Raw genomic sequence first — 54,620 nt, 5'->3', positions numbered from 1 at the left:
CTCCAGGCACCCGGCCAGGTCGTTGCCGAGTTTCTCCAGCACCTGCTCATAACCCTGAGCCGTCGCCGGTGTATAGCCACCCAACGCATCCAGCTCGGCCAGTTTCACCGGCAAACCGGCCACCAGCGTTTCCGCCAAACGCGGGCGCAACGGCGGTTCGCTGAATACACACGTCTTGCCCACTTCCTGCAAGCGCTTGCGCATCGCCGCGACGTGCTGGGCCCCTGGCTGCACCTCGGCGGCCACGGCGAATACCCCGGCGTGGTTCAACCCATAAGCGTCTTCAAAGTAGTCGAAGGCTTCGTGGAAAACGAAGTACGGCTTGCCTTCAACGCCGGCCAGGCGCTTCTTCAAACGCTGATCCAGCGCATCCAGGCGTTCATCGAAAGCCTTGGCATTGCGCTGATAGCGCTCGGCGTTGGCCGGGTCGGCGGCGGTCAGGTCGGCAGCCATCCTGTCGGCAATCACCCGTGCGTTGACCGGTGACAGCCACAGGTGCGCATCCAGCGAGCCGGGGCGATGGTCGTGATCATGTTCGTCGGCCTCGTCGGCCTCTTCGGCGTGAGAGTGGTTGTCCTCGCCGAAATGACGCAGTTTGAGCCCTGGCAGATCCTGCACGGCGATGCTCGGCAGGGTGCGGCCGCTGAGCACGCGCGGCAGGAAGCCCTCCATGTCCGGACCGATCCAGTAAAGCAGATCGACTGACTGCACTTTCCGTACGTCGGATGGGCGCAGCGCGTAATTATGCGGCGAGGCACCTGGCGGCAGCAGCACCTCGGGAATCGCCACGCCGTCCTGCACGGCAGCGGCAATCAACTGCAACGGCTTGATGCTGGTGAGGACTTTGACCTCGGCCTGAGCCGAGCCGATCAGCAGAAAACTGGTAACAAAAGCTACAAAAACAGAAAAAAGTCGGGACACGATGACCACTCAAGGAGGCGAGAACGGGTAACATAATAACGTCTCTATCAAATCTCGTCGCCGCCCATGCCTATTACACCGATCGCCAGCCGTCCCCACGACCACTCACATTGCGTACACAGCGCTTTGTCCGAGGCCGATGCCTTGTGCGCCCAGAAAGGCTTGCGCCTGACCGCGTTGCGCCGCCGGGTGCTGGAATTGGTGTGGCAGAGTCACAAGCCGCTGGGCGCCTATGACATTCTTGCCGTACTCAGCGAGCAGGATGGCCGCCGCGCCGCGCCGCCAACCGTGTACCGCGCGCTGGACTTCCTGCTGGAAAATGGCCTGGTCCACCGCATCTCGTCGCTGAACGCCTTTGTTGGCTGTGTCCACCCGGAACACGCGCATCAGGGTCAGTTCCTGATCTGCCGCGAGTGCCATGCGGCCATTGAGCTTGAGCAAAAAGTGATCAGCGACGCGATCATCAATAGCGCCAAAGAGGTCGGGTTCATTGTCGAGGCACAGACCGTCGAAGTCGTCGGCCTGTGCTCCGGGTGCCAGGGGGCTTGATGAGCAACGCGTTGATTCGTCTGGACCAGGTCGCCGTCACGTTTGCCGGACAGACCGTGCTGGACAACATCGAGCTGAGCGTCGAGCCGGGGCAGATCGTCACCCTGATCGGCCCCAACGGCGCCGGCAAAACCACCCTGGTGCGCGCTGTACTCGGGCTGTTGAAACCGGACAGCGGCAGCGTCTGGCGCAAGCCGAAGCTGCGCGTCGGCTACATGCCGCAAAAGCTGCATGTCGATCCGACCTTGCCGCTCTCGGTCCTGCGTTTCCTGCGTCTGGTGCCGGGCGTTGACCGTACGCGTGCATTGGCCGCGCTGAAGGAAGTCGGCGCCGAACACGTTATCGACAGTCCGGTGCAGAGTGTGTCCGGCGGCGAAATGCAGCGCGTGCTGCTGGCCCGGGCGCTGCTGCGCGAGCCGGAACTGCTGGTGCTCGACGAGCCGGTGCAGGGCGTTGATGTCGCCGGCCAGGCCGAACTGTACAGCTTGATCACCCGTCTGCGCGATCGCCACGGTTGCGGCGTGCTGATGGTCTCGCACGATTTGCATCTGGTGATGAGCACCACCGATCAGGTGGTCTGCCTCAATCGCCATGTCTGCTGCTCCGGGCACCCCGAGCAAGTCAGCGGCGACCCTGCGTTTGTCGAGTTGTTCGGCAAGAACGCGCCGAGCCTGGCGATCTATCACCACCATCACGACCACGCCCATGACCTGCACGGTTCGGTGGTCAAAGGCCCGGTTGCCGGGCAGCCTCACGTTCATGGAGACCACTGCAAGCATGGCTGATTTTCTGTTGTACGCCCTGCTTGCAGGTCTGGCGCTGGCAATGGTGGCCGGGCCGTTGGGTTCGTTTGTGGTCTGGCGGCGCATGGCCTACTTCGGCGACACCTTGTCCCATGCCGCATTGCTTGGCGTGGCGCTGGGCTTCTTGCTCGATGTCAGTCCCACCGTCGCGGTGACGGTCGGTTGCCTGCTGCTGGCGGTGCTATTGGTGACCCTGCAACAACGCCAGCCACTGGCCTCCGACACGCTGTTGGGAATTCTTGCGCCGAGCACGCTCTCTCTTGGCCTGGTGGTACTAAGCTTCATGCATGAAGTGCGGATCGACCTGATGGCCTATCTGTTCGGCGACCTGCTGGCGATCAGTCCGACCGATCTCATGTGGATTCTCGGCGGCACGGCGGCAGTGCTGGTGTTGCTGGTGACCCTGTGGCGGCCGCTGCTGGCGGTCACCGTGCACGAAGAACTGGCCAGGGTCGAAGGCCTGCCGGTGGCGGCTTTGCGCCTGGCGCTGATGCTGTTGATTGCGGTGGTGATCGCGGTGGCGATGAAGATCGTCGGTGTGTTGCTGATCACCTCGCTGCTGATCATCCCGGCCGCTGCGGCACAGCGTCACGCCCGCTCCCCGGAGCAGATGGCGCTGGGCGCCAGCCTGCTGGGCATGCTCGCGGTGTGTAGCGGGCTGGCATTGTCGTGGTTCAAGGACACCCCGGCCGGACCGTCAATCGTTGTGACAGCGGCCGCATTGTTTCTGCTGAGTTTTGTTCTGCCCCGTCGAGGGGTGTAGACTTGCTCGCTTTTTGCGCAATTAGAGAGTCGCAGGAATGAAGCCGTTCGCCTCCCGTTATCTGCTCCTTGTCGCATTTTCAGTGCTGCTGGGCGCCTGCCAAAGCACGCCACCGGTGGCTGAAGTCCCCGATGCGCGAGCTACGGCCATCGCACAGCTGGAGCAAAGCCTGGCCAGCAGCGAACTGGCCACCGCCGAAGACCAGTTGGCCGCGTTGCAGGCCGCATCCCCCAACGACCAGTCCCTGGAGCAATACCAGCGACAACTGGCCGAGGCGTATTTGCGTCGCAGCCAGATCGTCCTGCAAAAAGGCGATGTCAACGCTGCCGCGACCGCGTTGAGCCGTGCCCGTGCCTTGATGCCCACGGCTCCGGCACTGACCGGCGGCGTCAACGGCGCCATCACCGAGGCGCGCAAAGCCGAGCTGGAGAAGGCCGAAGCTGCCTTGCTGGCGGCCGAAGCCAAGCCAAAAGCCAAGGTGATCGATCCGACCGCCGAAAGCACTACGGTGGCCTTGAACATCGGTGATATTCACAAGCTTCAGCGCCAACTCGATGCGATCGCCGCCGACGTGGTGAACTACGAGTGCGCTGTCAGCATCCAGGCACCGCGCACGGCGGATTATCCGTGGTTGGCAACGTTGCTGAGCAAGCGCGTGAAAAAGCTTGATCCGGATTTTGATCTGCAGATCGAGAAGCAGATTTTGCGCACAGTGCCGGCGCAGATGGTTCTGAGTCCGCGTAAACCCTGAAAAAAGCATCGCGAGCAGGCTCACTCCTACAGGGGGTCTCAGGGTGCACAGGGGTTGTGTGTCAAACCGAGATCCATTGTAGGAGTGAGCCTACTCGCGATAGCGTCCTTCCTGTCAGCCGAAAATCAAGCCGGAATCGCTTTGGCCTTCGGCTCCCGCGCCCACACCCGATGCTCGCCAATCGCGGCAAAGAACGGCTTGGTCAGCGCACCCACATCCTTGCCCTGCAGCAACCCCACATCCGCGTCCAGCTTCAGCAAGTCCTGCAGTTGCTTGGCCTCACCGTGCAGCGCAATTGCTTTCAGGTGCTTGTAAGCCTCGAGCAAATAATGCAACGCCACACCGTCGCCGCTTAAAGCGGTGACCGACGCCGCGCCCCCCGGCACGAACACCGCGTCAAACGCGATTGAGGGCATGCCTTCCATCGATGCATCCACCGCCAACGCCTTGCCGTCTGCGGTTTTCACCGGCGCCGAGGTCGGGCCGAGCAGTTTCGCGTGGGCGCCTTCGGCTTCCAGCGCTTTCTTCATTGCATCGATGGCCGCACCGTCCACACCATTGGCCGCGAGGATCGCCACTTTACGCGTCTTGATATTGCCGGGCAGCAGGTTGGCCTGACTCAATGCCGGGGAGCGATCCAGCGAAGTCTTGCGCACCTCGACCGTGCCTTTGACCGGCGCCGGCAAACCGAGGTTTTGCGCAACACGCCTGGCCAGGGTCAGGTCGATGTTGGCGAGGATTTCGTTCACTTCGCGCGCGCGGATAAATTCACGCTCGACCTTGCCCAGCTCGAAGCTGTAAGCGGCAATGATGTGTTCTTTCTCATGCTCGCTCATGCTGTTGAAAAACAGCCGGGCCTGGGAGAAGTGATCGCTGAACGACTCGCTGCGCTGGCGGATCTTTGCCGCGTCGATGCGCTCCGGGTAGCTCTCGAAGCCACCGTCCTGGGCAGCCGGCGGGGTTTCTTTCGGCCAGCCGCCGTCAATCGAGTTGGGTTCATAAGAGGCGCGGCCCTTGTCGATCGTCGTGCGATGTTGCGCGTCGCGCTGGCCGTTATGGAACGGCGCCACCGGACGGTTGATCGGCAACTCATGAAAATTCGGCCCGCCGAGTCGGCTGATTTGCGTATCGGTGTAGGAAAACAGCCGGCCTTGTAGCAACGGGTCATTGGAGAAGTCGATGCCGGGCACGATGTGGCCCGGGCAGAAAGCGACCTGCTCGACTTCGGCAAAAAAATTGTCCGGGTTGCGGTTGAGGGTCATTTTGCCCAGTGGCGTGATCGGTACGATTTCTTCGGGAATGATCTTGGTCGGGTCGAGGATGTCGAAATCGAAGTCGTGTTCGTTTTCCTCTTCAACGATCTGCACGCCCAATTCCCACTCCGGGTAGTCGCCCATCTCGATCGCTTCCCACAGGTCGCGACGGTGGTAATCGGTGTCTTTACCGGCGAGCTTTTGCGCTTCGTCCCATACCAGCGAGCAAGTACCCGCCGTCGGGCGCCAGTGGAATTTGACGAAGCGCGATTTGCCCTCGGCGTTGATCAGGCGGAAGGTGTGGACGCCGAAACCCTGCATGCTGCGCAGGCTTTTCGGGATGGCCCGGTCGGACATCGCCCAGATCACCATGTGCGCCGATTCCGGCACCAGCGAGACGAAATCCCAGAAGGTGTCGTGAGCCGAGCCGCCGGTCGGGATTTCGTTGTGCGGCTCGGGCTTCACCGCGTGCACGAAGTCAGGAAACTTGATCGCGTCCTGAATGAAGAACACCGGCATGTTGTTGCCGACCAGGTCGAAGTTGCCCTCGTCGGTGAAGAATTTCACCGCAAAACCGCGTACGTCACGCACGGTATCGCCGGAACCGCGTGGCCCCTGCACCGTGGAAAAACGCACGAAGACCGGGGTTTTCTTGCCCGGGTCCTGTAGGAAGCCCGCCTTGGTCAGTGCTGCATGGTTCTCGTAGCTCTGAAAGAAGCCGTGCGCGCCAGTGCCGCGCGCATGGACGATGCGCTCTGGAATCCGCTCATGGTCAAAGTGCGTGATTTTCTCGCGCATGATGAAGTCTTCGAGCAGCGATGGCCCGCGCGGACCGGCCTTGAGGGTGTTCTGGTTGTCCGCGATCTTCACGCCCTGATTGGTACGCAGCGCCTGGCCGGTAGCGTCGGAGCGGAATTTTTCCAGGCTGTCGAGTTTGGCGTTGGTGTTGGCGCGATCCGGGGTATCGGTCCCGGCCATCTCGCTTTTATCAGGTGCAGGCTTTTTGATGCTCATCAGACGTAAACTCCTCGTTTGGCCCCGGATGCCTTCCGCAGACCCTTGAGTGATTCCCGGGCACGGCACCCAGGGTTTCAAGTCGCTTACTTAGTGACTGATGAGCGTTTCAGCCGTTCCGTTTATATGACCTTTGATCGCGTTATTGCCAAATCGAAGGTTAATTGCGAAATAAATGCTAAGAACCTCTATACGGACAGGCTAAAATGCGCGCCCGGCTAACCGCTGATCCTTTTCTAACGCGCCCCACAAGGTTCGCTACGTGATCGAGTTTCAAAACGTCCACAAGACTTACCGCGTCGCCGGTAAGGATATTCCCGCGCTGCACCCGACCAGTCTCTCTATCGAGAACGGGCAGGTGTTCGGCCTGATCGGCCATTCCGGTGCAGGCAAAAGTACCCTGCTGCGTCTGATCAATCGCCTGGAAAACGCCAGCGGCGGCAAGATCATCGTCGACGGCGAAGAAGTCACCGCGCTGGACGCCAACGGCTTGCGCCGTTTCCGCCAGCAGGTCGGGATGATCTTCCAGCACTTCAACCTGCTCGCCTCCAAGACCGTCGCCGACAATGTGGCGTTGCCGCTGATCCTGGCCGGTGAGCTGTCGAGCACTGAAATCTTTCAGCGCGTCGACGAGTTGCTGGCGCGGGTCGGTCTGTCTGACCACGCGAAGAAGTACCCGGCGCAATTGTCCGGGGGCCAGAAGCAGCGCGTCGGCATCGCCCGCGCCCTGGCGACCAAGCCGAAGATTCTGCTGTGCGACGAAGCCACCAGCGCCCTCGACCCGCAGACCACCGCGTCGGTCCTGCAATTGCTGGCCGAGATTAACCGTGAGCTGAAACTGACCATCGTCCTGATCACCCACGAGATGGACGTGATCCGCCGCGTCTGCGATCAGGTGGCGGTGATGGATGCCGGCGTGATCGTCGAGCAGGGTCCGGTGGCCGATGTGTTCCTGCATCCGCAACACCCGACCACCAAACGTTTCGTCCAGGAAAGCGAGCAGATCGACGAAGACGAGCAACGCGACGATTTCGCTCATGTGCCCGGGCGCATCGTGCGCCTGACCTTCCAGGGCGAAGCGACCTACGCACCGTTGCTCGGCACTGTCGCCCGGGAAACCGGCGTCGACTACAGCATCCTCGCCGGTCGCATCGACCGCATCAAAGACATTCCGTACGGGCAATTGACCCTCGCCGTCACCGGTGGCGACATGGAAGCGGCGTTCGCCCGCTTCACCGCCGCTGACGTTCACATGGAGGTCCTGCGTTAATGGAAATGTTCGACGCTGCAATCAAGCATTACGACGACGCAGTCGCGGCGATCAAACTGTTCTTCCAGAACATCGACTGGCTCGAAATCGGCCTGGCCACCAACGACACGATGCTGATGCTCGGCGGTTCGCTGCTGTTCACCGTGTTGCTCGGCCTGCCGCTGGGTGTGCTGCTGTTCCTTTGCAGCCCGCGTCAGTTGCTGGAAAACCGTGTCCTCTACGCGTTCATGTCGCTGGCGGTGAACATTCTGCGTTCGCTGCCGTTCATTATTCTGCTGATCGTGATGATTCCGTTCACCGTGCTGATCACCGGTACGTCGCTGGGCGTGGCCGGTGCGATTCCGCCGCTGGTAGTGGGGGCGACCCCGTTCTTCGCGCGGCTGGTGGAAACCGCGTTGCGTGAAGTCGATCGCGGCATCATCGAAGCGACCCAGTCGATGGGCGCGACCACGCGGCAGATCATCATGAACGCCTTGCTGCCGGAAGCACGCCCGGGCATTTTCGCAGCGATTACGGTGACGGCGATTACACTGGTGTCCTACACGGCGATGGCCGGTGTGGTGGGTGCCGGTGGTCTGGGTGACCTGGCGATCCGTTTCGGTTACCAGCGTTTCCAGACCGACGTGATGATTGTCACCGTGGTGCTACTGTTGGTTCTGGTGCAGGTGCTGCAAATGGTTGGCGACCGACTGGTCGTGCATTTCTCGCGCAAATAACGGTTTGTTGTCATCAAGAGGCACCGGCCTTCGCTGGCGGGCGCCATCAAAAGGAGTTAGCTGAATGAAAAAACTGATTGCTGCTTTCGCTGCCGTTGCTGCGTTTTCGGCCCATGCCGAAACCCTGACCGTTGCCGCCACCCCGGTGCCGCACGCGGAAATCCTCGAATTCGTCAAGCCAGCCCTGGCCAAGGAAGGCGTGGATCTGAAGGTCAAGGTCTTCACCGATTACATTCAGCCGAACGTACAGGTCGCCGAAAAGCGCCTGGACGCCAACTTCTTCCAGCACCAGCCGTACCTGGATGAATTCAACAAGGCCAAGGGCACCAGCCTCGTCGCTGTGACCGGCGTGCATCTGGAGCCGCTGGGCGCCTACTCGAGCAAGGTCAAGAAAATCGAAGAGCTGCCAAGCGGCGCCAACGTGGTCATTCCCAACGATGCCACCAACGGCGGCCGTGCGCTGTTGCTGCTGGCCAAGGCTGGCGTGATCACCCTGAAGGACCCGACCAACATTCTGTCGACCATCAAAGACATCGCGACCAACCCGAAAGATTTGAAATTCCGGGAGCTGGAAGCCGCGACCATCCCGCGCGTGCTGACCCAGGTCGATCTGGCGCTGATCAACACCAACTACGCGCTGGAAGCCAAGCTCGATCCGTCCAAGGATGCGCTGGTGATCGAAGGCAACGACTCGCCTTACGTCAACATCCTGGTGTCCCGCGCGGACAACAAGGACAGCGAGGCAATGAAGAAGCTGGCGGCGGCGCTGCACACGCCGGAAGTGAAAAAATTCATTACCGAGAAGTACAAAGGCGCGGTATTGCCGGCGTTCTGATTCCGGTTGCGGCTACAAAAAAGGGGACGCCCTGAGAGCGTCCCCTTTTTTATGCCTGAAACACAGACCCTGTGGGAGCGGGCTTGCTCGCGAATGCAGTGCGTCAGATAAAGACAGGTTGACTGACCCACCGCATTCGCGAGCAAGCCCGCTCCCACATTAGGTCTGTGCAAGTTTCAAGGTCGGCTATTTGCGCTCAAGCATCGCCGGCAACTGCGCAACCAGCTTGGCATTGTTCAACGGCGCCCGGATAAACCCGCGCTGCGTGCCGTCCGGGCCGATCACCGCCAGATTGCCGCTGTGATCCACCGTGTAATTCGGCTTGCTGGTATCGGCCGGAATAAACGGGATGCTCACCGCATTGGCGACTTTTTGCAGTTCTTCAATCGAGGCCGGCGTCAGGCCGATGAACTGCGGATCAAAATAGCCCAGGTACTGCTTCAACTGCTTTGGCGTATCGCGGTTCGGGTCCACGCTGACCAGCACGACCTGTAATTTGTCCACCGCGTCCTTGGGCAGCTCACTCTTGATCTGGCGCAGTTGCGCGAGAGTGGTCGGGCAGATGTCCGGGCAGAAGGTGTAGCCGAAGAACAACAGACTCCATTTGCCTTTCAGCTCATCGATGGCCACCGGTTTGCCGTCCTGATCGGTCATCGTCACGTCCGGCAGGTTGCGGCTTTGCGGCAGCAGGATGATTCCGGCGTCGATCAGCGCGGTGGGGTCGCCCTGGCCTTTGCCGCTCAGCACTTTGTTGACGGTCAGGCCCAGGATCAGCGCGATCACGGCCACGAGGATGAAGACGGTTTTCTGGGTTCGGGTCATAGGTTCAACAGTAAGTAGTGGTCTACGAGCAGGGCGATGAACAACAGGAACAAGTAATAAATAGAGTACTTGAAGGTGTTGATCGCCGCGTGCGGCCGAGTGCCACGGTACAGCACCACGGCCCATTGCAGAAACCTTGCGCCCAGGGCGAGCGCGCAGATCAGATACAGCACGCCGCTCATGTGAATCACGTAGGGCAACATGCTCACCGCCAGCAGCGCGAAGGTGTACAGCAGAATGTGCACTTTGGTGTAGTGCTCGCCGTGGGTGACCGGCAGCATCGGAATGTCGGCCTTGGCGTATTCCTCCTTGCGATGAATCGCCAGCGCCCAGAAGTGCGGCGGGGTCCAGGCGAAGATGATCAGCACCAGCAGCAGCGGTTCGGCGCTGACGTGCCCAGTGGCGGCGGTCCAGCCGAGCAGCGGCGGGGCGGCGCCGGCGAGGCCGCCGATGACAATGTTCTGCGGTGTCGCGCGTTTGAGGAAACCGGTGTAAACCACCGCGTAACCCAGCAGCGAGGCGAGGGTCAGCCACGCGGTCAGCGGATTGGTGAACGTCAGCAGCAACGCCTGACCGAGCAGCGCCAGCACCAGGGCGAAAGTCAGCGCCGCCGCCGGCGACACCCGGCCCTCGGCCAACGGTCGCTTGTGGGTGCGCGCCATCACCGCGTCAATGCGCCGGTCCACTACGTGATTCACCGCCGCCGCACCGCCGGCACACAACGCGATTCCCAGATTGCCAAACACCAGCACTGTCCAGGGCACTCCGGCGCGGGTCGCGAGGAACATGCCAACCAGCGAGGTGATCAGCATCAGCACCACGACTTTGGGCTTGGTCAGTTCCAGATAATCGCGCCACAGCGCTTGCGCGGGACGTTCGCCGATCAGACTCGCCATGGCGTTTCTCCTTTTAATGCAATGGGCGCGACGGCAGGTTTATTCGGGCTGAAGCGCCAGCGCGCCAGCGTCGGTTGCGCCACCTGGAGCAGACGGGTGCGCGCGTGATAGTTGACCAGCACCAGCGTCAGTAACAACGCCGCGCCGCCGGCGTTATGGGCGACGGCCACCGGCAGCGGCAGATGAAACAACACGTTGCTGATTCCGAGGGTGATCTGCGCGGCGAGGGCGACCAGCACCAGAGCGGCCAGACGGGTCATGCCGACGACTTTCAACTGCCAGGCCAGACCGAGCAGCACCAACGTCACCAGCAACGCGCCGATCCGGTGGGTCAGATGAATCGCGGTGCGCGCATCGCTGTCGAGTTGTCCGCCGAGGTAATTCGGGCCGATGTGCTGAGTCAGGTGAAAGCCGTTGGCGAAGTCTGCCGGCGGCAGCCATTGCCCGTGACAGGTTGGAAAATCGATGCAGGCCACCGCTGCGTAGTTGGAACTGACCCAGCCACCCAGCGCAATCTGGCCGATCACCAATAACAGCCCCGCGGTCGCCCAATACTGCAAGCGCTTGGGCACGCTCAGTGCCGGCAGCACGCCGGACAACCTCAGCGTCAGCAGGAACAGCAGACTCAACGTGGCGAAACCGCCGAGCAAATGCCCGGTAACCACTTGCGGCCAGAGCTTGAGCGTCACCGTCCACATGCCGAACATCGCCTGGGCGATGACCACCGCCAGCACAAACAGCGGCAGCTTCACCGGTTGCCCGGGGTGGCGACGGTTGACCCAAGCGCGCCCGGCCAGCACCGAAATCAACAAGCCAAGGCTGCCGGCGAAGTAGCGGTGGATCATCTCGTTCCAGCCCTTGTGCGCTTCTACCGGCGCGTCGGGAAAATGCAGTTCGGCATGGGCCAGTTGCGCCTCGCTGTCCGGCACGCTGATAAAGCCGTAGCAGCCCGGCCAGTCCGGGCAGCCGAGGCCGGCGTGGGTCAGGCGCGTGTAGGCGCCGAGCAGCACCACAATCAGCGCCAGCAGGGTGGCAAACAGCGCGAGGCGAAATCCAGGTTTGGCCATGACGATGCCCTTATCCGATGTTCGACAGTTTCAGCAGGTGACGCAGGTCGTTGAGCAGATCCTTGCCTTTCACATTCGGCTCGTAGCGCAGTACGAGATTGCCGTGCGGGTCGACGATCCACAGCTGCGGCACCGCCTTGTCGCCGGTGGTCCTGGCGAACACGCCGGCATCCAGTGGATAACGCTGCAACTGGGGGTATTCGCGGTCGAGTCTGGCGGCGTAGTCGGCGCTCAGCGGTTGTGCGGCGGCCAGAGCGTGGCTGGCGCGTCCGGCTTCGCGGCCCAGGCTGATCTGGATCTGCCGCGCCAGATACACCAGTTGCTGGCAGTCGACTGCGCAGTCCTTCGGCGCTGTCACCAGAATCTGCCAGCGCTGCTCATCGGCCTGCACGCCGAGGTCGGCGCGGGTCTGGCCGTTACCGATCAGTTCGCCGTGATAACTGCGTCCTTCCGGCACCCAGAACTGCAACTTGTACATGCCGGTGGCGAGCAGCATCGGTCCGACCACGCCGAGCACGATCAGCAGCAATTGAATGCGCCCGCGCCGACGGCTGAGGGCGGGTTTGGCTTCAGACATGCTGGGTGGATTCATGGCGCTTCCCATGGCGTTTCTCCTTTGCGTTGTGCCAGCCAAGATAGAGGTAGAGACCGAGCAGGGCCGTGGCCATGGCGAACCATTGCACGGCATAGCCGAGGTGTTTTTCCGGACCCATCGCGACCACCGGCCAATCCGTCTGATAGCTGACCGGGCTGGGCTCGGCGCGCAGTTCGTAGGCGAAACCGTCGCGTTCCAGGGTTTGCCAGAGTCTGGCCGGCTCGACGGCGGTAATGGTTTGCGGCCAGACACGGCTGACCGGGTCGGCGTGTAACTGGAACGTCGCGCCCGGGGCGACGTAGACCCAGGCGTCGAGCGTCAGTGTCTCGGCGGGTGTGCTGAATTGCGGCGGCACGCGCCGGTCCGGCCAGGGCAACCAGCCGCGATTGACCAGCAGCCACAACCCCGTGCGCTGATCCTGGAACGGTTGCAGCAACTCGACGCCGACCTTGCCGCCACGCTGGCGGTTGTCGAGCAACAGGGTATGAGCAGCATCGAACTGGCCATGTAGCTGCACGCGGCGATAAGCCGGGTCAGCACTGCCCGGCAATTCGCTGCTGGCCATCGGTTCGGCCACGCGACGTTCGGCGTAGCTGGCGAGCAGCGCGGTTTTCTCTGCGCCCCGGCCCAGTTGCCAGAAGCCCAGCGCAACCATCAGCGGCAGCAACAACGCGACCACCACCGTCGGTATTACGCCCGGGCGAAAGTGCTTCATGGCTGCGCCACAAAGTCAGTCGTCGCGATCGCTATACTCAAATGCATCGCCTGTCCCCCGGAGTCTTGCCATGTTCAAAGCAGCGATCGTCCTGATGCTGATTGCCACGGTGATCAGCCTGTTCAGCGGCCTGTTTTTCCTGGTCAAGGACGACAGCAGTTCAAATCGCCTGGTCATCGCCTTGAGTGTTCGGGTGGCACTGGCCGCCGTCACCGTCGGCCTGATGGCCTGGGGTTTCTACAGCGGCCAGTTGGTGTCGCATGCGCCCTGGTAGCGTCGGCTGTCAGAGGATGTAGACGAAGAAGAACAAGCCGATCCACACCACGTCGACGAAGTGCCAATACCAGCTCGCCGCTTCGAAACCGAACTGGTGCTCGTTGTCGAAATGGCCTTTCATGATGCGCATCAGCATCACGAACAAAATGATCGTGCCGATGGTCACGTGGGCCCCGTGAAACCCGGTGAGCATGAAGAACGTCGCGCCGTAGATGCCCGAGCCGAGGGTCAGTCCAAGTTCCTTGTAAGCGTGGATGTATTCCTCAGCCTGGAAGCCAAGAAACGCGACGCCCAGCAGCACGGTGATCGCCAGCCAGAGTTTCAGCGCGCCGCGATGACCTTTCTTCAGCGCATGGTGGGCGATGGTGATGGTCACGCTGGAGCTGACCAGCAAAATGGTGTTGAGCAGCGGCAAGCCCCAAGGGCTGATGACGTCCTTGGGCGGCGGAAACAGTTTCGGGTCCGGGTTGTTCAGCAGCGGCCAGACATATTCAAAGTTCGGCCAGAGCATCTCCGAAAGACCCTTGCTGCCTTCACCGGCCAACCCAGGCGCGGAAACGACGCGGATATAGAACAGCGCGCCGAAGAAGGCGACGAAGAACATCACTTCGGAAAAGATGAACCAGCTCATGCCCCAGCGGAACGAGCGGTCCAGTTGCGGGCTGTACAGCCCCGCGCGACTTTCCTTGATCACCGCACCGAACCAGCCGAACAGCATGTACGCCAGCAGCAGCCCACCGACGAAAAAGATCAGCGGGCCGTGGGAATCCGGACGCGCCGCCTTCAGATCGTTGAACCAGGTCGCGAGGCCGTACACGGTGACGAGCATTCCGACGGTGGCGATGATCGGCCATTTGCTCTGGGCCGGGACGTAATAGTGCTCATGAGTTGCCATTTATTGTTCTCCTTATCGGGCACGCTCAACCGCCAGTGCTAACGGCCACCGGCGGATGTCGGGCGGTGATATCGAACAGCGTGTAGGACAGCGTCAGGTGCTTCACTTCCTTGGGCATGTCGCGGTCAACGATGAAACGCACGGGCATTTCGATCTGTTCACCGGGCTGCAGCACCTGCTGGGTAAAGCAGAAGCATTCGGTCTTGTGGAAATACGCCGCCGCGTTGCTCGGCGCGATACTTGGCACCGCCTGCGCACTCATCGGCTTGTCGGTGGGGTTGCGCGCGATGAACACCATCTCGTTAACGGCACCGGGATTGGCGGTCAGCTCATCGTGTTTGGGATAGAAATCCCACGGCATGTCGGCGGTGTTGGTCGACAAAAACTGCACGCGCACCTGGCGTGAGGTGTCGACCACTTGCTCACCGGCGTACTGGCCACCGGTCTTGCCGTTAATGCCGAAGGCTTTGCACATCACGTCGTAGATCGGCACCAGGGCAAAACCGAAGACAAACATCGCCACCACGACGAGCAGCAGGCGCGTGACCAGTTTCTTCAGCGAGATCGAGTCAGCCATGGTTCCAATCCTCAATCGAGAACCCCTGTGGGAGCGGGCTTGCTCGCGAATGCGTCGGATTAGTCAACTCAACTGTTGAATGAAAAATGGCATTCGGGAGCAAGCCCCCTCCCACAGAGGCCAGGCGTTTCATTTCACTTCCGGCGGCGTGGTGAAGGTGTGATACGGCGCCGGCGACGGCACGCTCCACTCCAGCCCTTCGGCGCCATCCCACGGCTTGGCCGGGGCCGGCTCGCCGCCACGGATGGTCTTGATCACGATGAACAGGAAGAAGATCTGCGTGGCGCCGAACATGAACGCGCCAATCGACGAGACCATGTTGAAGTCGGCGAACTGCAGGTTGTAGTCCGGAATCCGCCGCGGCATCCCCGCAAGACCCACGAAGTGCATCGGGAAGAAGGTCAGGTTCATGCCGACGAACGACAGCCAGAAATGCAGTTTGCCGAGGGTTTCGTCGTACATGTGCCCGGTCCATTTCGGCAGCCAGTAATAGGCCGAGGCGAAAATCCCGAAGATCGCCCCCGGCACCAGCACGTAGTGGAAATGCGCAACCACAAAGTACGTGTCCTGATACTGGAAATCCGCCGGGGCGATCGCCAGCATCAGCCCGGAGAAACCGCCGATGGAAAACAAGATGACGAACGCGACGGCAAACAGCATCGGCGTCTCGAAGGTCATCGAGCCTTGCCACATGGTGCTGGCCCAGTTGAACACTTTCACCCCGGTCGGCACCGCGATGAGCATGGTCGCGTACATGAAGAACAACTCGCCCACCAGCGGAATGCCGACCACAAACATGTGGTGCGCCCAGACGATGAACGACAGGAAGGCGATGCTCGCCGTGGCGTAGACCATCGAGGTGTAGCCGAACAGCGGCTTGCGCGCGAAGGTCGGGATGATCTGGCTGACCGCGCCGAACGCCGGCAGGATCATGATGTACACCTCGGGGTGGCCGAAGAACCAGAACACATGCTGGAACAGCACCGGATCACCACCGCCGGCCGCGCTGAAGAAACTGGTGCCGAAATGAATGTCCATCAGCATCATCGTCACGCACCCGGCCAGCACCGGCATCACTGCGATCAGCAGGAATGCGGTGATCAGCCACGTCCAGACGAACAGCGGCATTTTCATCAGGGTCATGCCGGGCGCGCGCAGGTTGAGGATGGTCGCGACCACGTTGATCGCGCCCATGATCGAGCTGATGCCCATCAGGTGAATGGCAAAGATGAAAAACGTCACGCTTTCCGGCGCGTAAGTCGTCGACAACGGCGCGTAGAAGGTCCAGCCGAAATTCGGCCCGCCACCCGGTGTAAACAAGGTCGAGACCAGTAACAGAAACGCCGCCGGCAACAGCCAGAAGCTGAAGTTGTTCATCCGCGGCAGGGCCATGTCCGGCGCGCCGACCATCAGCGGAATCATCCAGTTGGCGAGGCCGACGAACGCCGGCATGACCGCGCCGAAGACCATCACCAAGCCGTGCATGGTGGTCATCTGGTTGAAGAATTCCGGTTGCACGATCTGCAGGCCGGGCTGGAACAACTCGGCACGAATGACCATGGCGAACGAGCCGCCGAGCAGGAACATGCAGAACGCAAACCACAGGTACAGGGTGCCGATGTCCTTGTGGTTGGTGGTCAACACCCAGCGCATCAGGCCTTTGGCAGGGCCGTGGGCGTGGTCGGCGTGACCGTGGTCATCGATGACAGCACTCATGGCCGGTCTCCTTCAAGTGAATGGACGGGGCGGGCCGGGGCGTCTGGCCCCGACCGGTTCACGCAGTACGCAATTGACCGGCTCATTGGCTTTCCGCCTGTTTCAGCTCCAGCACTTGTTTTGGCGTGACCATGTCGCCCTTGTTGTTGCCCCAGGCGTTACGTTCGTACGTCACGACCGCGGCGATATCGACTTCCGACAATTGCTTGCCGAACGCCGCCATGGCGGTGCCGGGCTTGCCGTGGAAGACGATACTCAGGTGATCCTTGATCGGGCCGGTGGCGATTTTCGAGCCCTTGAGTGCCGGGAACATTGGCGGCAGGCCCTGGCCTTCGGCCTGGTGGCAGGCCACGCAAGCGGTGTGATAGACCTTGTCGCCGCGCTCCTTGAGCTCGTCGAGGGTCCATTCCTTGCTGGTCAGCTCTTTGAGCTGCGCCGCCTCGGCCTTGCGCTCGGCGAGCCAGGCTTCGTAGTCGGCCTTCTCCTTGACCTCGACCACGATCGGCATGAAGCCATGGTCCTTGCCGCACAGTTCGGCGCACTGGCCGCGGTAAAGGCCGGGCTTGTCGATGCGCGTCCAGGCTTCGTTGACGAATCCGGGAATCGCATCGCGTTTGACTGCGAACGCCGGCACCCACCATGAATGGATGACGTCGGCGGAGGTGACGAGGAAGCGCACCTTGGCGCCGATCGGCAGCACCAATGGCTTGTCGACTTCGAGCAGGTAATGCTCGCCCTTGGCTTCCTTGTTGTGGATCTGATCGGCGGGGGTGGCCAGGTTGCTGAAGAACTCGACGTCCTGACCCAGGTATTTGTAATGCCACTTCCACTGATAACCGGTGATCTGGATATCGATGTCCGCTTCGCTGGTGTCGTACATCTTGATCAGCGTGGCGGTGGCGGGAACGGCCATGGCCACCAGAATCAGCAGCGGCACGACGGTCCACATGATCTCGACGCCGGTGCTTTCGTGGAATTTTGCCGCGACCTGCCCGGTGGAGCGGCGGTGCACCATCATCGACCAGAACATGGCGCCGAAGACGATGATCCCGATCACCACACAGATCCAGAAAATGGTCATGTGCAGGTCGAATACTGCGTGACTGATTTCAGTCGCTCCAGGCGCCATATTCACAGTCCAGGCCGCATTGGCCTGGCTGAAAATCGACCACAACAGGAGGCCCATCCAGACATGTGGATGTCGCATCATTGCGGGTTCCCCTTATCGTTCTTGTTATCCCGCCGGCGTATCGCCTGCGGCAAGGGAGCGGCTGCATCAGACTACGAACTTGAATCGCCGGGCCTTGCTGCAGGTGCAGTCGGGCGTCATCAGCTAACTCCATTCATTGGCGAGTATAGACAGCGACCGGGAATTGCAACCCGAAGACGTAAATGATCTGAAACAGGCGGGACTTGCATTCAAGGGCACGAATGGAGAAGGATGCAGACGAGTGGTGGCAAATGGATATAACGCAGGTGCATCAAGGATGAAATAATTATGACAAATGCGTCTTAGCGTTTTTCGTAAGCCAGCTAAGTTATGTCTTCCCTATTTCATTGCCTTGTTTCCTGGAGTTTTCATGAACACCGCCGCATTGCGCGAGCAGATCCAAAAAGCCCAACAGCACGAAAAAGACACCGGCCTGCTGACCCGTCAGCTGGAAAGCAAGCTGCCCCATCTACACCCGGCGATCCAGTTGCCGGAAGCCGACGCCCAAGGCGTGCTGACGCGATTTGTCGCCGCCTACATCGATGAAGTGCCAGACCTGCTGGATGCAGCCAATGAAGTTGCCAGGGAAGCGGGAATCGAATCGCAGATCAAACCGGTACTGAAAATCGCCGAGCAGTATTTCCTCCAGCCGCCGGCAATCATGGCCGGGCATGTCGGTCTGGACAGCCTGCTGGACGAAGCTTATCTGGCGCACCGGTTTGTCGAAGAGGTCAACGACCTGTACATCAAGCATTTCGGCCAGCCGCTGATCCCGCTGGACATGACGGTCGCCAACCTGATTGCTCACCAATTGATCGGTGAAGAATTTGCCAACCAGCTGGATGAAGTTGTGCACCACGCCTTCGACGAGATGCTCAACGACGAAAGTTTTGCTCTGGAATCGGTAGAAGCCTACCGCGAGAAACTCAGCAGCCCCGACACTGGCGCGGCGTGGAAGCGCTGGCCGTGCATGAGTCGCCGCTTGGGCGTGGGGCTGGAGCTGGATCAGCCAGCTGCATAATTCGAAGCCGACGCCGATCCCAATGTAGGAGTGAGCCTGCTCGCGATAGCGGCCGATCAGTCAACAAAGATGTTGAATGTTCAATCGCCATCGCGAGCAGGCTCACTCCTACAGGGGTTGTATTCCAGACGGGATATTCAACCCGCCGCACCAATCCCGGTATTGGTCCGCACCCGGCCCTCAAGCCTGCGCTTCAACCCGCGGGATTCGATCAACAGCTTCGAACCCTTCGCCGCATTCGCCCGGCCCCACTCTTCCAGCAACTCCAGACACGAATGGTCGATGTAGCTCAAGTTGTTGAGCGGCACATGCACCGTCGTGCCGTGTGGAATCGAGTTCAGCACCTGTGTCAGCGCCGGTACTTTAAGGAATGTCCCCGCGCCGACCAGGCGCAATTCCATCTCGCCGTCCTGCGGCAGGTCGATCAGGCTGATCTTCAGGCGCGAGGCCTTGAACGCCAGCTTCACCAAGGTCAGGCCGAAACCGATCAGTACGCCGGTCAGCAGGTCGGTGAAGATGATCGCCAGCGCCGTGGCGGCGTAGGTGAACATCGGCATGCGTCCGTAACGGCTCAGGCCGCGGAAGGCTTTCAGGTCGACCAGTTTGAAACCGGTATACACCAGCACACCCGCCAGGCTCGCCACCGGAATGCTTTGCAACACGCTCGACAGCAACAGCACGAACGCCAGCAGCCACAGGCCATGGAAAATCGTCGAGTAACGCGTGGTCGCACCGGCCTGAACGTTGGCCGAGCTGCGCACGATCACCCCGGTCATCGGCAGCGCACCGACCAGACCGCAGAGCATGTTGCCGACACCCTGGGCCGACAGTTCGCGGTCGAAATCCGAACGCACGCCGCTGTGCATACGATCCACAGCCGCAGCCGATAACAGGGTTTCGGCGCTGGCGATAAACGCTACGGCAAACGCCGCGATCAGCAGCGTCGGGTCGGCGAGGCTGAGCAAATCGGCCGGTTTCAGCCAATCAATCGCTTCGGCCAGATTCGCCGGGACCTCGACGCGCTTGACCTGCAACGCCAGCATCAGACTGGCTCCCGTCGCCAGGCCTACACCCAGCAACGCGCCGGGAATGAAGCGCAGCTTATGCGGGCGGAATTTTTCCCACAGCCACATCACCGCAATCGTCGACAGACCGAGCAAACCGGCCTGCCAGCCAAATGACGGCAAGGCCTGCGCCACCGCGCCTGGGAACGCCGTGAGGTTATCCAGTCCGGAAGGCTTCGGCGAGGCGTCGAGCATCACATGGACTTGGGAAAGCACAATCAACACGCCGATCCCCGCCAGCATGCCGTAGACCACCGCTGGCGCCGTGACCCGGAACCAGCAGCCGAGCTTCAGGCGTCCGGCGACCAGTTGCAGGAAGCCGGCGAGCAGCAAAATCGGCCCGAGCATTTCGATGCCGTGCTGGCGCACCAACTCAAAGACCAACACCGCCAGCCCTGCCGCCGGTCCGCTGACCTGCAGCGGCGAGCCGGCCAGCCAGCCCACCACCAGACCGCCGATGATGCCGGTGATCAAACCCTTGGCCGGCGGCAGCCCCGAGGCAATGGCGATGCCCATGCACAGTGGCAGGGCGACCAGAAACACAACCACGGAAGCAAGCAGCTCCCGTGGCAACACAGCTTTCAATTGAGCCGCACGCATGGCGATTCTCCCGAAGTTTTCTTCAGGCGTGGGGATGCCGGGCCGCTGAGTCAGCGGCCGGCGTCATACCACACAGATTGTTGGGAAGATTTAGAAGCGCGCTTTGGGCGTCGCCACAGGAATCGGATGACTGCCGTCGAGTGGCAGGAAACGTCCCTGGTCCGCGTCGTAAGCTTTGATTTCGCTGGTTTCGATGTTGTAGACCCAGCCATGGATGAACAGATGACCGTTCGCCATGCGCGAGGCTACCGAAGGATGGGTACGCAAGTGCTGCAATTGGGCGATGACGTTTTCCTCGGTGAGGATCGGCATGCTTTCTTTTTCGTCGGCGCAGTGACAGTTGTCATGCACCATGGTTTTCGCGACTTCGGCGTGGCGCAGCCAGGCTTTGACCGTGGGCATTTTTTCCAGGCTGTCCGGATTGAGTACCGCACGCATCGCGCCGCAATCGGAGTGGCCGCAGATGATGATGTGCTGCACGCCCAGCGCCAGGACCGCGTACTCGATGGCGGTGGAAACGCCGCCGTTCATCTGACCGTAGGGCGGTACTACGTTACCGACGTTACGGGTCACGAACAGGTCGCCCGGCGAGCTCTGGGTGATCAGCTCGGGAACGATGCGCGAGTCGGCGCAGGTGATGAACATGGCCTTGGGTGCCTGGGCGGTGGCGAGCTTTTTGAAGAGTTCTTCCTGTTGCGGAAAAACTTCATGGTGAAAACGCAAAAAGCCGTCAACGATCTGTCGCAGCGCTGCATCGGCGGATTCCGCTTCCGGGGTTTGCCCCGACGCAGCCAACGACTGTTTATCCTTGTCACTCATGATTCATCCTCTTGTGCGGATTCAGGGAGTCTTGCCCCGGTATTCCGGTATGAAGCCAGTGGCTGTTTAAACCATCCGGGTCATCCCGACCCGTCAGTCACTCGATGAACAAGGTAGCCGCCGAAACTTAACTGAAACTGAATCAAACGCTCTAGAACGTGTGTTCCAGGTCACAAAAAACGTGACCGGGCGTTTCGACGGAAGGATTCCAACCCTTCAACCCTGCGTCAATTGTCGCTAAATCAACGACATCTGGCGACCCGGCGGACAGAAGGCTGTGCAATCGAGGTTATAGCCATCACGCTTGTTCAAGCCGAGCTTTTTTATTGCCTTGGCAAAGCGCTGGGCGAGCAGGTCGGCAAATGGCCCTTCACCGCGCATTCGTGCACCGAAACGGCTGTCGTAGAGCTCGCCGCCACGACTCTGGCGAATCAGACTCAGCACATGCGCGGCGCGTTGCGGGTAGTGCGCCTGCAACCACTCTTCGAACAGCGGCGCGACTTCCAGCGGCAGGCGCAGCATCATGTAGGCGGCACTCTGCGCGCCCGCCGCGTGGGCCTCGGTCAGCAGGCTTTCGATCTCGCTGTCGTTGATCATCGGGATCATCGGCGAACACAGCACCCCGACGGGAATGCCCGCTTCGCGCATCACCCGGATTGCGCGCAAGCGCGCCTTGGGCGCAGCGGCGCGCGGTTCGAGGATGCGCTTGAGCTCGTCGTCCAGGGTGGTCAGGCTGATCATCACCGCCACCAGCCGTTGTTGCGCCAGTTCAGTCAGCAAGTCGAGATCGCGCAGAATCAGCGAGCCCTTGGTGACGATGGTCACCGGGTGGCGATAGCGCAGCAGCACCTCCAGGGTCTGGCGAGTGATTTTGTGCTCGCGCTCGATCGGCTGATAAGGATCGGTGTTGGAGCCGAGGTTGATCGGCGCGCATTGATAGCCTTTTTTGCCCAACTGCTCTTCCAGCACTTGGGCCGCGTTGGTTTTGGCGATCAGCTTCGTTTCGAAGTCGAGGCCTGGCGACATGTCCCAATAGGCATGGCTGGGTCGCGCGTAGCAATAGATGCAGCCGTGCTCGCAGCCGCGGTAGGGATTGATCGAGCGGTCGAAGGGCAGGTCTGGCGAGGTGTTGCGGGTGATGATCGATTTGGCCTTTTCGATGATCACCTCGGTGTTTTGCGTGTCCGGCACTTCCTGATACCAGCCATCGTCCTCGGCCACCGAACGGCTGGGGGCGAAGCGGTTGTGCGGGTTGGTCGCGGTGCCGCGACCACGAAGGGGCGGGGAGATTGACATCGCAGGCATCCTGTTGGCTGTATGTGCATACAGTATCCTGTGCTTCAAATGATAGCTACTGCCGTTGGGCGCTCAGGTCTATCCATAAAATTATTAACGCGAAAGTTGCCAATTATTATTGCAATCCGAAGACACACCTTTTAAGTATCAGTCGTGCTGTTTATCTCGTTAGTATTCGCCGTGTTGCAACTCTTATAACTCTATTTAAAAGGAATTAATAATGTCCAGCTTCAACCAGCGTGGCATCTTTCTGCAAAAACTCGGCCCAACTCCGGTTGACCCAGACGAAGTACTGGTGTCGATACAATTCGCGCTGAAGCAAGCCGGCTGGGACGCGCGCAATGCGGTTCCGACCGAGTCCCTGCTGGATTCGCGAATTATTATTGCCGCCTCTTATGATGGAGGAAAAACTTTCGATGTGCGTAATGACAAGGATATCGATGGCGACGGTGATATTGATGCGGATGACAAGAACAAGTTGCTGGCATTGGCCAAGGCTTACGTCAATATCATGAATCCATGACATTGTTAAATGCTCAAAGTTGAAATTTGAAATGCATGAAAAACTGCCCGCCTTATATAGGCGGGCAGTTTTTTATTTGCTCTGGGTCACTTGACCAAGATCATCGTTGGACGTGCTGCTCATATCGCTGGCGCGTAAATGGCTGACTTCATCAGCGCTTACCGACGCTCCCTTGTTACCCCAGCTGCCCCGTATAAAACTCACCACATCCGCCACTTCCTGATCCGACAGACGCCAGGCGAAACCCGGCATGGTGAAGGTCGATGGCGCGGCGTGTGTCGCCGGCAGCGTGCCGCCCTTCAGCACAATGTGGATCAGAGAAGTCGGATCGTCCGTCTGAAGCACTGGATTGCCGGCCAGCGCCGGGAACACCCGGGTGTAACCATGGCCGTCGGTGCGGTGGCACGCCGCGCAGTTGTCGATGTACACCGAGGCGCCGGGTTGGCTGTCATCCCCGTTCCACAAAGCGTTCGCCGCTTTCGCATCGTACTGATGCGGCTGATCCGCTGGATCACTGGCCGGCAGCGATTTGAGATAGCGAGCAATCGCGGTCAGGTCGGCATCGGTCATGTACTGCATGCTGTGAGTGACCACATCGCTCATGCCGCCGAACACCGCGCTGCGGTCACTGCGTCCGGTTTTGAGAAACTGCACCAGTTGCTCCTCGCTCCAGCTACCGAGGCCATCCTTGTGATCACCGCGCAGGCTTTTGGCGATCCAGCCTTCGAGCGGCGCACTGCCGGCGAGGAATTCGCTGCCGTCCGCCGCACTCAGGGATTTTTCCTGCATGGTCAGTGCGCGCGGGGTATGGCAGGCGCCGCAATGGCCGAGGCCTTCGACCAGATAAGCGCCGCGATTGATCACCGCATCGTCACTTGTCGCTTGGTAGTCCTCGACCTTTGGCGCAAACAGCCAGCGCCAGCCCATCAGCGGCCAGCGCATGCTCAGCGGCCACGGAATGTCGCTGGCCTTGTTGTCCTGCGCCACCGGTTCGACGCCGTGCATGAAATACGCATACAGCGCTTTCATGTCGCCTTCGCTGACACGGGCATAAGACGGATACGGCATCGCCGGGTACAACGTACTACCGTTTTTGGCGACACCATGGCGCACCGCCTGATCGAAGTCCTCGAAGCTGTAATCACCCACCCCGGTTTTATCCGGGGTGATGTTGGTTGAGTAAATCGTGCCGATCGGCGTTTCCATCGGCAGTCCGCCGGCGAACGATTTGCCGCCCTTGGCCGTATGGCAGGCCACGCAGTCACCGGCGCGGGCCAGGTATTCGCCCTGTTTGATCAGATTCTGATCAGCTTCAGCGGCATGAACGGAGACGCTGCCGAGCAGGACCAGGGTGGCGATAACGAGGTTTTTCATGGTCATCGCTCCTTAAGCCTGAACCAGCGGGCCGGGGTTTTTCAGGTACTGCTCGCGGATGGCTTTCGCCGACCAGTAGGTCAATGCCGCGACCAGACCGGTCGGGTTGTAACCCAGCCCCTGCGGGAACGCCGATGCCCCCGGAACGAACACGTTGTGCACGTCCCAGCTCTGCAGATAGCGGTTCAGCGCGCTGGTCTTTGGATCGGTGCCCATGATCGCGCCACCGTTGAGGTGGGTGGTCTGGTACGACGCGGTGTTGAAATGATCGCCGACTTTTTTGCCAATCACCGCAATGGCTTTCGGGCCCATGGCCTCAGCGATCTTGCCCATTTTCTCGACCATGAAGCGGTTCATCTTGATGTCGTTTTCCTGCCAGTCAAACGTCATCCGCAGCAACGGAAGGCCGTAGGCATCGCGGTACACCGGATCGAGATCGAGGTAATTGCCGCGGTAGGACTGATGCGCGCCGTGGGCGTCCATCGACACCTGATGGGTGTAGTAATCGGCAGTCGCACGTTTCCACGCGCTACCCCAGGCCGGAGTACCTGGCGGGTTCGAGGTACCGGCGATCGGTCGGCTGCCGGCCTGGTTGACCCACATCGGTGAGCCGCCGACGAAGCCGTGCGGGCCGTGGTCGAAGTTGTCCGCGTTGAAGTCGTCCACCGCCACGCCGTTACCGCCGGCGCCGATGAAGTTGTTGGTGTGGGTGTCCTTGTCGAAGAACGCCTTGATGGTCGCCATGTTCTGGTAGGCGAAGTTGCGCCCGACCACGCCTTCGCCGCTGATCGGGTCGTACGGCTTGCCGATGCCGGAGAGCAGCATCAGGCGCACGTTGTGCAACTGGAACGCGCCGAGGATGACCAGATCCGCCGGCTGCTCGATTTCGCGGCCCTGGCCGTCGATGTAAGTCACGCCGGTCGCTTTGGTTTTGCTGCTGTCGAGGTTGACCCGCAGCACATGGGAGTTGGGCCGCAGTTCGAAATTCGGCAGGGGCTTGAGCGCCGGCAGAATATTCACGTTCGGCGAGGCCTTCGAATACATGTAGCAGACGTAGCCGCTGCAGAAACCGCAGAAGTTGCACGGACCCATCTGCGCGCCGTAGGGATTGGTGTACGGCCCGGAAGTATTGGCCGAAGGCAGGTTGTAAGGTTTGTAACCGACTTCTGTAGCCGCTTTGCCGAACAGCTGTGCCGATACCGTGTTCTTCTGTGCTTCAAGCGGGAACGGGTTGGAACGATCCGCCGCATAAGGATTGCCGCCCTTGCCCTGACCGACCAATTGGCCTTTCACGGTCCAGGCCTGGCCGGAGGTGCCGAAGACTTTTTCGGCGAAGTCGAAGAACGGCTCCAGCTCTTCATAGCTGACGCCGAAGTCCTGGATGGTCATGTCCTTGGGGATAAAGCTTTTGCCGTAGCGTTCTTCGTAATGGCTGCGCATGCGCAACTCGATCGGATCGACGCGAAAGTGCACGCCCGACCAGTGCAATCCGGCACCGCCGACGCCGTTGCCCGGCAGGAACGCGCCCAACTGGCGGTTCGGCAGGGCGATGTCGTTGACGCTGTGACGGATGGTGACGGTCTCTTTCGAGATGTCCTGAAAGAGTTTTTTCCGCACGCTGTAGGTGAGTTCGTCGATCACCTGCGGATAGTTACCGTCGGGGTAGGTGTCCTGCATCGGCCCGCGCTCCAGCGCCAGCACATTGAGACCCGCTTCGGTCAATTCCTTGGCCATGATCGCGCCGGTCCAGCCGAAACCGACGATGACTGCATCAACCTTCTTCATTACCGTTGCCATCCTTACGCCCTCTCGCCGCGAATCGACACTGCCGGGAAGGGGTATGGCTCGTTGCGTTCCACCCAATCCATGAAATCGGCGCGAGCGCCGGGGAAACCGATCAGGGTCCAGCCGACCATGCCTTTATTGCCACCGTGGATTGGGTCGCAGAAGAAGCCTTCCTTGGTGTTTTGCAGCAGCAGATTGAAGAAAACCTTCGCCGGAACGGCGTCAAACTGTGGTTTTCCGGCTTCGAGTTGCTTGAGCAATTCGTCTCGGGTAGCGCTGTCTTGCTCGGCAAATGTTTTACCGTTGAGGGCTTTTGCCCACTGGTCCGTGGCGGCGATACCCAGGCGATAGATGTCCTTGGGGACCAATTTGCTCTGCCAGCCCATTTCCGGCGCGGCGTCGGCGTTGAACGGGCCTTGCATGTACCAGAGGGCGCCAGCGGCATACGGCGTGTTCATCTGACGATCGATGTATTCCGGCACGCCGGCTTCGAGCGCACCCGGGCCTTGGGCATCGTTGGGGATCAGTTGCGCGACGGCGGCGTTGATGAACGCCCATTCTTCGGCGGTGAAGTAGTTCGGCTGGTAAACCTGCGCATCGGCGGAGGCAGGTTGTGGCGCGGCAGCCGCTGGCGCGCTTTGCGGGGCGGCTTGCAGCACGCTGCTGCCCAGGCCGGTGCTGGCCAGGGTGACCACCGGGATCAGGGTCAGGGATTTGCGTAAAAACTCACGCCGCGGGTTGTCTTGATCTTGATCAGACATGGAAGGGCACCTCATCAGGCAAAAAAGTCAGCCGCTTCTGCGAGCAGCTCGAGGGATTTCGCGTTGCGATGACGGAAGTCTGGCCCGGGAAAAGGCGACACGTCTGCAACATCATGTGACAAATGGTAGCAGGCTAAGCATCAAGAAAAACCGCTTGCGCGGAAAAAAGCCGCGAACGCAGCGGTTCACGATTCTTTGACGGCCTGCTCACGACGCCTTGACCGCCAAACACCGAAGCTGCAGTTCCTTCAACGAACATTGCCGAAACGGTCAGCCCAGCATGTCCCAAGTGCGCTTTTTCCCTGTGTTGTGTTTCTCCCTGATTGCCCTGTTGCATGGCATCGCCGCCCGGGCTGCCGACGCGATGCAGTCTCGCCCGGCCGAGTGGGCGCAGCCAGTCGAGGCGCAGTTCAACCTGTTCCGCCTGTCACCGACGCTGTATCGCAGCGCCTTGCCCAGCGCTGGCGCGGTGCCGCTACTGAAAAATCTGCATGTCGTCACGGTGATCAATTTCCTGCCCGAAGCGGACAGCGCCTGGCTGTCGGATCCTGGCATCAAGCAGGTGCAGTTGCCGTATCGCACCAATCATGTCGATGACAGCGATGTGCTCAAGGTCTTGCGCGCGATTCAATCCGCCGAAGCCGACGGCCCGGTGCTGATGCATTGCAAGCACGGTTCTGATCGCACCGGTCTGATGGCGGCGATGTACCGGTTGGTGGTGCAGGGCTGGACCAAAGAGCAGGCGCTCAAGGAGATGACCGAGGGCGGCTTTGGCGACAGCCAGCACTTTCGCGACAGTGTGCGCTACGTGATGCAAGTCGATGTCGACCGGCTGCGTGAAGCCTGGGTCAATGGCGAATGCAGCACCAGTGCATTCGCCATCTGCTCCATGAAAAGCTGGTTCGACTCGGCTCATGTTCAGCGCTGATCAGTTCGGCAGCCCGGCAAACAGTGCGTGACTGATTGGTTGGCCAAGGAAGGTTTCCAGCGCGGCGGGCAGTGACTGCGTATCGCCCGAGAGCAGCGTCTCGCGCAGATCCCGGCCCGTTTGCGGGTTGAACACGCCCTCGCGCTCGAAGCGTTTGAAGGCTTCGCTGGCCATCACCCCTGACCATTTATAGGCGTACACCGAAGCTTCGTACCCGGTTGCCAGATAATCGAAGCTGTTGGCAAACCGACAGTAATCCGGTATCGGCAAGTGGGTGAATTCGCGTTGCACGTCGTCGAATACTTGCGCAATGCTGCGTCCGTCGTCGTGACTGCGGTGCAGCTCGAAATCGTATAGCGCACTCATCAATAACCTGGCGGTTTCCCGGCTGCGTTGTGCGTCAAGGGCGGTCAACGCGGTGGCTATCCGGGTTTCGGACAGGCGCTCGGCGGTTTTGTGATGAATGGCCAGCCAGCGCAGAAACTCTGGCGAGTGCGCCCATTGTTCAAACAACTGCCCGATGAATTCGGCAGCGTCGCGGCTCAGTTGCGAAATACCCGAGAGGTTGTAATGCGGCGAACGGGTAAGGACGTGGTGCAGGCAATGCCCGAACTCGTGCAGCAATACGCGCAGGTCATGGTGCGACAGCAGGTTTTCATGGCCGGCGGCTGCGGCGGTAAAATTGCTGTGAAGCGAGGCAATCGGCAGCGCTGGTCGGCCTTCGGCATTGATTCTGCGGTTGCGCAACACACCCGTCCACGCATAGTCAGTGCCGGCCTCGCGGCGAAACAGGTCGATATAGACGTAGCCGATCGGTTGACCATGCTCGCTGACTTCGAACAGGCGGACGTTATCGTCGAAGCGCTCGCCCTGGGTGTCTTCGCTGACTTTGATCCCGAGCAGATGCTCGCTGAATCGGCAAAGGCTGCGCAACGTGGTGTCCAGCGCAAAATATTCGCGCAAGTCATCCAGCGCGCCGTCCATGCGTTGGCGACGAAACTGCTCAGCCAGAAAATCCTGATCCCATGCTTCGACCTGCTCGATGCCCTGCTCGCGAGCGAAAGCCTGCAATTCCTCGGTTTCAACCGCCAGAGAGGCGGCATTGAGCGCTATTTGTCTGCGCAGAAAACCGCTGACCTGAGAGGTGTCAGTGGCCATACGATCATGCAGGCGCAACTGCGCGAAATTGTCGAAGCCCAGTGTTCGGGCTTTTTCGTGACGCAAGGCCAGCAACACCATCAACACTGGCTCGTTGTCGAGGTGTTCGGCATCAGGCCCCTGATCCGAAGCACGTGTGCAATACGCCCTGTAGCACTCCTCGCGCAGCGCGCGATTTTGCGCCTGAATCATGATTTGCTGATAAGTGTTCTGCTCCAGTGTCAGTCGCCAGCCGGGAAGTCCTGCCTGTTTTGCATTGGCCGCCAGATGCGCCTGCACGGCGGGCGTCAGCCCTGCCAGGAGGGAGACGTCAATAATGTGCTTGCTCCAGGCGGCACTGGCAGCGTTGAGATTGCTCATGAACAGCTTTTGCATGAGGTCGATCTCGACGTTCAATTGCGCCAGTTTTTCCCGTTGAGCGCCCGGCAGTCCGGTTCCCGCCATTTGAAATTCACGCAGGATCTTCGCCAGCGAGGCTTTGCGTGACGCGCTGAAGCTGGCCGCAATCGAACTGTTTGCCAGCCGTTGGCAGGTCTGGAGCAATGCCGGATTAGTGCTTTTCGCAGCGATGAACTGTTCTGCGATAACGCTGCTCAGGGCGCTCTGCTGTAACCAGTCGGGATCGTTGGAACGGATCACCGTCAGGAATTCGATGACCGCCTGGGTTTCGTGCAGGCGCGCGTCGGCTTCATCGATGGCGATCACCACATCGTCCCAGTTGGGATGCTCCACCTGAGTGGCGATGACGTTTTTGATGATCCGTTGGTTGTCGGCAACGATCGTTTCGATCGCGGGCACCAGGTGCTCGGCGCGCACCGCCGACCAAAGTGGCAGCGTCCAGTGTTGTAGCAGCGGATTGGTGTCAGGCATGGCGTCTTCCATGAAGTATGGCTGGATTGACCAGCCTAATCAGGAAGCGCAGGGGCGAGGTGGTAGATAGTTACCACCCCCCATCCGACAATCGGCAGGGGGGCGGTGCCGACTCACTGTGGCTCGTCGGGCTTTTTCTTCAGTTTCGGGTTCGGAAAGAACTGTACCGCCTGAACCTTTTTGTCCGGCGCAGGCTTCAAGGCGCTGGTGTTTACTCGCGTGCCCAGCTCTTTAGGCACCGACAGACCTTGTTCGTTGAGCGTGTCGGAATAACCGCAGGCCACGCACTCGCGGTGCGGCACGCCGTCCTCGTTCCACATCATCAACTTGTCCGGCTCGCTGCACGCCGGGCAGACCGCCCCGGCGATAAAGCGTTTCTTGGTGATTACAGGCCCCTCGCTCATGCTGCCGCGTCCTCACTCAGGCCGCTGTGACGCAACAGCGCGTCGATCGACGGCTCACGGCCACGGAAGTCGACGAACAGCACCATCGGTGCCTGCGAGCCGCCGCGGGCCAGAATCGCTTCGCGGAAGGCGCGACCGGTATCCGCGTTGAGTACGCCGTCCTCTTCGAATTTCGAGAAGGCATCGGCGGACAGCACTTCTGCCCACTTATAGCTGTAGTAACCCGCGGCGTAACCGCCGGCAAAGATGTGCGCAAAGCTGTTGGGGAAGCGGTTGTAGACTGGCGGACGCATCACCGAAACCTCGTCGCGCACGCCTTCGAGCACCTGCGCCACGCTGCGGCCATCGCCGTGGGTGGCGTGCAGTTCGAAGTCGAACAACGAGAACTCCAGTTGGCGCACCATCATCAGGCCGGACTGGAAGTTTTTCGCCGCGAGCATTTTTTCCAGCAGGTCCTGAGGCAGCGGTTCGCCGGTTTCATAGTGACCGGAAATGAGCGCCAGGCCTTCCGGTTCCCAGCACCAGTTTTCCATGAACTGGCTCGGCAGCTCGACCGCGTCCCAGGCCACGCCATTGATACCCGATACGCCGGCGTGATCAACGCGGGTCAGCAGGTGATGCAGGCCATGGCCGAACTCGTGGAACAGCGTGGTGACTTCATCGTGGGTCAACAGCGCCGGTTTGCCGCTGTCCGCCGGGGTGAAGTTGCAGACCAGATTGGCTACCGGGCTTTGCAGCACGCCGTCAACAGTCCGGCGACGGTCGCGGGCGCCGTCCATCCACGCGCCGCCACGCTTGTTGGCGCGGGCGTAGAGGTCGAAGAAGAAGCGGCCGACGTGCTGGCCGTTTTCCTTGATCTCGAACAGGCGCACGTCCGGGTGCCAAGTGTCGAAGCCTTTGAGTTCGGCGATTTCAATGCCGTACAGACGCTGGACGATGGCAAACAGACCGCCCAGCACCTTATCGATCGGGAAGTAGGCGCGCAGGGTTTCCTGGGCAACGCTGTAGCGTTGTTCACGCAGCTTCTCGCCATAGAAACCGCTGTCCCAGCTTTGCAGATCGCTGCAGCCCTGTTCGGCGGCATAGGCGCGCAGCTGTTGCAGGTCCTGTTCGGCGAACGGTTTGCTGCGCTGGGCCAGATCGCGCAGGAAACTCAGTACCTGGTCGCTGGACTCAGCCATTTTGGTGGCCAGGCTCAGCTCGGCGAAGCTGGCGAAACCCAGCAGGCCGGCCAATTCCTGACGCAGGTCGAGGATCTCTTCCATCACCGGACCGTTGTCATTCTGACCGGCGTTCGGGCCTTGATCCGAGGCGCGGGTGCAATAGGCAGCGTAGACTTCCTCACGCAGCGCACGGTCTTGCGCGTAAGTCATCACGGCGTAGTAACTAGGGAATTCGAGGGTGATCAGCCAGCCGGCGAGGCCCTTGGCCTGAGCGGCAGCGGCCATTTGCGCCTTGGCCGAATCGGTCAGGCCGGCGAGGGCGGCTTCGTCAGTGACGTGCTTGGTCCACGCCTGGGTGGCGTCGAGCAACTGGTTGGAGAAGCGGCTGCCCAGCTCGGAGAGTTTGCTCTGCACTTCGGCGTAGCGCTTCTGTTGCGCTTCCGGCAGATCAATACCCGACAGGCGGAAATCGCGCAGGGCATGTTCCAGAATGGTTTTTTGCGCCACGTCGAAGCCGGCCGCTTCCGGGCTGTTGGCCAGGGCTTCATAGGCCTGGAACAGCTCGCGATTCTGGCCCATTTCGGTGGAGTAGGCGCTCAGGGCCGGCAGGCATGACTCGTAAGCTTCGCGCAGCTCGGCGCTGTTGCACACGGCGTTAAGATGGCTGACCGGACTCCACGCTGCACCGAGGCGGTCGTTGAGTTCGTCCATCGCCAGCACCAGACCCGCCCAGGTCGGGTTCTGGCCCTGGGTCTTGAGGATGTCGGCGATCGCAGCGCGGTTGTCGGCCAGAATGGTTTCGATGGCCGGCAGGACATGTTCGGCACGGATCGTGGAGAACGGTGGCAGGTCGTAGGACTGCAGCAGAGGGTTGTTCACGCTCACGGTTGGCACCTTGGCTGGAAGAAACATGCGCCCATCTTAATTACAATCGACACTCACCGCAGCTATCGGCGACAGAGAGAGAACTAATCGTGTCCCTTCGCAAATACCAGAATCACACCCCGCAGTTGAGCCAAGGCGCGTTTGTCGACGGCTCCGCGGTGGTGATTGGCGACGTCGAAATCGGCGAAGACAGCTCCGTCTGGCCATTGACGGTGATCCGCGGCGACATGCACCGGATCCGTATCGGCGCGCGCACCAGCGTCCAGGATGGCTGTGTGTTGCACATCACCCATGCCGGCCCGTTCAACCCGGACGGCTTCCCTTTATTGATCGGCGATGACGTGACGATTGCCCACAAAGTCATGCTGCACGGCTGCACAGTCGGTAGCCGCGTGCTGATCGGCATGGGCAGCATCGTCATGGATGGTGCGGTGGTTGAGGACGACGTGATCATTGGCGCCGGCAGCCTGGTGCCGCCGGGCAAACGCCTGCAAAGCGGGTTCCTCTACGTGGGCAGCCCGGTGAAACAGGTGCGGCCCTTGAGCGAAAAGGAAAACGCCTTCTTCACCTACAGCGCGGCGAACTATGTGAAGCTCAAGGACCTGCATCTGGCCGAAGGCTACGACACACTCTGAATCGATTCGCCACTGCCCAGGAATTTCCATGCATCATCAAACCGTACTGTTCGACCTCGATGGCACCCTGACTGACCCGCGTGAGGGCATCACCCGTTCCATTCAGTTTGCCCTCGCCAGGCTCGGCATCGATGAACCCGACCTGAGCAAACTGGAACATTTCATCGGCCCGCCGCTGCTGCAAGCGTTCATGCAGTTCTACGATTTCGACGAGGCCAAGGCCTGGGACGCGGTGAATTTCTATCGTGAGCGCTTCAGAGTCACTGGTCTCTACGAGAACCGCGTGTTCGACGGGGTGACGCCGCTACTGGAAACGCTCAGCGGCCAGGGACGCCAGTTGTACATCGCGACGTCCAAGCCGTGGGTGTTTGCCCGTGAGATCGCGCGGCATTTTGATTTCGCCCGGCATTTCAAAGTGATTTACGGCAGCGAACTGGATGGCACGCGGACCGACAAGGTCGAGCTGATTGCACACTTGCTCGCCGAAGAAGGGCTGGATCCGACGCAGACCCTGATGATTGGCGATCGTAAACACGACCTGATCGGGGCGCGCAGCAATGGCCTGGAGGCGGTGGCGGTGGGCTATGGGTTTGGTAGTTTCGAGGAGTTGACGGCCGAGGCGCCGGCTTATCATTTCCAGACACTGGCCGAGTTGCATCAGGCGTTTTTGCAGCGCTGATAAGATGGCTATCGCGAGCAGGCTCACTCCTACAGTTGGAATGCATTTCCCTTGTAGGAGTGAGCCTGCTCGCGATGAGGTCCTCACAACCACCTCAGCTATCTGGATCTGCCAGTCCTTTCAAAGCTGCCTTGCGCTCACCAACCGGCAACTTCCCCAACCGCTCGACCTCGGCATAAAACCTCAACCAATCCCCTCCAGCCTGCCTGAACAACGCGGCAAACGCCGGCACCCACTGGTCGTACAGCCCGAACGGCAACAACCGCGCGTTATTCAGCGGCGCGCTCACCCAGGCGTCATAGCGCTTGTCCCCGGCCCACTGGCTGTCCCTCATGGCCCGATAATCGCGGCGCAAGCGTTCGAATTCCGCGGCTTTGCGCTCGCGCATCTGCTCGGCCGCCAATGGCTGCGCGTACAGCTTCTCCAGCCGTGAACGCGTGTCGAGTATCAGCCCGATGAACTGGTCACGCTGCTTGAGCCTGGCGTCCGACTCCGCTGGCAGCCCGCGAAACGCGCGCCATTGCCGCGTGCCTTCTTGCTCGACAAACGTGGCAAAGGACTCGTTGAACTCGGTGTCGTCCTGCACATAGACCCGTTGATGGGCCAGTTCATGAAAGATCAGCGTGGCCAGACGCTCATCGCCCCAGCCCATCATCGAATTCAGAATCGGGTCGTTGAACCAGCCCAGCGTCGAGTAAGCCTCGACGCCGCCAATCGCCACGTCCATGCCTTGCAGGCGCTGGATTGCCGCTTCGCCCCGCGCGGCGCTCTGGTTGTAATAGCCGCGATAGGCAACGCAGCCGGCAATCGGGAAGCAGTGGTTTTGCGGGGTCAGGGAAAACTCTGCTGTGGCGAACACGTTCCACACTACGAACGGGCGGCCAATGTCGGCGTACAGGCGATAGCTCTGGTTGTCGGGCAAGTGCAGGTGTTCGCTGGCGAAGGCGCGCGCCTTCTGCGACTGGGCCAGGTGGGCGCGCAGAGTTGCGTCACGGCTTGGGTCGGCGATGACCTTTTCCACAGGTTCGCGCGCGCGCAGCAATTGCAGTTGTCCACTGGCCAACTGGCCGTAATAGCTGACGCTGGCGCAACCGTTGAGCAACAAAAACAACACACCCGGAAACAAAAACGCAAAAACGCGATCAAGTAACCCAAGGCTTGAAAACGGCCCGATCACAATAAGAAATCCCTCGGAGAGTCTGCCCGCAAGACTATCCCGCCTTAAGGAGCACCGCTATGCGCATGTTAATGCTGACAGGAAGCCTGCTGATGCTGGCCGGTTGTGCCAATTTTGGCATGCCCGATCCGGACCCTTCGCAAGCCTGGATCGATCTCGATGCCCGGCAACCGGACACGGCGCTGCAAGCGCTGCAAGTCGATGCCAGACAGGCCATCGACAAACGTTATTTCGAAGTACAGCCTGGCAGTCATGAGTTGAAGGTGCGTTATCAATTCCCTGTGGAGGCGACCAACATAGGCCCCGACGCGGAAACGTTGTGGCGCGATTGTCAGTTGAGCGTGAAATTCAAGGAGTTCAACGCCGGCCAGCGTTATCAACTGCAGGCTGGCAGCATCGGCTTCCGGCCATGGGCCAAGCTCTACGATGAACAGCGCAAAGTCGTCGGTCAGGGCACACCGGCGGGCTGCCAGAGCAGCTGATCGGCGCTATGCTGGTGATTCAGATCTGTGGATTTCCGTCATGCGTAGGTTGCCGCTGTTGCTCATCGCCAGTCTTGTCGCCGGTTGTCAGGCGCCGTTACCGGCCGTCGACCCGCAAATGGCCTGGATCGAATTCTCGACGCCAAGCCCTGGCGGCAAGCTGTTGATGGCCGAACGTCTCGATAACCAGCGATTGCGCGACGGCCGTTTTTTTCAGGTAACGCCCGGTAGCCATGAGTTACGGGTGCGTTTCGACTTCGAAGTGTTTGGCGGCGGTGGCAGTCTGCTGACCGGCCCGGTAGAGCGTCTGTGTTACCTGACGATCCGTTACGACCACTTCGAGGCCGGTCAGCGTTATCTGCTGGAAGGGCGCTCGTTGGCGTTCACCCCAAGCGCACGCTTGTACAACGCCAGGCGCGAGATCGTTGCTGAAGACCGGGAATTCAACTGCATCATCTAGCAATTCAGTTGCCGTTTTTCTGGTAGATGATTCTCTTCTTACCGTTCTCGCACGAACCGACAATCATGGCTGAGTCGTGCTGCTTTGCCTCTTCCTTGGTGATGATTTCCAAGGTGTACGAGGGTATGGCTTTCGCCTGAATCTTGATTTCGATTTCTTTTCTGAGCTCTTCGCAGTTCTTGGGGGCTGCGATAGCGGACGTGGCCAGTGCACTGCAAAGGATCGCCAAGCCAATACGTTTCATCAGTGAAGCTCCTTGAGGCAGCGCGCACGGGCGTGCGCTGAAGCTGCTGTCGATTATTCGACCACATTTTCATCGAGCGGGTTCTGACTTTGCTCACACCTTGAGATGTGCGTGATGTTCAGATTGCTATCGCGAGCAGGCTCGCTCCCACAGGGGATCGCATTTATCCAGTTGGAATGCGATCCCCTGTAGGAGTGAGCCTGCTCGCGATAGCGCCAGACCAGCAAACACCAGACCAGCAAACGCCAAATCAGCTGACCAGCGAAGCCTCCAGCGTAATCTTCGCATTCAATACCTTGGAAACCGGGCAGCCTTCCTTGGCCTTGTTGCTCAACTCCTCAAACTGCTGCTGAGTCGCGCCCGGGATCTTCGCCTTGAGAATCAGCTTCACTGCGGTGATCGCGAAGCCGCCATCGACCTGATCGAGGGTCACTTCAGCGTTGGTGTCGATGCTGTCCGCCTTCAGGCCGGCGTCGCCAAGAATCATCGAAAACGCCATGGAGAAGCAGCCGGCGTGGGCCGCGCCGATCAGTTCTTCGGGGTTGGTGCCCTTGCCGCCTTCAAAGCGTGCCTTGAAGCCGTAGGGGGCTTCTCTGAGTACGCCGGTTTCGGTGGAAATCGAGCCGAGACCGGTTTTCAGGTCGCCTTCCCAATGCGCGGATGCCTTTTTCACGATAGCCATGTCTGCCTCCTCAAATGTGGCGCGCAACGCCGCGCCGTCGTGGTTGTTGCATGCAAGGCTTCTGAGGATAGACGGCGGAACAAAGTTCAGCCTGGCTGAATCGTTGACTTTTTTAGTAGGAAATTTCTTTGCTGCTATTGAATCTCGGGTATATGCCCTTATTGCACAAAACACGCTTATGGATCTGGCAGGTTTTCGTTCGCAAGAAAAACCTGCCTCCCCACTTGGAGACGCAGGTTCATGAAACAACTGTCCGACGTAAAATTTTCCACCCTCGATCTGGTGCCGGTGCGCGAGAACGGCAGCCCCGCGCAGTCGCTGCGCAATTCGCTGGATCTGGCCCAGCATGCCGAGAAACTCGGCTACACACGGTTCTGGGTTGCTGAGCACCACAACATGGACGGCATCGCCAGTTCGGCCACTTCGGTGTTGCTCGGTTATCTGGCGGGCGGCACTTCGACGATTCGCGTGGGTTCCGGTGGCGTGATGCTACCCAACCACGCGCCGCTGGTGATTGCCGAGCAGTTCGGCACCTTGGAAAGCCTGTACCCGGGACGGATTGATCTGGGCCTGGGCCGCGCGCCCGGCTCCGACCAGATGGCCGCCCGCGCCTTGCGCCGCGAACGCTCCGGCAGTGCCGACGACTTTCCCGAAGACGTTGCCGAACTGATGCGCTACCTCGGCCCGCGCACGCCGGAGCAACGGGTGATCGCCATGCCCGGCACCGGCACCAACGTGCCGGTCTGGCTGCTCGGCTCAAGCCTGTTCAGCGCGCAACTGGCCGGCGAGCGCGGTTTGCCTTACGCCTTCGCCTCGCACTTTGCGCCACGCTTCATGCACGAGGCGATCCGCGTCTATCGCAACCACTTCAAGCCGTCGGCGGTACTCGACAAGCCCTACGTGATGCTTGGTGTGCCGTTGGTAGCAGCGGATACCGACGAACAGGCCGATTATCTGGCGACATCGGTGTACCAGCGCATCCTTGCGCTGATGCGCGGGCAAAGCCTGGTGCAGCGCCCACCGGTGAAAACCATGGACGGCCTGTGGTTGCCCCACGAACGGGAAGCCGTCGGTGATTTCCTCGGCCTGGCAATGGTCGGCGGCCCGCAGAAGATCCGCGCCAAGCTGGAGGTGCTGATTGAGCAGACACAGGCGGATGAGCTGATTTTCACCAGCGATTTGTATGAGCACGCTGATCGCGTGCATTCGTACGAACTGCTGGCGCAAGTCATGAAGGGGTAAGATTCCGCACATACCCCTTGTGGGAGCGAGCTTGCTCGCGAATACGGAGTGTCAGACACTCAATATGCCATTGACCCACCGCTTTCGCGAGCAAGCTCGCTCCCACATTAGGCACATGGTGTCCATAAAAAAGCCGACGCATCCGCGTCGGCTTTTGTATTTCAGGCGCAATCAACCGCGCTTGTAGACGATTTCCTTGCTGCCACCTTCGCAGGTCCCGACCACTTTGGCGTCAGCCGCCGCGCCCTTGTCGACTACCTCCAGCGAATAGCCGGAAACACCTTTGGCGTCGAGCTTCGCCGCGATCTCGGCTTTCAGCTCTTCACAAGGCTTGCCGGCAGCAAACGCACCACCGGCAAGGCTCAACAAACCTACTGCCAACATGATCTTCTTCATCGGTTGCACTCCTGGTCGGATTGAAAAAGGCGCGCATCGAGACCTCGCCCGATACGCTCACCTATAGCGCTTTGCCATTCCCTATGGCACTCCGCCAGCGCGCAAGTTCAGAAGACCGGACCAAACTCAGCTGGCGGCGATCTTGAAACCGACTTTCAACGTCACCTGAAAATGTGCCACCTGGCCGTTTTCGATATGACCCCGGGTCTCGGTCACTTCAAACCACTCCAGGTTGCGCAGGGTTTTATTGGCTTCGGCCAAGGCGTTGTTGATGGCGTCTTCGATGCTGGTGGTCGACGAACCGACCAGCTCGACTTTCTTGTAGGTGTGATGGTCACTCATGGCGATCTCCTTGGCGTGTGGAATTGAGACTAGCAGTGAATCGTTCTGTGGTTTCGGCGGCGTTGCGCTGCCGAAGTTCAGATTTTCTGCACTTTCTCGAAGCGGCGAAGTCCCAACCAACACACGCCACTCATCACCAATGCAGGAGAGCCACCATGGCCAACACCTCTTTACGTAAAGCCTCGTTGCAAAGCATGGAAGCCGAGATCGAGAGTCTGCTCAAATCGTTGGAAAGCTTGAAAGACGATGCTTCGGACGAGTCGCGCAAGACCCTCAAGGCGCTGAAAAGCAATGCTGAAAGTGCGCTGAAGCACTCGCGTCATCTGCTCAGCGACGCTTATGAAGAAGTCAAAGTGAAAACCCGCGAGACCGGCATCGCGACCCGCGACTACGCGCAGGAGCATCCGTGGACCACCGCCGGCGTGGCGGTCGGTGCAATCGGTCTGCTGGCGGCTTATTTGCTGTTCAAGCGCGGCGAGTGATCCGTCTGGCGCAGCTCGTTCTTGAGCCATTGCGCCAGTTGCCGGGCGCGCCCGTCCGCGGCGCGCTTGGGTAGCCACAACGCCAGTTGCGCCGGGGTTTCGCAAAAGCCCCACGGTGCAACGAGGCGCCCGGCCTTCAAATCTTCAGTCACCAGCGGCTCCGGCGCGATGGCCACGCCCAGGCCTGCCACCGCAGCCTCCAGCAAGTAATACAAATGCTCGAATCCTTGCCCAAGCCTTAACGCCTTGGCGTCGAGGGCGTATTGCTGCGCCCAGCTTGGCCAGGCTTGCGGGCGCGACGTCGTGTGCAGCAGCGGTTCTTTGAGCAATGCCGAAGCGGGCGCTGTGCGCAAGCGTTGATAGCCACTGAACAACGGACTCATCACTGGGCCGATGCGCTCTGCCGCCAGTTCGTAGACCTGCATATCAGCCGGCCACGGTGGTTCGGCGAACAGCAACAAAGCATCCAGCCCGGGCCGACGCGGATCGAGATCACCCTCACCGGCCGACAAGTGCAGGCGCAAGTCCGGCAGGTCGGCATTCAGACGTCCCAGGCGCGGAATAAACCAGCGCGCCAGCAGGCTTCCGGAACAGCCGAGCACGAACGGCGCATCGGCGGTACTTTGCGTCAATTCGGCGCAAACACTGCGCAACCGATCAAACGCTTCGCCGCTGGCATCGCGCAAACGTACCCCGGCATCTGTGAGTTTCAAGCCGCGCCCGTCCTTGACGAACAAACTGACGCCGAGGTGTTCTTCCAGCACTTTCAGCTGGCGGCTGACAGCCCCATGGGTAACGTGCAACTGCTCGGCCGCCTGACTGACGCTGTTCAGACGGGCAGTGGCCTCGAAGGCGCGGAGGGCATTCAACGGGGGCAGGTCGTGGCTCATGATATCTGTGAGTTTTCCTGACAGGTTGTGGCGATCTTATCGGTTTTCAGGGCGCAGTGTCAGGGGTAGAGTGGACGTCATTGTCTTTTGACCGAATTCACCTGGAGCGACCCATGACCCAGACTTCGAACACCTCTGATCTGCGTAACGGCCCTGACGCCAACGGCCTGTTCGGCGCGTTTGGTGGTCGCTACGTGGCAGAAACCCTGATGCCGTTGATCCTCGATCTGGCCCGCGAATACGAAGCGGCCAAACAAGATCCGGCCTTCAAAGAAGAATTGGCCTACTTCCAGCGTGACTACGTCGGACGCCCGAGCCCACTGTATTTCGCCGAACGCCTGACCGAGTTTTGCGGCGGCGCGAAGATCTACCTCAAGCGTGAAGAGCTGAACCACACCGGCGCGCACAAGATCAACAACTGCATCGGTCAGATTCTGCTGGCGCGGCGCATGGGCAAGAAACGCATCATCGCCGAGACCGGCGCCGGCATGCACGGCGTGGCCACGGCCACCGTCGCTGCGCGCTTCGGTCTCGACTGCGTGATCTACATGGGCACCACCGACATCGAACGTCAGCAGGCCAACGTCTTTCGCATGAAGCTGCTGGGCGCCGAAGTGATTCCGGTAGTCGCCGGCACTGGCACCCTGAAAGATGCGATGAACGAAGCCCTGCGTGACTGGGTGACCAACGTCGACAACACCTTCTACCTGATCGGCACCGTGGCCGGCCCGCACCCGTACCCGGCGATGGTTCGCGACTTCCAGGCCGTGATCGGCAAAGAAACCCGCGACCAGTTGCAAGCCCAGGAAGGTCGTCTGCCAGACAGCCTAGTAGCGTGCATCGGCGGTGGCTCCAACGCCATGGGCCTGTTCCACCCGTTCCTCGATGACAAGAGCGTTGAGATCATCGGCGTCGAAGCAGCCGGTTACGGCATTGAAACCGGCAAGCACGCGGCCAGCCTCAACGGCGGTGTTCCGGGCGTGCTGCACGGCAATCGGACTTTCCTGCTACAGGACGACGATGGCCAGATTATCGACGCTCATTCGATTTCCGCCGGCCTCGACTATCCGGGCATCGGTCCTGAACACGCCTGGTTGCACGACATCGGCCGCGTCCAGTACACCTCGGTGACCGACGACGAAGCGCTCGAAGCGTTCCACAAATGCTGCCGCCTGGAAGGGATTATCCCTGCGCTGGAAAGTGCCCACGCCCTGGCTGAAGTGTTCAAACGCGCACCGAAGCTGCCGAAGGATCACCTGATGGTGGTCAACCTGTCCGGGCGTGGCGACAAAGACATGCAGACCGTCATGCACCATATGGAACAATCGCAGCAGGAGAAACACTGATGAGCCGCCTGCAAACCCGCTTTGCCGACCTCAAGCAACAGAACCGCGCCGCGCTGGTGACCTTCGTGACCGCTGGCGATCCTGACTACGACACCTCGCTGGCGATCCTCAAAGGCTTGCCGGCGGCAGGTGCCGACGTGATTGAACTGGGCATGCCGTTTACCGATCCGATGGCCGACGGCCCGGCCATCCAATTGGCGAACATTCGTGCGCTGGGCGCCAAACAGAACCTGGCGAAAACCCTGCAGATGGTGCGTGAGTTCCGTGCCGGCAACAGCGACACGCCGCTGGTGCTGATGGGCTATTTCAACCCGATTCATAAATTCGGCGTCGAGCGCTTCATTGCTGAGGCTAAAGACGCTGGCGTCGATGGCCTGATCGTGGTCGACATGCCGCCGGAGCACAACGAAGAGCTGTGCGACCCGGCGCAGGCGGCCGGCCTGGACTTCATTCGCCTGACCACGCCGACCACCGACGACGCGCGTTTACCGCGCGTGCTCAACGGCAGTTCCGGTTTCGTCTACTACGTGTCGGTTGCGGGTGTGACCGGGGCGGGTGCGGCGACGCTGGAGCATGTCGAAGAGGCGGTTGCGCGTCTGCGTCGGCACACCGATCTGCCGATCAGCATTGGTTTTGGTATCCGCACGCCGGAGCAAGCCGCGGCGATCGCGCGTCTGGCGGACGGTGTGGTGGTGGGCTCGGCCTTGATCGACCATATCGCCAGCGCCGATACGCCTGAGCAGGCGATCGACGGTGTATTGAGCCTGTGCTCCGCGCTGTCACAAGGCGTGCGCAAGGCTCGCGGCTAAGCGCACAAAGAATAAACAAAAAGGCTTCAGAACCGTGTTCTGAAGCCTTTTTGTTTTTCAGGGCAATTGCAGTCCGCCCGAGGCCTTGTGCAATTTGCGCAGATGCTCGCCAATCTGCTTCACGTTGGCCTCGCTGGCGGCAATCTCGGCGGCACGCTTGGGTTCGAGCAGCTTGCGCACTTCGGTATCGAGATCGCCGGACAGGGCCAGCAGCTTCTTCTGCCGCTGACTGCTTTCTGCTTCCAGCCTGTCAAACTCGCTTGGCTGCGGTAATCCATAACCTTTTGAGTCGAGCAGCTCCGCCGGACGGCTTAGGAAACCGCTGTTGGCGAGGATCTGCTGCAAGGTAGCGTTGGCTTTATCCATGCCACCATTCTCCAGTTCGCGCGCGCCGAGGTAGCGCTGTTTGACCTCGTCCTGCGCGAGCAGCAACTGCCGACGGAAACTGGCCTGCTCCAATAGCAGCAGCGCCGCACTGGTACGCAGGTCGGCTCGTTCGAACCATTCCCGGCGTTCCTCTGCTGTCAACGAAAGCCAGTCCTCGACGGTGGTCTGCTTGATCGGCAGTTGCTTCTTCAGCACATCGAACATCGCCTGATAGCGATCACGGAACGAGTCGAAGCGATAACCCAGACGCAGCGCTTCTTTCGGATCGTCGAGCACGCTGGTGTCGGCCAATCCTCGGCCCTTGAGCACTTCGAGCAAGCCATTGGGCATGATGCTGTCGAGCCCAACGAGTTGGCTGTTGTTGCTGCCGCTGCGCAACAGTTTCAAACCTTCCACCGCGCAGTTGTTGGAGAGGAAAAAATAGTTGCCGTCGTAGCTCCAGTGCATCTCGGCGGCATGTTCGACGACGCCTTCGATTTCCTCGCGGGACAGCTTCAGCGGCACGGAGGCGAGGCTGCGCAATTCGGTCTTGGTGTATTCGTCGATCACTTGTGCCAACGGCAATACGAACAGGCGCGAGGGGTATTTGCCAACCAGTCCGTCCCAGCTCGACAGCTGCACGTCGCCAACAAAGGCGCGGTACGACCACACCAGATGATGATCGAGGTCGAGGCGGCAATCCGGGCCACGCGGGCGGCCCGGCGCGCAGATGACCAGGCGCAACATGCTGTGGCCCCAGCGGCTGACCCAGTTCTGATTCGCCTCGGCCAGCAGGTAATCGACGGCATAGACGCGTTCCGGATCGACGCGCCCCAAGGGCTGCCTGGCGAAGTCATTGCCCGCATTGAGGAAGGCAAAGCTCTTGCTGCAGGTGTCCTTGCCCGATGGCGCCCAGCCGAAGTGGTCCTTGTAGTAGCGATACAGCGCCGGACGGCGACAGGCGTAGCTCGGGTCGAGGAGGAAGTACTCCATGTTGACCGCGACGAATTCCTTGGGGCTTGAAATTTCGTACAGATCAGGGCTGCGGGCGATCTGCCGGTTGTGTTGTTCACGCTCGCCGCGACGACCGACATATTGCTGCCAGCCGGCAAGGTCGAGCAGGCGCGGGTCGTCACTGAGGGTGAAGCGACGGCCATTCTGTCCGCGACACTCATCGGGAATGCCGATCAGTCCTGCGCTATCGAAACGCCGGGTGCAGCGTTGGACCAGCGTGCGTTCGGCGCCCGGCCATAAGCGCGCGCGGTCATAAATATGAGTGATTTCGTGCAGCACCGTGGCGAGCAGTTCCTGACGCACAGTGCCGTGGGGGCGATTGGTCTTTGTTTTGGCGGCGCTGCCGTCGGTAAGGCCGGCGAGCAGCTTGCGATTCAGATCGAGCTCGGAAACCAGCGTCGCCTGCCCGTAAGCATTGGCGGGCATATCGTCGGTCCAGCCGACATCGATGCGCCGGTCCAGCCGCTCGATGAAGCTCGGCGGCAGCTTCTGCAGGGCCTCATCGATCAGCGCCTGGCTGGCCTGTTGCTGGGCGGGGCTCAGACCGTCACTCTTGAGCCGCAATTGCAGGCCGGCGTGGGCGCTGTTGCCAAGCAGCAACAACGCCCCGGCCAGCAGCCAGGCACCCATGGACCTCACAGTGCGAGGATAGCTTCGGCGAGTACCTGGTCACTGGCGTCGCGCGCTTCCGGCACGCGGGTACGCAGGGTATTGAGCGCAGCTTCGAGGTGAGCACCGCGGATGTCGCCGTTGCTGGCGACGAAACTGGCGGCGTCGTCATGGGCTTCGCGGATGATTTTCGAATCGCGGATGGACGTGGTGGTGTCGGAGGTGAAATCGATGGTGCGCTGGGAGGCACGAACGATGATGTTACTGGTGGCTACCAGGGTTTGCGCCTGGGCCACGTCGGCCAACAAAAACAGGCCAAGGGCGGCAGCAATCAGCGGGCTACGCATGGAACGACTCCGGAAGGACAAGGATAACTATTGGACGAGAATTGCCTCGGCCAGTTCAAGGTCGCTGGCATGAAGTTTTGGCCGGGTCTTGCGCAGATAATGCAGCGCGGACTCCAGCCGGGCACCTCGCCATTCACCGTCACTGGCAACGAATGCCGCCGCGTCATCGTGAGCGGCGAGCAGCAGTTTACGGTCGAACGGTGCAGAAGACACCATGCTGGTGGCGTAACCGCTGACAACGGTGCCTTGGGTCGACGCATTGAAGGCATCAAAGGCGCTGGCAGGCGCCGCCCAGCAGACCATCAATACAGCAGAAGGGAACAGCAAATTCGAAAGAAAACGCATGAGACTCGGTAATGGTTGGCGAGCTCAAAGGCTAGCGCAATGCCCGGGCCAGAGCCAGCGTTGAAACATCGGGACACGAGCGAAGTGTCCCGATCAGTTCCGTCGCTTAGATCGTCAGGATGGCCTGAGCCAACTGGGCGTCGGTGGCCTGCAACTGTGGCGCCTGGTGGCGAATGTGATCCAGAGCGCTTTCCAGCTTCACGCCACGGATATCGCCTTCGCTGGCTACGAAACTGGCGGCGTCATCACGGGCGGCCAGGACGATCTTGTCGTCACGAAAGGAGGACGTCACATCCGACGTGGCGTCGGAAGACGCTTTCAGAGCGCCGACGAGGGAGTCGGTGGTCACGATGAAGCTGGTAGCGCTGGCATTGGTAGCCATAGCCAGCAGGGCAGCGGCACTGAGCAGACGAAGACGGGTCATGGTGTAACTCCTTTGGATAAACCGTAGTGAGAGGTGGCTCGGTATCTGAGGAGTCAGACGCCAGTTGCTTAACGTTCGCCACGTTCTGTGTGGATATTAGGCCGGCGGGCGCTGTTCGCCCAGTGATGGCAACCTTTACAAGCGCCTTTTTCACAACTGTTATGGCGATTGTTTAATTTGATAAAACTGTAATGGTTGATGGTCAATTGGCACGCCAGACGCGCCGCTGTCCAAAACGACAAAACCCGTCGTGGTTTCCCACGACGGGTTCTGTTTTATTCAATTCGGGTTGCTGGCGGTGGGTCTAACGACCAGAGCCAGCGACGCTACTTAGCGCCAGAACGGCTTGCTCAGCTCTTCGTAGCGTTGTGCTTCGCTGATACCGGCGTCAGCCAGCAGACGCGAATCCAGACGAGCCAGTTGATGGCGGCTGGAGATGCGGCGCTGCCACAACATCAGGTTGGCGAGAACGCGCAGAGGCAGGGAAGCCTGGGTGTTTACAGCTTTATCTTCGAAGAACAGTTCGGAACTGAGTGTACGTTCCATGGTTGACATCCTTCCGCTTGTGGCGGGATCAGGTAGTGGTTTGACTGGTGCCCATGATCCTCTCGATTGCCTAGTCTCTGTAGATACAGTTCAACTGTATTGTGAGTGACCAGTTAACTGTTTATAGGCGGTGTACGGGTCAAAATCGAGCAAACTGTACCTGTCTGCACCGATTCGGTGCGTTTAAGCCCGATACAGCCAAAATCGTAGTCTGCTGCCGCCGGAATAGACCGGTACAGCAGTACAGTTTTTGCAGGAATAGAGGTATGCGAAAGTCCATCGGAACACACTGCGTGTACGCCGATGGTTTATCTGTGCGATTACACCGCGAGCATGCGTCCGGTTTCTTCCAGATTGATATGCCAGCTCAAGGCTTCGCGCAGAATGTGTGGCGTGTGCCCACCAATGGTACAGGCTGCGGTGAAGTAATCATTCAGCGCCTGGCGGAAATCCGGATGCACACAGTTGTCGATAATCACACGGGCACGTTCGCGCGGTGCCAGGCCGCGCAGGTCGGCCAGACCGACCTCGGTCACTAGAATGTCGACGTCATGTTCGGTGTGGTCAACGTGGCTGACCATCGGCACCACGCTGGAAATCGCGCCGCCCTTGGCAATCGATTTGGTCACAAACACCGCCAGATGCGCGTTGCGCGCGAAGTCGCCGGAGCCGCCGATGCCGTTCATCATCCGCGTGCCGCAGACATGGGTGGAGTTGACGTTGCCATAGATGTCGAATTCCAGCGCGGTGTTGATGCCGATGATCCCCAGGCGGCGCACCACTTCCGGGTGGTTGGAGATCTCTTGCGGACGCAACACCAGCTTGCCCTTGTACTTTTCCAGATTGCCGAACACGTCGCTGTTGCGTCGCTCCGACAGGGTGATGGAGCTGCCCGAGGCAAAGCTCAGCTTGCCAGCATCGATCAGGTCGAAGGTCGAGTCCTGCAGCACTTCGGAGTACATGGTCAGTTCTTCGAACGGCGAGTCGATCAAGCCGCACATTACCGCGTTGGCAATATTGCCAATTCCCGCCTGCAACGGGCCGAGCTTGGTGGTCATTCGCCCGGCGTCGACTTCCTGCTTGAAGAAGGTGATCAGATGTTCAGCGATGGCGTTGGTATCAACGTCCGGTGTCGACACCGTGGACGGTGAGTCCGCCTGCTGGGTGATGACAATGGCAACGATTTTTTCCGGCGGGATCGGTATCGCCGTGCTGCCGATACGGTCGTCTACTTTTACCAGCGGGATCGGCGTCCGCGTCGGGCGGTACGTCGGGATATAAATGTCGTGCAGGCCTTCGAGGTTGGCGTTATGCGCCAGGTTGATTTCGACAATCACCTGTTTGGCGAAGATCGCGAAGCTGGCCGAGTTGCCTACCGAAGTGGTCGGCACGATGTGGCCCTGCTCAGTGATCGCGACGGCTTCGATGACGGCGATGTCCGGCAGCTTCAGTTGCTGATTGCGCAGTTGCTCGACAGTCTCCGACAGGTGCTGATCGATGAACATCACCTCGCCGGCGTTGATCGCCTTGCGCAGGGTGCTGTCGACCTGAAACGGCATGCGTCGTGACAGTACGCCGGCTTCGGTCAATTGCTTGTCGAGGTCGTTGCCCAGGCTGGCACCCGTCATCAAGCTGATCTTCAGCGGCGTGACCTTGGCGCGCTCGGCCAGTGCGTGCGGGACGGCTTTGGCTTCGCCGGCACGGGTGAAGCCGCTCATGCCGACGGTCATGCCGTCCTCAATCAGAGCAGCGGCGTCGGCGGCGCTCATCACTTTGTCCAACAACGAAGGCAGGCGAATACGGTCACGGTACATGAATGATTTCTCGGGCAGCGAGTAGCAGGATGCGCAGTCTAGTGAATTTGCCGGGCGCCTGTCCCGCTACCAAGGTCGCAAATGAGGCGTCTATTTAGCGGCTTTCAAGTAAAACACCGTTACCGGATCGGCAACAACGCGGCAAATTGTCCAGCGCTTTGCGCAAACTAAAACGCCCCGACAAGTCGGGGCGTTCGTTATCGCTGCGGGAGATTACTCGACGGCTTTAACCATGTCTTCGATGACTTTCTTCGCGTCGCCGAAGACCATCATGGTCTTGTCGAGGTAGAACAGTTCGTTGTCCAGGCCGGCATAGCCGCTGGCCATCGAACGCTTGTTGACGATGATGGTCTTGGCCTTGAACGCTTCAAGGATCGGCATGCCGGCAATCGGCGACTTCGGATCGTTCTTCGCGGCCGGGTTGACCACGTCGTTCGCACCGAGCACCAACACCACGTCGGCCTGGCCGAATTCGGAGTTGATATCCTCCATCTCGAACACTTGGTCGTAAGGCACTTCGGCCTCGGCGAGCAATACGTTCATGTGCCCGGGCATCCGACCTGCCACTGGGTGGATCGCGTACTTCACGGTCACGCCGCGATGGGTCAGCTTCTCGGTCAGTTCCTTCAGGGCGTGTTGTGCGCGAGCCACCGCCAGGCCGTAACCCGGCACGATAATCACGGTGTCAGCGTTGGTCAGCAGGAAGGTCGCGTCGTCAGCCGAACCGGATTTCACCGGGCGTGCTTCTTTCGCGCCGGCCGGACCGGCATCGGCGGTGTTGCCGAAACCACCCAGCAGCACATTAAAGAAGGAACGGTTCATCGCCTTGCACATGATGTACGAAAGAATCGCACCGCTCGAACCCACCAAGGAGCCTGCAATGATCAACATCGAGTTGTTCAGCGAGAAACCGATACCCGCTGCCGCCCAGCCCGAATAGCTGTTGAGCATCGACACGACTACCGGCATGTCGGCGCCGCCGATCGGGATGATGATCAGCACGCCCATCACGAACGCCAGCGCGAGCATCAGCGCAAACGCGGTGAGGTTGCCGGTGAACATGAAGGTCAGGCCGAGTGCCAGCGTTGCCAGTCCCAGTACGGCGTTCAGCTTGTGCTGACCGCTGAACTGTACCGGTGCGCCCTGGAACAGGCGGAACTTGTACTTGCCCGAAAGCTTGCCAAAGGCAATTACCGAACCGGAGAAGGTGATGGCACCGATCGCGGCGCCGAGGAACAGCTCCAGACGGTTACCCGCCGGGATCGCATCGCCCAGCTGTTTGACGATGCCCAGCGATTGCGGCTCGACCACCGCTGCAATAGCGATGAACACCGCGGCCAGACCGATCATGCTGTGCATGAACGCGACCAGCTCCGGCATCTTGGTCATTTCAACGCGCTTGGCCATGATCGAACCGGCAGTGCCGCCGACCAGCAGGCCGACGATGACATAGCCAATGCCGGCAGTCGCAAGCTCTGCGCCAAGCTTATAGATGAGGCCAACCGTGGTGATGATGGCCAGCGCCATGCCGAGCATGCCGAACAGGTTGCCGCGCCGCGAGGTGGTCGGGTGCGACAAGCCTTTAAGGGCCTGGATAAAGCAGATCGACGCGATCAGGTAAAGCGTCGTGACGAGATTCATGCTCATGACGATGGCGCCTCTTCTTTTGCTTTCGGGGCTTTCTTCTTGAACATCTCGAGCATGCGGCGGGTGACCAGAAAGCCACCAAAAACGTTGACCGCCGCGAGTGCCACGGCGAGCGTGCCCATGGTTTTGCCCAGAGGCGTGACCGTCAGCGCCGCAGCCAGCATGGCGCCTACGATGACAATCGCGGAAATCGCGTTGGTCACTGCCATCAACGGCGTGTGCAGCGCAGGTGTAACGTTCCAGACCACGTGATAACCGACATAAATCGCCAGCACGAAGATGATCAGGTTGTAGATACCGGGGGAGATAAGCTCTTCCATCGTCTGAATCCCTGCTTAGGCGTTTTTGCGGATGACTTGGCCGTCGCGGCACATCAGGCACGCGGCGACGATGTCGTCTTCGAGGTTGACGTCGAACTGGCCTTCCTTGGTGAAGACCAGCTTGAGGAAGTCCAGCAGGTTGCGTGCGTACAGTGCCGAGGCGTCTGCAGCGACTTCGCCGGCCAGATTGGTCGGGCCGCAAATGGTCACGCCGTTTTCGACCACGACCTGATCAGCCACGGTCAGTGGGCAGTTGCCACCCTGAGCCGCCGCGAGGTCGATGACCACCGAACCCGGTTTCATCTGCGCCACGGTTTCCGCGCTCAACAGCGTCGGTGCCTTGCGGCCCGGAATCAGCGCGGTGGTGATGACAATGTCGGCCTGTTTCGCGCGTTCGTGAACGGCCTGGGCCTGGCGCTGCATCCAGCTCGCCGGCATCGGCCGCGCGTAACCGCCGACACCGACGGCGCATTCGCGCTCTTCATCGGTCTCGTAAGGCACGTCGACGAACTTGGCGCCGAGGGATTCGATCTGTTCCTTTACGGCCGGACGCACGTCGGACGCTTCGATCACCGCACCCAGACGTTTTGCCGTGGCAATCGCCTGCAATCCGGCCACGCCTGCGCCAAGAATCAGCACCCGCGCCGCTTTCACGGTGCCCGCAGCAGTCATCAGCATCGGCATGAAGCGTGGGTAATAGTGAGCCGCGAGCAACACCGCTTTGTAGCCGGCGATATTCGCCTGCGACGACAACACATCAAGACTCTGCGCCCGCGAGGTACGCGGCGCCGCTTCGAGGGCGAACGCGGTAATGCCGCATTCGGCCATCTTCGCGATGGTCTCGTTGTTGAATGGGTTGAGCATGCCCACCAGCACCGTTCCGCGCTTGATCAGCGTCAGTTCGGCATCGCTTGGGGCGACCACCTTGAGAATCAGCTCGGCGCCAAACGCATCGTTGGCACTGCCAATGGTTGCGCCTGCCGCTTCATAGGCACTGTCGACGATGCTGGCTTTGACGCCTGCACCGGTTTGCACAGTGACCTTATGACCTTGGCTGATCAGCTTTTTAATGGTTTCCGGGGTTGCAGCAACCCGCGTTTCACCGGTCTGGGTTTCGAGAGGAACACCAATGTGCACGTCAAATCTCCTGCGTGATCTTATTGAGTAAACCCAGGCACTGCGGATGGTGCGACTGGGGCGGCCGATCAGCACGATCCCGCCAAATCAGGGCGGGGCGCGGCATTTTGCAGGCGAACTTTATGCCCTTCAAGGGATTATGATGGGTGACGGAAAATTAACTACAAGTCATGCCGTGACCGAATGTCGCAGATGGCCAGTTGAATCCCTTGCAGACCGTGCCCTGTAAGGATTCTGGCTGAAGATGGAAAAATTTCTCATCGGTGGCGTGAATAGGCAGTAATGCGTCGCCAATGGAGGCTCAAAGCCACGTACTTAGGCGCTTCTGGGACGTCTGTACGACTTTCGGATACAGTCAGCGAAATTGCGACAAATAGTTATATCTGTAGTGCTTTCGGTTTCCTGACTACGCAGTTAGGAAGTGCTGTATGCCCTTATTCCTCTAGGCTGTAGCTATGTGCCTGATTCACCAACCAGTCGCGAAATGCCTTGAGCGACGCCGATTCGACCTTTCGCTCGGGAATCATCAAGTAATAGGCCTTGATGCTCGTAAGTGCTTGGGGGTTGGCAATCACCAAGCGCTTCTCGGCCAGCTCGCGCTGAATCAGGAAAGGTGGAATCAACGCAATCCCCATGTCGTGCATCGCGGCTTGGGCGAGCATGGAGAATAGTTCGTAGCGCGGCCCTGTCATGTCTCGGGGGATGTTCAGTTGTTGTGAGTTGAACCACTGACGCCAGGCATACGGGCGAGTGGTCTGTTGCAACAGTGGCAATTCTGCGATGGCTTGAGCTGTCAGTTGCTCTTTGTTGTGGAGTAGGGCGGGGCTGCACACCGGCATCGGATTTTCGCCCATCAACCGGTGGGACTCGGTACCGGACCAATCGGCGTCGCCGAAGTAGATCGCAGCGTCGAATTCGGTATCGGCAAATAGGAAGGGCCGGGTGCGGTTGGTCAGGTTAACGGTGACTTCCGGGTGCTTGAGCTGGAAATCCTTGAGCCGTGGCAGTAGCCATTGCGTGCCGAAGGTGGGCACTACAGCCAATTCGATCACGTTGGTGCCCTGCTGGCCCATCACTGAAAGGGTGTCGCGTTCGACGGCATCAAGCTGAGTCGCCACACGACGACTGTAAGACAGGCCCGCTTCGGTCAGCTTTACGCCGCGCCGCGAACGTCGGAACAGTTCCACTCCGAGAAACTCCTCGAGGCTGGCGATCTGTCGGCAAATCGCGCCCTGAGTCAGCGAAAGTTCTTCGGCGGCCCTGGTAAAACTCTCGTGGCGTGCGGCGGCTTCGAAGCTGATCAGGGCGGCAGTGCTGGGAATCTTTCTGCGCATGTACGTTAATCTCACTGATACGTCGGTTAAGTGGCAGTTTATGCCGTTTCGGAGTGAGAAAATCACACAACAGCATGCGAAATCCTCGTTTGCCGCCAACGAGAACCGCGCCTAGGATCAATGCCACGTTAATTCACCCGATTTGCGAGGACACACCCATGGGCGGTAAAGCGAGTTTCAACTGGATCGATCCCCTGCTGCTGGATCAACAGCTCACTGAAGAAGAGCGCATGATCCGCGCCACCGCCGAGCAGTTCGCTCAACAGAGCCTCGCACCGCGTGTCCTCGAAGCTTTCCGGCATGAGAAAACCGACCCGGCAATCTTCCGTGAAATGGGTGAAGTCGGCCTGTTGGGCGCGACCATCCCTGAGCAGTACGGCGGCAGCGGCTTGAATTACGTCAGCTACGGCTTGATCGCTCGTGAAGTAGAGCGCGTCGACTCCGGCTACCGCTCGATGATGAGCGTGCAGTCTTCGCTGGTGATGGTGCCGATCAACGAATTCGGTACCGAAGCGCAGAAGCAGAAGTACCTGCCGAAACTGGCCTCCGGCGAATGGATCGGCTGCTTCGGCCTGACCGAGCCGAATCACGGTTCCGATCCCGGCGCGATGATTAGCCGCGCGCGTAAAGTCGACGGCGGCTACAGCCTGACTGGCGCAAAGATGTGGATCACCAACAGTCCGATCGCCGATGTCTTCGTGGTCTGGGCCAAAGACGATGCCGGCGACATCCGCGGCTTCGTCCTGGAGAAAGGCTGGAAAGGCCTGAGCGCGCCGGCGATTCATGGCAAGCTCGGCCTGCGGGCGTCGATCACCGGTGAAATTGTGATGGACAACGTGTTCGTGCCGGAAGAGAACATTTTCCCCGACGTGCGTGGCCTGAAAGGGCCGTTCACCTGCCTTAACTCTGCGCGCTATGGCATTTCCTGGGGGGCATTGGGCGCTGCCGAATTCTGCTGGCACACCGCGCGCCAGTACACCCTGGATCGCCAGCAGTTCGGTCGTCCTTTGGCCGCTACGCAATTGGTCCAGAAGAAGCTGGCCGACATGCAAACTGAGATCACGCTGGCCCTGCAGGGCTGCCTGCGTCTGGGGCGCATGAAGGACGAAGGCACCGCTGCGGTCGAAATCACTTCGATCATGAAGCGCAACTCGTGCGGCAAGTCGCTGGACATCGCCCGTATGGCTCGCGACATGCTCGGTGGCAACGGCATCTCTGACGAGTTCGGCGTGGCCCGTCACTTGGTCAACCTTGAGGTGGTGAACACCTATGAAGGTACTCACGACGTTCATGCCTTGATCCTCGGGCGGGCGCAAACCGGTCTGCAGGCGTTCTATTAATAGGAGGGCTGACCATGGGCGCGCTGTCGCATCTGCGGGTACTGGATTTATCGCGAGTGCTGGCCGGGCCGTGGGCCGGGCAGATCCTCGCTGACCTTGGCGCCGAGGTGATCAAGGTCGAGCGCCCCGGCAATGGCGATGACACGCGTGCCTGGGGGCCGCCGTTCCTTAAAGATGCGTATGGCGAGAATACGTCCGAGGCGGCGTATTACCTTTCGGCGAACCGTAACAAGCAATCGGTGACCATCGATTTCACACGTGCCGAAGGGCAGAAACTGGTGCGGGACCTCGCGGCGAAGTCGGACATTCTTATCGAGAACTTCAAGGTCGGCGGTCTGGCGGCGTACGGGCTGGACTATGAGTCGCTGAAAGCGATCAACCCGAATCTTATCTATTGTTCCATCACCGGCTTCGGCCAGACCGGACCGTATGCAAAGCGTGCCGGCTATGACTTCATGATTCAGGGGCTGGGCGGCTTGATGAGCTTGACCGGCCGGCCCGATGGCGATGAAGGGGCTGGTCCGGTGAAGGTTGGGGTGGCATTGACGGATATCCTGACCGGGCTGTATTCGACGGTGGCGATTCTGGCGGCGTTGGCCCATCGGGACCATGATGGCGGTGGTCAGCATATCGATATGGCATTGCTCGATGTGCAGGTCGCCTGTCTGGCCAACCAGGCCATGAACTACCTGACCACAGGCAATGCGCCAAAGCGTCTGGGTAATGCGCATCCGAACATCGTGCCTTATCAGGATTTTCCTACGGCTGATGGCGACTTTATCCTCACCGTGGGTAACGACGGGCAGTTCCGCAAGTTTGCCGAAGTGGCGGGGCAGCCGCAGTGGGCGGATGATCCGCGCTTCGCGACGAACAAGCTGCGAGTGGCGAACCGCGCAGTGTTGATTCCATTGATCCGCCAGGCCACGGTCTTCAAGACCACGGCCGAGTGGGTAGCCCGGTTGGAGCAAGCGGGTGTGCCCTGTGGGCCGATCAATGATTTGTCGCAGGTATTTGAAGACGCGCAGGTGAAGGCGCGCGGTCTGGCTATCGAGCTGCCGCACGCGCTCGCCGGATTGGTGCCTCAAGTGGCCAGCCCGATTCGGCTGTCAGAGACGCCTGTCGAGTATCGTCATGCGCCGCCTTTATTAGGCGAGCACACGTTGGAAGTTTTACAGCGCGTGCTGGGTCTCAGTGCGGGTGCGGTGGCTGAGCTTAA

The 54,620-nt window shown here is 60.2% G+C and carries 58 protein-coding genes (2 of these 58 cut by a window edge); 22 read left to right on the top strand and 36 right to left on the bottom strand.

Annotated features, from left to right (window positions below):
* Nucleotides 1–921: the 5' portion of a zinc ABC transporter substrate-binding protein ZnuA gene (gene znuA, locus HU739_RS17290; RefSeq protein WP_186546283.1), read on the bottom strand. 9 nt of this gene lie to the left of the window's left edge; only the first 921 of its 930 coding nucleotides appear in the window; the start codon lies at nt 919–921; its stop codon lies beyond the left edge, outside the window.
* Nucleotides 922–987: 66 nt separating this feature from the next.
* Here znuA and HU739_RS17285 point away from each other — a divergent pair, with 66 nt between their 5' ends.
* The 4 genes from HU739_RS17285 to HU739_RS17270 are packed head-to-tail and all read left to right on the top strand — an operon-like array spanning nt 988 to nt 3,787.
* On the top strand, nt 988–1,470 hold the full coding sequence (locus HU739_RS17285) for a Fur family transcriptional regulator (protein WP_186546284.1): 483 nt from the start codon (nt 988–990) through the stop codon (nt 1,468–1,470).
* Nucleotides 1,470–2,255 (top strand): zinc ABC transporter ATP-binding protein ZnuC, encoded by a 786-nt coding sequence (gene znuC / locus HU739_RS17280; protein ID WP_186546285.1) that lies wholly within the window; start codon nt 1,470–1,472, stop codon nt 2,253–2,255. Before HU739_RS17285 ends, znuC begins: the two co-directional genes overlap by 1 nt.
* Entirely contained in the window at nt 2,248–3,036 is a 789-nt protein-coding gene (gene znuB / locus HU739_RS17275; protein ID WP_186546286.1) for a zinc ABC transporter permease subunit ZnuB, read from the top strand. The genes znuC and znuB overlap by 8 nt, the downstream gene beginning before the upstream one ends.
* 37 nt (nt 3,037–3,073) lie before the next feature.
* Nucleotides 3,074–3,787: a PA5502 family lipoprotein gene (locus HU739_RS17270; protein ID WP_186546287.1), complete on the top strand. Its 714-nt coding sequence runs from the start codon at nt 3,074–3,076 to the stop codon at nt 3,785–3,787.
* Nucleotides 3,788–3,912: 125 nt separating this feature from the next.
* Here the strand turns inward: HU739_RS17270 and katE are convergent, their stop codons facing one another.
* A complete protein-coding gene (katE, locus tag HU739_RS17265) occupies nt 3,913–6,054 on the bottom strand; it encodes a catalase HPII (protein WP_186546288.1) in 2,142 nt (713 codons plus the stop codon).
* Nucleotides 6,055–6,316: 262 nt separating this feature from the next.
* Here katE and HU739_RS17260 point away from each other — a divergent pair, with 262 nt between their 5' ends.
* The 3 genes from HU739_RS17260 to HU739_RS17250 all read left to right on the top strand — a co-directional run bounded on the left by HU739_RS17260 (nt 6,317) and on the right by HU739_RS17250 (nt 8,875).
* Nucleotides 6,317–7,324 (top strand): methionine ABC transporter ATP-binding protein, encoded by a 1,008-nt coding sequence (locus tag HU739_RS17260; RefSeq protein ID WP_186546289.1) that lies wholly within the window; start codon nt 6,317–6,319, stop codon nt 7,322–7,324.
* A 5-nt stretch (nt 7,325–7,329) separates the two neighbouring features.
* Complete coding sequence (locus tag HU739_RS17255; RefSeq protein WP_186546339.1) at nt 7,330–8,040, top strand: methionine ABC transporter permease; 711 nt, start codon at nt 7,330–7,332, stop codon at nt 8,038–8,040.
* Between the two features lie 64 nt (nt 8,041–8,104).
* Nucleotides 8,105–8,875: a MetQ/NlpA family ABC transporter substrate-binding protein gene (locus tag HU739_RS17250; RefSeq protein ID WP_186546290.1), complete on the top strand. Its 771-nt coding sequence runs from the start codon at nt 8,105–8,107 to the stop codon at nt 8,873–8,875.
* A 186-nt stretch (nt 8,876–9,061) separates the two neighbouring features.
* Here HU739_RS17250 and HU739_RS17245 read toward each other — a convergent pair whose 3' ends face one another.
* The 5 genes from HU739_RS17245 to HU739_RS17225 are packed head-to-tail and all read right to left on the bottom strand — an operon-like array spanning nt 9,062 to nt 12,970.
* The gene (locus HU739_RS17245; protein ID WP_186546291.1) at nt 9,062–9,697 is read right to left on the bottom strand and encodes an SCO family protein; all 636 of its coding nucleotides are present in this window, start codon (nt 9,695–9,697) and stop codon (nt 9,062–9,064) included.
* Nucleotides 9,694–10,593 (bottom strand): heme o synthase, encoded by a 900-nt coding sequence (cyoE, locus tag HU739_RS17240; protein ID WP_186546292.1) that lies wholly within the window; start codon nt 10,591–10,593, stop codon nt 9,694–9,696. The genes HU739_RS17245 and cyoE overlap by 4 nt, the downstream gene beginning before the upstream one ends.
* Entirely contained in the window at nt 10,581–11,660 is a 1,080-nt protein-coding gene (locus tag HU739_RS17235) for a COX15/CtaA family protein (protein ID WP_186546293.1), read from the bottom strand. Before HU739_RS17235 ends, cyoE begins: the two co-directional genes overlap by 13 nt.
* A 10-nt stretch (nt 11,661–11,670) precedes the next feature.
* Nucleotides 11,671–12,264 carry a hypothetical protein gene (locus tag HU739_RS17230; RefSeq protein ID WP_186546294.1) on the bottom strand — a complete coding sequence of 198 codons (594 nt, stop codon included), beginning with the start codon at nt 12,262–12,264 and terminating at the stop codon, nt 11,671–11,673.
* Nucleotides 12,230–12,970, bottom strand: coding sequence for an SURF1 family protein (locus HU739_RS17225; RefSeq protein WP_186546295.1), 741 nt, complete (start codon nt 12,968–12,970; stop codon nt 12,230–12,232). The genes HU739_RS17230 and HU739_RS17225 overlap by 35 nt, the downstream gene beginning before the upstream one ends.
* A 70-nt stretch (nt 12,971–13,040) precedes the next feature.
* Here HU739_RS17225 and HU739_RS17220 point away from each other — a divergent pair, with 70 nt between their 5' ends.
* Nucleotides 13,041–13,244 carry a twin transmembrane helix small protein gene (locus HU739_RS17220; RefSeq protein ID WP_186546296.1) on the top strand — a complete coding sequence of 68 codons (204 nt, stop codon included), beginning with the start codon at nt 13,041–13,043 and terminating at the stop codon, nt 13,242–13,244.
* A gap of 9 nt (nt 13,245–13,253) precedes the next feature.
* Here HU739_RS17220 and HU739_RS17215 read toward each other — a convergent pair whose 3' ends face one another.
* The 4 genes from HU739_RS17215 to coxB all read right to left on the bottom strand — a co-directional run bounded on the left by HU739_RS17215 (nt 13,254) and on the right by coxB (nt 17,644).
* Entirely contained in the window at nt 13,254–14,141 is an 888-nt protein-coding gene (locus tag HU739_RS17215) for a cytochrome c oxidase subunit 3 (protein WP_186546297.1), read from the bottom strand.
* 25 nt (nt 14,142–14,166) lie between these two features.
* On the bottom strand, nt 14,167–14,718 hold the full coding sequence (locus HU739_RS17210) for a cytochrome c oxidase assembly protein (RefSeq protein ID WP_186546298.1): 552 nt from the start codon (nt 14,716–14,718) through the stop codon (nt 14,167–14,169).
* A gap of 129 nt (nt 14,719–14,847) precedes the next feature.
* On the bottom strand, nt 14,848–16,434 hold the full coding sequence (gene ctaD / locus HU739_RS17205) for a cytochrome c oxidase subunit I (RefSeq protein WP_042609004.1): 1,587 nt from the start codon (nt 16,432–16,434) through the stop codon (nt 14,848–14,850).
* A gap of 82 nt (nt 16,435–16,516) precedes the next feature.
* Nucleotides 16,517–17,644, bottom strand: a complete 1,128-nt coding sequence (gene coxB / locus HU739_RS17200) for a cytochrome c oxidase subunit II (protein WP_186546299.1) — start codon at nt 17,642–17,644, stop codon at nt 16,517–16,519.
* A 370-nt stretch (nt 17,645–18,014) separates the two neighbouring features.
* Here coxB and HU739_RS17195 point away from each other — a divergent pair, with 370 nt between their 5' ends.
* Nucleotides 18,015–18,665 (top strand): hypothetical protein, encoded by a 651-nt coding sequence (locus tag HU739_RS17195; RefSeq protein WP_186546300.1) that lies wholly within the window; start codon nt 18,015–18,017, stop codon nt 18,663–18,665.
* A 137-nt stretch (nt 18,666–18,802) separates the two neighbouring features.
* Here the strand turns inward: HU739_RS17195 and HU739_RS17190 are convergent, their stop codons facing one another.
* The 3 genes from HU739_RS17190 to HU739_RS17180 form a co-directional block, all read right to left on the bottom strand.
* The gene (locus tag HU739_RS17190; RefSeq protein ID WP_186546301.1) at nt 18,803–20,329 is read right to left on the bottom strand and encodes a SulP family inorganic anion transporter; all 1,527 of its coding nucleotides are present in this window, start codon (nt 20,327–20,329) and stop codon (nt 18,803–18,805) included.
* A 90-nt stretch (nt 20,330–20,419) separates the two neighbouring features.
* Nucleotides 20,420–21,148: a carbonic anhydrase gene (locus HU739_RS17185; RefSeq protein WP_186546302.1), complete on the bottom strand. Its 729-nt coding sequence runs from the start codon at nt 21,146–21,148 to the stop codon at nt 20,420–20,422.
* Between the two features lie 237 nt (nt 21,149–21,385).
* Nucleotides 21,386–22,444, bottom strand: a complete 1,059-nt coding sequence (locus HU739_RS17180; protein ID WP_186546303.1) for a PA0069 family radical SAM protein — start codon at nt 22,442–22,444, stop codon at nt 21,386–21,388.
* Between the two features lie 220 nt (nt 22,445–22,664).
* On the opposite strand from HU739_RS17180, the gene HU739_RS17175 reads away from it, so the two are divergent.
* The gene (locus tag HU739_RS17175) at nt 22,665–22,967 is read left to right on the top strand and encodes a hypothetical protein (RefSeq protein WP_186546304.1); all 303 of its coding nucleotides are present in this window, start codon (nt 22,665–22,667) and stop codon (nt 22,965–22,967) included.
* 72 nt (nt 22,968–23,039) lie between these two features.
* Here the strand turns inward: HU739_RS17175 and HU739_RS17170 are convergent, their stop codons facing one another.
* The 3 genes from HU739_RS17170 to HU739_RS17160 are packed head-to-tail and all read right to left on the bottom strand — an operon-like array spanning nt 23,040 to nt 26,887.
* Nucleotides 23,040–24,341, bottom strand: a complete 1,302-nt coding sequence (locus tag HU739_RS17170) for a c-type cytochrome (RefSeq protein WP_186546305.1) — start codon at nt 24,339–24,341, stop codon at nt 23,040–23,042.
* A gap of 12 nt (nt 24,342–24,353) precedes the next feature.
* The gene (locus tag HU739_RS17165) at nt 24,354–26,138 is read right to left on the bottom strand and encodes a GMC family oxidoreductase (protein WP_186546306.1); all 1,785 of its coding nucleotides are present in this window, start codon (nt 26,136–26,138) and stop codon (nt 24,354–24,356) included.
* A gap of 2 nt (nt 26,139–26,140) precedes the next feature.
* On the bottom strand, nt 26,141–26,887 hold the full coding sequence (locus tag HU739_RS17160; RefSeq protein ID WP_186546307.1) for a gluconate 2-dehydrogenase subunit 3 family protein: 747 nt from the start codon (nt 26,885–26,887) through the stop codon (nt 26,141–26,143).
* A gap of 280 nt (nt 26,888–27,167) precedes the next feature.
* Between HU739_RS17160 and HU739_RS17155 the strand changes: the two genes are divergently transcribed.
* Nucleotides 27,168–27,815 carry a phosphatase domain-containing protein gene (locus HU739_RS17155; protein WP_186546308.1) on the top strand — a complete coding sequence of 216 codons (648 nt, stop codon included), beginning with the start codon at nt 27,168–27,170 and terminating at the stop codon, nt 27,813–27,815.
* Here the strand turns inward: HU739_RS17155 and HU739_RS17150 are convergent, their stop codons facing one another.
* From HU739_RS17150 to prlC, 3 genes are all read right to left on the bottom strand, one after another.
* Complete coding sequence (locus HU739_RS17150) at nt 27,816–29,843, bottom strand: M3 family metallopeptidase (protein ID WP_186546309.1); 2,028 nt, start codon at nt 29,841–29,843, stop codon at nt 27,816–27,818.
* A 113-nt stretch (nt 29,844–29,956) separates the two neighbouring features.
* Entirely contained in the window at nt 29,957–30,247 is a 291-nt protein-coding gene (locus HU739_RS17145) for a YheV family putative zinc ribbon protein (RefSeq protein WP_186546310.1), read from the bottom strand.
* Nucleotides 30,244–32,322 carry an oligopeptidase A gene (gene prlC, locus HU739_RS17140; RefSeq protein WP_186546311.1) on the bottom strand — a complete coding sequence of 693 codons (2,079 nt, stop codon included), beginning with the start codon at nt 32,320–32,322 and terminating at the stop codon, nt 30,244–30,246. The genes HU739_RS17145 and prlC overlap by 4 nt, the downstream gene beginning before the upstream one ends.
* Before the next feature lie 62 nt (nt 32,323–32,384).
* Between prlC and HU739_RS17135 the strand changes: the two genes are divergently transcribed.
* Both HU739_RS17135 and HU739_RS17130 read left to right on the top strand, forming a co-directional pair.
* The gene (locus HU739_RS17135) at nt 32,385–32,930 is read left to right on the top strand and encodes a gamma carbonic anhydrase family protein (RefSeq protein WP_186546312.1); all 546 of its coding nucleotides are present in this window, start codon (nt 32,385–32,387) and stop codon (nt 32,928–32,930) included.
* A 28-nt stretch (nt 32,931–32,958) separates the two neighbouring features.
* Nucleotides 32,959–33,609: an HAD family hydrolase gene (locus HU739_RS17130; protein ID WP_186546313.1), complete on the top strand. Its 651-nt coding sequence runs from the start codon at nt 32,959–32,961 to the stop codon at nt 33,607–33,609.
* A gap of 94 nt (nt 33,610–33,703) precedes the next feature.
* On the opposite strand, the gene HU739_RS17125 is transcribed toward HU739_RS17130, so the two are convergent.
* Nucleotides 33,704–34,786 carry an aminopeptidase gene (locus HU739_RS17125; protein WP_186546314.1) on the bottom strand — a complete coding sequence of 361 codons (1,083 nt, stop codon included), beginning with the start codon at nt 34,784–34,786 and terminating at the stop codon, nt 33,704–33,706.
* A gap of 59 nt (nt 34,787–34,845) precedes the next feature.
* Here HU739_RS17125 and HU739_RS17120 point away from each other — a divergent pair, with 59 nt between their 5' ends.
* Complete coding sequence (locus tag HU739_RS17120) at nt 34,846–35,268, top strand: PA0061/PA0062 family lipoprotein (RefSeq protein ID WP_186546315.1); 423 nt, start codon at nt 34,846–34,848, stop codon at nt 35,266–35,268.
* Nucleotides 35,269–35,308: 40 nt separating this feature from the next.
* Nucleotides 35,309–35,728: a PA0061/PA0062 family lipoprotein gene (locus HU739_RS17115; RefSeq protein ID WP_186546316.1), complete on the top strand. Its 420-nt coding sequence runs from the start codon at nt 35,309–35,311 to the stop codon at nt 35,726–35,728.
* Between the two features lie 4 nt (nt 35,729–35,732).
* Here the strand turns inward: HU739_RS17115 and HU739_RS17110 are convergent, their stop codons facing one another.
* Both HU739_RS17110 and HU739_RS17105 read right to left on the bottom strand, forming a co-directional pair.
* The gene (locus HU739_RS17110; protein ID WP_186546317.1) at nt 35,733–35,972 is read right to left on the bottom strand and encodes a DUF1161 domain-containing protein; all 240 of its coding nucleotides are present in this window, start codon (nt 35,970–35,972) and stop codon (nt 35,733–35,735) included.
* A 250-nt stretch (nt 35,973–36,222) separates the two neighbouring features.
* Entirely contained in the window at nt 36,223–36,654 is a 432-nt protein-coding gene (locus tag HU739_RS17105; protein WP_016772308.1) for an OsmC family protein, read from the bottom strand.
* On the opposite strand from HU739_RS17105, the gene HU739_RS17100 reads away from it, so the two are divergent.
* Both HU739_RS17100 and HU739_RS17095 read left to right on the top strand, forming a co-directional pair.
* Nucleotides 36,653–36,898 carry a hypothetical protein gene (locus tag HU739_RS17100; protein WP_186546318.1) on the top strand — a complete coding sequence of 82 codons (246 nt, stop codon included), beginning with the start codon at nt 36,653–36,655 and terminating at the stop codon, nt 36,896–36,898. The two genes, HU739_RS17105 and HU739_RS17100, sit on opposite strands and share 2 nt — an antisense overlap.
* Nucleotides 36,895–37,896, top strand: coding sequence for an LLM class flavin-dependent oxidoreductase (locus tag HU739_RS17095; RefSeq protein ID WP_186546319.1), 1,002 nt, complete (start codon nt 36,895–36,897; stop codon nt 37,894–37,896). Before HU739_RS17100 ends, HU739_RS17095 begins: the two co-directional genes overlap by 4 nt.
* Nucleotides 37,897–38,067: 171 nt before the next feature.
* Here the strand turns inward: HU739_RS17095 and HU739_RS17090 are convergent, their stop codons facing one another.
* Together HU739_RS17090 and HU739_RS17085 are read right to left on the bottom strand one after the other, a co-directional pair.
* Entirely contained in the window at nt 38,068–38,292 is a 225-nt protein-coding gene (locus HU739_RS17090; RefSeq protein WP_186546320.1) for a DUF1161 domain-containing protein, read from the bottom strand.
* 126 nt (nt 38,293–38,418) lie between these two features.
* Nucleotides 38,419–38,634, bottom strand: a complete 216-nt coding sequence (locus HU739_RS17085; RefSeq protein WP_016772305.1) for a dodecin — start codon at nt 38,632–38,634, stop codon at nt 38,419–38,421.
* Between the two features lie 155 nt (nt 38,635–38,789).
* Here HU739_RS17085 and HU739_RS17080 point away from each other — a divergent pair, with 155 nt between their 5' ends.
* Nucleotides 38,790–39,116 carry a DUF883 family protein gene (locus tag HU739_RS17080; protein ID WP_007911686.1) on the top strand — a complete coding sequence of 109 codons (327 nt, stop codon included), beginning with the start codon at nt 38,790–38,792 and terminating at the stop codon, nt 39,114–39,116.
* Here the strand turns inward: HU739_RS17080 and HU739_RS17075 are convergent.
* Complete coding sequence (locus tag HU739_RS17075) at nt 39,089–40,006, bottom strand: LysR family transcriptional regulator (RefSeq protein ID WP_186546321.1); 918 nt, start codon at nt 40,004–40,006, stop codon at nt 39,089–39,091. The two genes, HU739_RS17080 and HU739_RS17075, sit on opposite strands and share 28 nt — an antisense overlap.
* Nucleotides 40,007–40,119: 113 nt before the next feature.
* Here HU739_RS17075 and trpB point away from each other — a divergent pair, with 113 nt between their 5' ends.
* Both trpB and trpA read left to right on the top strand, forming a co-directional pair.
* Nucleotides 40,120–41,352 (top strand): tryptophan synthase subunit beta, encoded by a 1,233-nt coding sequence (trpB, locus tag HU739_RS17070; RefSeq protein ID WP_186546322.1) that lies wholly within the window; start codon nt 40,120–40,122, stop codon nt 41,350–41,352.
* Nucleotides 41,352–42,161, top strand: coding sequence for a tryptophan synthase subunit alpha (trpA, locus tag HU739_RS17065; RefSeq protein WP_186546323.1), 810 nt, complete (start codon nt 41,352–41,354; stop codon nt 42,159–42,161). The genes trpB and trpA overlap by 1 nt, the downstream gene beginning before the upstream one ends.
* Nucleotides 42,162–42,218: 57 nt before the next feature.
* Here the strand turns inward: trpA and HU739_RS17060 are convergent, their stop codons facing one another.
* From HU739_RS17060 to HU739_RS17015, 10 genes are all read right to left on the bottom strand, one after another.
* On the bottom strand, nt 42,219–44,180 hold the full coding sequence (locus HU739_RS17060; RefSeq protein ID WP_186546324.1) for a DUF7844 domain-containing protein: 1,962 nt from the start codon (nt 44,178–44,180) through the stop codon (nt 42,219–42,221).
* On the bottom strand, nt 44,177–44,497 hold the full coding sequence (locus HU739_RS17055; RefSeq protein WP_186546325.1) for a DUF2388 domain-containing protein: 321 nt from the start codon (nt 44,495–44,497) through the stop codon (nt 44,177–44,179). The genes HU739_RS17060 and HU739_RS17055 overlap by 4 nt, the downstream gene beginning before the upstream one ends.
* A 27-nt stretch (nt 44,498–44,524) precedes the next feature.
* Nucleotides 44,525–44,842: a DUF2388 domain-containing protein gene (locus HU739_RS17050; protein WP_186546326.1), complete on the bottom strand. Its 318-nt coding sequence runs from the start codon at nt 44,840–44,842 to the stop codon at nt 44,525–44,527.
* Between the two features lie 106 nt (nt 44,843–44,948).
* Nucleotides 44,949–45,266: a DUF2388 domain-containing protein gene (locus tag HU739_RS17045; RefSeq protein ID WP_186546327.1), complete on the bottom strand. Its 318-nt coding sequence runs from the start codon at nt 45,264–45,266 to the stop codon at nt 44,949–44,951.
* 330 nt (nt 45,267–45,596) lie between these two features.
* Entirely contained in the window at nt 45,597–45,812 is a 216-nt protein-coding gene (locus HU739_RS17040; protein WP_008081135.1) for a DUF1127 domain-containing protein, read from the bottom strand.
* Nucleotides 45,813–46,132: 320 nt separating this feature from the next.
* On the bottom strand, nt 46,133–47,626 hold the full coding sequence (locus HU739_RS17035; RefSeq protein WP_186546328.1) for an acetyl-CoA hydrolase/transferase family protein: 1,494 nt from the start codon (nt 47,624–47,626) through the stop codon (nt 46,133–46,135).
* 213 nt (nt 47,627–47,839) lie between these two features.
* Nucleotides 47,840–49,273, bottom strand: coding sequence for an NAD(P)(+) transhydrogenase (Re/Si-specific) subunit beta (locus HU739_RS17030; RefSeq protein ID WP_186546329.1), 1,434 nt, complete (start codon nt 49,271–49,273; stop codon nt 47,840–47,842).
* Entirely contained in the window at nt 49,270–49,593 is a 324-nt protein-coding gene (locus tag HU739_RS17025; protein WP_008439664.1) for an NAD(P) transhydrogenase subunit alpha, read from the bottom strand. The genes HU739_RS17030 and HU739_RS17025 overlap by 4 nt, the downstream gene beginning before the upstream one ends.
* A 15-nt stretch (nt 49,594–49,608) precedes the next feature.
* Nucleotides 49,609–50,730, bottom strand: coding sequence for a Re/Si-specific NAD(P)(+) transhydrogenase subunit alpha (locus tag HU739_RS17020; RefSeq protein WP_186546330.1), 1,122 nt, complete (start codon nt 50,728–50,730; stop codon nt 49,609–49,611).
* 434 nt (nt 50,731–51,164) lie between these two features.
* A complete protein-coding gene (locus HU739_RS17015; protein ID WP_186546331.1) occupies nt 51,165–52,064 on the bottom strand; it encodes a LysR family transcriptional regulator in 900 nt (299 codons plus the stop codon).
* 158 nt (nt 52,065–52,222) lie between these two features.
* Between HU739_RS17015 and HU739_RS17010 the strand changes: the two genes are divergently transcribed.
* Complete coding sequence (locus tag HU739_RS17010; RefSeq protein ID WP_186546332.1) at nt 52,223–53,404, top strand: acyl-CoA dehydrogenase; 1,182 nt, start codon at nt 52,223–52,225, stop codon at nt 53,402–53,404.
* Between the two features lie 14 nt (nt 53,405–53,418).
* A protein-coding gene (locus HU739_RS17005; protein ID WP_186546333.1) for a CaiB/BaiF CoA transferase family protein crosses the window boundary here: on the top strand, nt 53,419–54,620 show its 5' portion. 19 nt of this gene lie beyond the right edge of the window; the window shows 1,202 of its 1,221 coding nt (coding positions 1–1,202); its start codon is at nt 53,419–53,421; the stop codon falls past the right edge of the window.

It is taken from the genome of Pseudomonas hamedanensis, from assembly GCF_014268595.2.
GTDB lineage: Bacteria > Pseudomonadota > Gammaproteobacteria > Pseudomonadales > Pseudomonadaceae > Aquipseudomonas > Aquipseudomonas hamedanensis.
Note: the sequence above shows the minus strand (reverse complement) of the source record. Positions and strands in the feature narration are given on the sequence as shown.

What these genes read in the sequence shown, in the direction of transcription:
- prlC (WP_186546311.1), bottom strand. Translation starts at nt 32,322, where the DNA reads ATGTTTCTTCCAGCCAAGGTGCCAACCGTGAGCGTGAACAACCCTCTG.
- HU739_RS17050 (WP_186546326.1), bottom strand. Translation starts at nt 44,842, where the DNA reads ATGCGTTTTCTTTCGAATTTGCTGTTCCCTTCTGCTGTATTGATGGTC.
- HU739_RS17145 (WP_186546310.1), bottom strand. Translation starts at nt 30,247, where the DNA reads ATGAGCGAGGGGCCTGTAATCACCAAGAAACGCTTTATCGCCGGGGCG.
- HU739_RS17210 (WP_186546298.1), bottom strand. Translation starts at nt 14,718, where the DNA reads ATGGCTGACTCGATCTCGCTGAAGAAACTGGTCACGCGCCTGCTGCTC.
- HU739_RS17030 (WP_186546329.1), bottom strand. Translation starts at nt 49,273, where the DNA reads ATGAGCATGAATCTCGTCACGACGCTTTACCTGATCGCGTCGATCTGC.
- znuC (WP_186546285.1), top strand. Translation starts at nt 1,470, where the DNA reads ATGAGCAACGCGTTGATTCGTCTGGACCAGGTCGCCGTCACGTTTGCC.
- HU739_RS17120 (WP_186546315.1), top strand. Translation starts at nt 34,846, where the DNA reads ATGCGCATGTTAATGCTGACAGGAAGCCTGCTGATGCTGGCCGGTTGT.
- HU739_RS17235 (WP_186546293.1), bottom strand. Translation starts at nt 11,660, where the DNA reads ATGGCCAAACCTGGATTTCGCCTCGCGCTGTTTGCCACCCTGCTGGCG.
- HU739_RS17270 (WP_186546287.1), top strand. Translation starts at nt 3,074, where the DNA reads ATGAAGCCGTTCGCCTCCCGTTATCTGCTCCTTGTCGCATTTTCAGTG.
- coxB (WP_186546299.1), bottom strand. Translation starts at nt 17,644, where the DNA reads ATGATGCGACATCCACATGTCTGGATGGGCCTCCTGTTGTGGTCGATT.
- HU739_RS17100 (WP_186546318.1), top strand. Translation starts at nt 36,653, where the DNA reads ATGTCTGCCTCCTCAAATGTGGCGCGCAACGCCGCGCCGTCGTGGTTG.
- HU739_RS17220 (WP_186546296.1), top strand. Translation starts at nt 13,041, where the DNA reads ATGTTCAAAGCAGCGATCGTCCTGATGCTGATTGCCACGGTGATCAGC.
- HU739_RS17155 (WP_186546308.1), top strand. Translation starts at nt 27,168, where the DNA reads ATGTCCCAAGTGCGCTTTTTCCCTGTGTTGTGTTTCTCCCTGATTGCC.
- HU739_RS17090 (WP_186546320.1), bottom strand. Translation starts at nt 38,292, where the DNA reads ATGAAGAAGATCATGTTGGCAGTAGGTTTGTTGAGCCTTGCCGGTGGT.
- HU739_RS17040 (WP_008081135.1), bottom strand. Translation starts at nt 45,812, where the DNA reads ATGGAACGTACACTCAGTTCCGAACTGTTCTTCGAAGATAAAGCTGTA.
- HU739_RS17045 (WP_186546327.1), bottom strand. Translation starts at nt 45,266, where the DNA reads ATGACCCGTCTTCGTCTGCTCAGTGCCGCTGCCCTGCTGGCTATGGCT.
- HU739_RS17195 (WP_186546300.1), top strand. Translation starts at nt 18,015, where the DNA reads ATGAACACCGCCGCATTGCGCGAGCAGATCCAAAAAGCCCAACAGCAC.
- HU739_RS17245 (WP_186546291.1), bottom strand. Translation starts at nt 9,697, where the DNA reads ATGACCCGAACCCAGAAAACCGTCTTCATCCTCGTGGCCGTGATCGCG.
- HU739_RS17180 (WP_186546303.1), bottom strand. Translation starts at nt 22,444, where the DNA reads ATGTCAATCTCCCCGCCCCTTCGTGGTCGCGGCACCGCGACCAACCCG.
- HU739_RS17190 (WP_186546301.1), bottom strand. Translation starts at nt 20,329, where the DNA reads ATGCGTGCGGCTCAATTGAAAGCTGTGTTGCCACGGGAGCTGCTTGCT.
- HU739_RS17225 (WP_186546295.1), bottom strand. Translation starts at nt 12,970, where the DNA reads ATGAAGCACTTTCGCCCGGGCGTAATACCGACGGTGGTGGTCGCGTTG.
- HU739_RS17230 (WP_186546294.1), bottom strand. Translation starts at nt 12,264, where the DNA reads ATGGGAAGCGCCATGAATCCACCCAGCATGTCTGAAGCCAAACCCGCC.
- HU739_RS17080 (WP_007911686.1), top strand. Translation starts at nt 38,790, where the DNA reads ATGGCCAACACCTCTTTACGTAAAGCCTCGTTGCAAAGCATGGAAGCC.
- HU739_RS17130 (WP_186546313.1), top strand. Translation starts at nt 32,959, where the DNA reads ATGCATCATCAAACCGTACTGTTCGACCTCGATGGCACCCTGACTGAC.
- HU739_RS17250 (WP_186546290.1), top strand. Translation starts at nt 8,105, where the DNA reads ATGAAAAAACTGATTGCTGCTTTCGCTGCCGTTGCTGCGTTTTCGGCC.
- HU739_RS17285 (WP_186546284.1), top strand. Translation starts at nt 988, where the DNA reads ATGCCTATTACACCGATCGCCAGCCGTCCCCACGACCACTCACATTGC.
- HU739_RS17105 (WP_016772308.1), bottom strand. Translation starts at nt 36,654, where the DNA reads ATGGCTATCGTGAAAAAGGCATCCGCGCATTGGGAAGGCGACCTGAAA.
- HU739_RS17150 (WP_186546309.1), bottom strand. Translation starts at nt 29,843, where the DNA reads ATGCCTGACACCAATCCGCTGCTACAACACTGGACGCTGCCACTTTGG.
- HU739_RS17170 (WP_186546305.1), bottom strand. Translation starts at nt 24,341, where the DNA reads ATGAAAAACCTCGTTATCGCCACCCTGGTCCTGCTCGGCAGCGTCTCC.
- HU739_RS17035 (WP_186546328.1), bottom strand. Translation starts at nt 47,626, where the DNA reads ATGTACCGTGACCGTATTCGCCTGCCTTCGTTGTTGGACAAAGTGATG.
- cyoE (WP_186546292.1), bottom strand. Translation starts at nt 10,593, where the DNA reads ATGGCGAGTCTGATCGGCGAACGTCCCGCGCAAGCGCTGTGGCGCGAT.
- HU739_RS17215 (WP_186546297.1), bottom strand. Translation starts at nt 14,141, where the DNA reads ATGGCAACTCATGAGCACTATTACGTCCCGGCCCAGAGCAAATGGCCG.
- trpA (WP_186546323.1), top strand. Translation starts at nt 41,352, where the DNA reads ATGAGCCGCCTGCAAACCCGCTTTGCCGACCTCAAGCAACAGAACCGC.
- ctaD (WP_042609004.1), bottom strand. Translation starts at nt 16,434, where the DNA reads ATGAGTGCTGTCATCGATGACCACGGTCACGCCGACCACGCCCACGGC.
- katE (WP_186546288.1), bottom strand. Translation starts at nt 6,054, where the DNA reads ATGAGCATCAAAAAGCCTGCACCTGATAAAAGCGAGATGGCCGGGACC.
- trpB (WP_186546322.1), top strand. Translation starts at nt 40,120, where the DNA reads ATGACCCAGACTTCGAACACCTCTGATCTGCGTAACGGCCCTGACGCC.
- HU739_RS17025 (WP_008439664.1), bottom strand. Translation starts at nt 49,593, where the DNA reads ATGGAAGAGCTTATCTCCCCCGGTATCTACAACCTGATCATCTTCGTG.
- HU739_RS17055 (WP_186546325.1), bottom strand. Translation starts at nt 44,497, where the DNA reads ATGCGTAGCCCGCTGATTGCTGCCGCCCTTGGCCTGTTTTTGTTGGCC.
- HU739_RS17010 (WP_186546332.1), top strand. Translation starts at nt 52,223, where the DNA reads ATGGGCGGTAAAGCGAGTTTCAACTGGATCGATCCCCTGCTGCTGGAT.
- HU739_RS17015 (WP_186546331.1), bottom strand. Translation starts at nt 52,064, where the DNA reads ATGCGCAGAAAGATTCCCAGCACTGCCGCCCTGATCAGCTTCGAAGCC.
- HU739_RS17115 (WP_186546316.1), top strand. Translation starts at nt 35,309, where the DNA reads ATGCGTAGGTTGCCGCTGTTGCTCATCGCCAGTCTTGTCGCCGGTTGT.
- HU739_RS17185 (WP_186546302.1), bottom strand. Translation starts at nt 21,148, where the DNA reads ATGAGTGACAAGGATAAACAGTCGTTGGCTGCGTCGGGGCAAACCCCG.
- HU739_RS17165 (WP_186546306.1), bottom strand. Translation starts at nt 26,138, where the DNA reads ATGGCAACGGTAATGAAGAAGGTTGATGCAGTCATCGTCGGTTTCGGC.
- HU739_RS17175 (WP_186546304.1), top strand. Translation starts at nt 22,665, where the DNA reads ATGTCCAGCTTCAACCAGCGTGGCATCTTTCTGCAAAAACTCGGCCCA.
- HU739_RS17095 (WP_186546319.1), top strand. Translation starts at nt 36,895, where the DNA reads ATGAAACAACTGTCCGACGTAAAATTTTCCACCCTCGATCTGGTGCCG.
- znuB (WP_186546286.1), top strand. Translation starts at nt 2,248, where the DNA reads ATGGCTGATTTTCTGTTGTACGCCCTGCTTGCAGGTCTGGCGCTGGCA.
- HU739_RS17085 (WP_016772305.1), bottom strand. Translation starts at nt 38,634, where the DNA reads ATGAGTGACCATCACACCTACAAGAAAGTCGAGCTGGTCGGTTCGTCG.
- HU739_RS17255 (WP_186546339.1), top strand. Translation starts at nt 7,330, where the DNA reads ATGTTCGACGCTGCAATCAAGCATTACGACGACGCAGTCGCGGCGATC.
- HU739_RS17160 (WP_186546307.1), bottom strand. Translation starts at nt 26,887, where the DNA reads ATGTCTGATCAAGATCAAGACAACCCGCGGCGTGAGTTTTTACGCAAA.
- HU739_RS17075 (WP_186546321.1), bottom strand. Translation starts at nt 40,006, where the DNA reads ATGAGCCACGACCTGCCCCCGTTGAATGCCCTCCGCGCCTTCGAGGCC.
- HU739_RS17110 (WP_186546317.1), bottom strand. Translation starts at nt 35,972, where the DNA reads ATGAAACGTATTGGCTTGGCGATCCTTTGCAGTGCACTGGCCACGTCC.